The organism is Paenibacillus sp. UASWS1643 (assembly GCF_008693195.1).
GTDB lineage: Bacteria > Bacillota > Bacilli > Paenibacillales > Paenibacillaceae > Paenibacillus > Paenibacillus amylolyticus_B.
Genome location: NZ_VXKZ01000091.1, coordinates 1 through 57,671, shown reverse-complemented (window position 1 = coordinate 57,671; position 57,671 = coordinate 1). Strand labels below are relative to the sequence as shown.

Genomic DNA, 57,671 nt, shown 5'->3' with positions numbered 1-57,671 from the left:
GTAAAAATGACACCTGTACCATACTTGCGAAACCACTCCTCGGAATGGTCGATGTGTTTTTTCTGGATGAGTATGTATTTACCGTAGCGTTCAAGTACAGGTCTGCCGCCATAACGGCCAATCCAGTAAATAAATAACTGGGCAATCACACCGCCCACCGTACCAAAAATCATAGCACCGAAGAAGTTGATATTACCTTGTGAAACGAGAAAACCTCCATACGCCAGCACAATTTCGCTTGGGATAACTTCCAACATTAATCCAAGCATGATTCCAAAGTACCCAAGACTTTGAATCCAATCGAACAATTGGCCAACAAGGTTATGAATAAAGTCCATCTCAACCCTCTTTCTCCATCCTGATTGGCGGTGCCCGTCCGCACCATGGATGTTCGTCCCTATTTTATCACAGGGCTGTGGACGTTGCTACTTCACGAGGTTGGGATAGTGTCCCGTTCGCAGCAGTCCGCATATGGTATGGGGAGAGGAGCGTGAGAAGATGTCACACAAGTCAATACCCGGTTCTCCGCCGGTCAAACATACGCAATCCGGTCAAAACCTTCCTTCCGCCAGAGGAATCCGCCGGGCATGCAGCAAGGAATTGTACCGTACAGCCAAAAGGCTAAAAGTATATGTCTCTCCCGAACGGATGAAGCAGGCGGAAGAATTTTATTACGGTAAGGTGATTGCTAATCTGCTCTGGATTGGGGAGAATCGCGACAACCGCAAGAAATTATGCGAGTGGTGGAACACGGATGTCAGTGCAGAGATCGCCGCGATGTGGGAAGTAGATGTTGAACCATTAAAAGATGCGTTTCAGCACGCATTTGGCGGGTATCGTCTGTAGGAATGGAGGAATGAAAAGCTTTGTTCCAGGTGGAATTCAGGGGTTGTCCTCTGGCTTGCTGATCAAACAGAGCATGGAGCCGACCACCATGGGGAGCATGAACATAAACTGGGATTATGAACATAAACACCGAGTAATTTTTCATGCTCAAGCCCACGAGTGGTAACGAATCTGAGGTGTCTTATTCAAGGATTTGAAGCACTCTTAGAAATCTAAGGAATCTGAGACACGTTATATCGGAATTTTTGGACTTTTATAGGGTTTTTGTTAGGAAATTTCCGGAAATAACGTGTCTGATATCCTTACAATTTGAAAAGAGGAGCTAAAGGCCAAATAAGACGTCCTGTGTTCCTTAAAAAATCGTATACCCATCCGCAAGGAGCACCAGCTTGGACTCTCAGACTTTTTAGACGCTGACATCCATCATCATATAGCTTGGGTAAACGTCAAGATCCATCAGTCATTCAAGGGCTCCGCTTGGTCAACTCTGGAGTAAACGGAGGAGAAAAAGCTGTAGCAATCCTGCGCAGGTTCTCTCCATAGCCTGGAGCATGTTCTTCCAGTACAAAACGACGATCATTGCGAACGTTTCCTGCTTCCACTTCCTCAGCCAGCAGTTGATACCGTTCATACATCTGTACACCAGCGGCGGCAGTCTGTCGGGCTCGATCTCTATATCCTGCCTTCCATTCCCGCCGCGCTGCCTGCTCCATCCAATACAAAGCCGTGGATTGGCCAATGCCATCATACCGATTCAATGCGATCGCTTGTTCAAAATATTCTCCAGCCTGCTGTCCTTCGCCGAATTGGGCTGCCAATCGTCCCAGTTCGATGTAAATCTGAGGATGCATCGGGGAATGGGACAAGCTGTTCAAAAGGAGTGATTCTGCTTCTCGTCCCGGGAGGGATCGTGCAAGGGATATCACGATATCGGGTCGATTCGGATTCGATTGAAAAGCAGCCATAAGATGCACCTTCTGTGCTGGAGTGCCATCCGGTTCAGACATTGCCTGACGGTACTGCACTTCTGCTACTACATATCGGGAGGTCAGCCAGACTGTTCCACCAATCCAGAAAAGGATGATCATCACTATCGATACCCTTATTAGCCGAGCAGTTTCTCGCTGAAGAATATGAAAGAAGGAACGCCACATCGGGACATATAATAAACGGGTGTGGATTGATAGAGATCGCAATAAAAGAAATCTGGATCTGGATTTAGATCTCAATTTAGATCCCGATTTGGATCTGATGGGAGTGTATTTCACTGTTACGCCGGATCGCTGGACCCCCTCTGTTTCCGTCTTCAATGCAGTTGCCCAAGCACCAAGCCAGATGAAAAGCATCCAAAATAATGTAAAGCTCCAGTCAAAGTCCATCGCCCCATGCAGGCCAAAAACAAGCACGGATGGAAAGAGTTGCGGTGCAAAATGAAAGATGCTTCGCAGGGTGAGGAGAAACCACCCTGCGACAACCAGGATGCCGATCATGCCCGTGTCCAGGGCGAGATCGAGCAAGCCGTTGTGGACCTCGCCTCCGACATAAGGCGAGGATTGAATGGCGCGAAACATGTTGCGCCATGTATCTCCCCCGTGGCCGAGCCATGCGGCCTCGGTCCACAGCTGGAGGGCGTCCCGCCACATCTGTAGGCGGGACACCCCAGTGCCGACACCCGCCGCGAGGCGATCGGCGGTGGAGGCCACGGCCATCAGTGCGGCGGCGGCTCCCGCCAGCACGATGGCCGTCAGGGCAGCGGCGCGCGGAGCCTTGGCGGCGCCGCTGTGCCATAGACGGCACAGCAGCAGCGTGCCGAGCAGCGCAGCTGCCCATGCCCCGGCCAGTGCCAGCAGGCCGGGCACGGGTGCAGGCGCCAGCTGGGCAGCAGCCAGCTGGCGGTACAGCCAGGCCGCGCACGCCAGTGGCGCGGCCATGGCCAGCAGCAGCGGCAGGCGGGCACCGCGCCGCTGCAAAGCAAAGGCGGCGACCGCGGCGCAGCCGGTCGCCAGCCAAGCGCCGCGCGACTCGCTCAGCAGGAGCGCGGCTTGCGCGGGCATGAGCGGCAGCACTGCCGCGATGAGTCGCCCGGCCGGCACAGGCCGGGCTATGACTCGCGCGGCGGCTGTCAGCCGCTCCAATGCGTACATGCCAACAACGGCACCGTACGCATTCGGGTACTGCAATAGTCCGCCGAGCCTTGCTCCGGCGGAACTGATCTCGGGGTCAGCAGTCCGCATCACCCCGAAGGGCAGCGGCAATATCCCGCACACGGCAAGGATGCCGCTTAGCACAAGCAAGCCGCCTGCCATCTGCCAACCGCAGGCTAACCAACGTGCACCATTCGTGCGCGCAGCCAGTATTGCGGTGAGCAGGGTAAACATCCCAAGCAGGCACCACCGCAGCATTTCATCCATGCTGCCCTGTTTACTCACCGAGCCTGCCCATGCATGTAGCCCAAAACATATCATCATCCCCAGCGGCCACAATACCCGCCACATCCCCGGAAATCGGAATATTTTCTCAACGATTCGTTCGAGTCTCCCCCGGCCCTGTACCCATGACATGGGTATTCGTTCACTCGCCTTCTGTGGACGAATACCCACAAGGAAAAGCAAAAACAGGATCAATATGCTTCCTGCTGCGATCAGAATGACAGGGTACAGATCCGCTGAATAATACAATCCCCGACTCAGACATCCTGCAAGCAACAAGACAATGGAGAGCATGCCCAACCCAACAGTCCAACCCGATCCTGAATAACGTATACACCTCAAACTTTGAGAAAAACTCCCTGGCGCATCGGTCTGAATAGCTCCATTTGGATTATTTTTATCATCTTTTTTATACGTATCATCTTTGTTGTATGTATCTTCCCTATTATATGTACTGTCTCTACTGTCCCTATTGTCACCATTACATAAGTCCCTGTTATCTACATATTCTGTACCATTTGCATGGTGAGACCGTTCAAACAACTGTTCCATCATTTCCTCATTCGCCGCATACCCTCGTTTATACCTTACAACTCCCTTATCCATTGTCCTATTCTTCAACCTCATGCCCCCTCCTTCCTACCACCGCTACACATGCATAACAAAAAGACAGAAGATCCCGATAACGGGTCCTTCTGCCTGATATACATCTGACAGTTATGATGTTGCTTGCTACGAAGTATGTGCATTGAATATCATTTTACCTCCAGGGACCCTAATTGCAGTATGTCCCTTGATTGTCATTGGCACACTCAGCAAAGGTCGCAATTTGCGGAATCTTGAACGGTTTCTTTGCTCGATTTTGATTTCCCGTCGGCCTGCTTGCCATCGCCAGGAAGCAAATCGGCACAAGCCCGCTCCAAATATGGATCGGCATGAATGAAATCACGGAAAGCCGTATATTCATTCCACATCTCTGACACTTCACCCGCCTGACCGCGAACAGCACGAATCAATATGTTTTTAGGTGTATTCTCCATATCGATAAATTCAAGCAATTGTGTCTTGTATCCCATCAGATCAAGCAACTTGGCACGAATTCCATCCGTAGCCAGTGCGGAGAAACGTTCCTTGAGGATGCCATGGGACAACAACGGATTCATCACGGAAGCCTCTACTTGGTCAAACAGTTCATGCTGACAGCAAGGAACAGACAGAATAACAGAAGCCCCCCATCGAACCGCTTTCTCCAAAGCAGCATCGGTAGCTGTATCACAGGCATGCAGTGTTACAACCATATCCACTTCATTCAATTCATCGTAGTCCGCGATGTCTCCAACCAGAAACTTCAGATCACCATAATGCAATCGATTAGCCAGATCATTACAGTGTTCAATGACATCCGCCTTCAAGTCCAACCCAATAATTTGGAGTGAACGCCGTTGTTGTACAGACAGATAATGATATAACGCAAAAGTCAGATAAGACTTGCCACAACCAAAATCAACAATGGTAAGTGGACGTCCCTCCGGCAGATGCGGAATGACATCCTGCACCATTTCGAGGAAACGGTTAATCTGTCTGAACTTGTCATACTTGCGGGCCAGCACACGACCTTCTTCGTTCATAATGCCAAGTTCAACGAGGAACGATACGGGCACTCCCTCTTCCAATACATATTGCTTCTTGCGATTATGCGACAGATCCACCGCAGTCTTGGAAGCAGATTTGGTTAGAATGGATACTTTATATTTTTTGCTGATCAAAATTTGATAGTCTGCCTCGGTAGTACAGAGCAGGCCTTGACGAAATGTCTCTTCGCATAGCAAAGTCATGCGCTCTGCCGCTTCAGCCGGAGTCAAATTCTCGTGCAGCACTTTGTTGTTATAATGAAATGCAAATTGATAATGCAGCTGATTCTTCAGTGTCACCGGCTTGACTTGCACTTTGGTATACGAGACATTGTCCCGTCTGCGCAGCTGGCTCCAGGTCGCTGTAATCAGCGAATTCTGTTCAAAGATGTCTTGTATAAGCTTTCGCAATGAATCCACGGGGTACATCTCACTTTCGGTTTGGTTTGGTCAACCGTTACCATACCACACTTCCGTTCCCTCTCCAAGTGAAGGCAGGTAACAAGCCTTGATGCAATTCATATTTATGAGTTCATCTCTTGACGACTTAGTTCGGCTAACCCCTCTTCAACTTCGTTGCGCGGCAAACCGCCTTGCTCCAGTTGTTCATCCGTGAGTTGGCTCAACCTTTGATAGAATGACTGTGCATCATCTTGGTATCTTACAGGGAATTCCGGACCGAGCTGGAGCAATCTGTACCAACTGTTCTCTGCCTGGTCGTAATGTCCCTGTTGCTCACGATATAGGGCAAGCTGTCTTTCGGTCCGGGCAGGGAGCTCATATTCTTTCGTAAGTCCCAATACACCCTCCACCCGTTGCGGTGCATCTAATAACTGGGGATTAGCGCCATGATTCAATGCATACAGGTAAAAATGAAGTGATCTCATCAATCGGATGACAGCCTCATCCTCTGCGTCCATTCTCTCCTGATCCTCTATACCTTCCACTTTGGCCTTCTCTTGATAAATATAGGCTTCTTCTTCAATCAGCCTGGCGGCGTGCTGCAGATTGTCCACTTCAATCATTCCGCGAAAACGGAACATTTCAATAACATCCTCAGCTGGCAATGAGTTCAATAGAGACAAGTTTAGCCCAAACTGCCTGCGCATCAGCTCATCCAGTTCAGACAATGCCTCGGTGTGCTTACGTTGCTGTTTGAGCGTGAACACTTTGCCTATTGCTTCAGTCATTTCCTCCATCATGCGGAGCAGATAATCTTTTCTGAACATGCTGTATGCCCCCTCATCATTCGACCTTATCCATTCAATCGCTCTCCTAACGTCCTATTGTAGTTATTTTAATTCATGCCATGACAAAAAGCCAAAAACAAGACGCATGTCTTTACTCTAGCCATGGAATAGACAAAAACCCCTGCTTATCCCAAAAGGACGTTGCAGGGGTTCGAATGATGTGGGAACCGGTAATTCTCCAAAAGGAATCAATACTATCCAGGAACCCAACTATATTTTAATGAAATCAACATAAATCACTTCATTGATTACTTCGATAATCCAGCCATAAATTGCTTAATGACCTGAATTAATTCTTCAGGAGCCTCATACATGCTCATATGACCCGCACCCGGGATAACAGCTTTCACGATATGCGGCTTGTCACTTGTAAATGTACGTTCTGGCGGGATAACAGCATCCTTCTCTCCTGCTACCAGCAATACCGGTAAAGGAGTGGCGGATAGCACATCGCGGCGATCCGGGCGTTCACGCATAGCAAGAGCAGCACCAACAGCACCTTGAGGCGCGGTCTGGTAACCAATTTCCTTCACGCGTGTTACGTGCGTAGATAACGACTCAACATGTTCCGGTGCAAATAAGCCAGGAACCAGTCCATCTACAAAATTCACGATACCTTCCGTTTGAATGGTGGATACAGCACGAAGGCGTTTCTCTTTGGCTTCTTCACTGTCCGGGTAGGCTGTGGAATGGATCAGGCCAAATGCATTCAAACGCTCAGGGTGACGTTGCGCAATCGAGAGCGCAATGTATCCACCCATCGAGTGTCCCAAAAGGACCGCTTTTTCCACATTCAACTCATCCATTAACTGTAATACATCGTTGCCCATCTGTTCGATGGTATAACTTCCTACAGGTGCATCTGTTTTCCCGTGTCCACGCAGATCAGGTACGATACAGCGATAGCTGCGTGCCAGTTCAGGTACGACCTCATTCCAATACGATGAACTGCCACAGTATCCGTGGAGCAAAATGAGTGCTTCTCCCTTACCTTGTTCGGCATAACAAATCGTCGTTCCATCACACATCACTTTTTCCATATGAATCCCTCTCTCTGCGCGAATTAAATAATTCAGGTTGTATATTATTAAGCCTACATCTCATGAATGAAACGTTTGTCTCCATTCCCATGCTTCAATTGCGGCGTCTGCAATCGTTCGGGACATCTCCATGACCAAGTGAAGAGAGGTCATCTGCAATATGGAATAAGGCCTTGGTCCATTGGCATTAACCACAGCTGCCAGACTGTATTGTCCGACAGGAGGCAGCTTACCTCCAACCGATTGGGCTGGAATGAGTGGGTTATTCGAGAGATAATATGTACCTACGGCATTCTTGGGACCCAGACACGCATCGATCGCTATGATGGCATGGTGTGCAGGAATGAGTGCCAATTTCTTCTCCAGCGTATCTGCATCACAAGGGGAAGACAGCGTGCCTATCACGTTACCTATTCCATTCTCTTGCAGGATACCCCCGGTCAGCGGGCCCAGGGCATCCCCGGTGGAACGATCAGTACCGATGCAGACAAACGTGATCTCAGCTGGAGAATGAAGTTGAACGATGTTTTTGAAAAATAAGACCAGATTCTCTGCAGGCACGCCTTTGCGGACTTCCCTTCCTTGATGACGAACCATTTCTCGCTTATAGGCTGCCAAGCTGTATTCCCTCCAGTACACTCAAGTTTCCATGAAAACCGGTTGTTGTATCCATCATTGTAACCGATGCTTGGTTTCCCCGCAAAAGCATTGGCCTGAGCACTTCCAATCATGATACAATAACAAGAGTTTCCGATACGGAAGGGATGAATTTAACGATGGATTTAACACAAGCAACAGCAGCCAATATGGAATATATGATTGAAGCGATCAAAACCAAACTTCGTATGGCAAGCGGTGCCGCCATGCAAGCTTCTTCATTCCCACTTGAGAAATATGAAGATCTGTTTGACCTGTATGAAATGATTTTGAGCAAGGAACATCTCAGTATCTCTGAAGTGGAAGCTGTCGCTTCGGAACTGGGTAATCTTCGTAAATCTTAGTAAAAAAAGGACCTGTTTCCACATCACCGTGGGAACAGGTCCTTTTTCACATATTTATATTTCCAGACTATCTTTTAAGGAATACATCCCATCCTTAAGGCAGGTCAACCAAAACAAATTCGGCAGGTTCACTGTCTGTGCTCGTGATTTGCAGATCACAGCTTTTGCGAATTCGTGCGGCATCGCCCGGCTTGAGGTTGAAGTTACCATCCGAACAATGAATCTCTACATGCCCACTGATCAGGAAAAGATGTGTCCGTCGATCTTCGTGTTGCGGGTACATCAACTTTTTCCCGGACTCCAAATGGGAGAGGTAACAGGTTACATCCTGGGAAATAGGCAAGGCGCCTTCGCTTCCCTCTCCCCCTTGCCCGGATACAATCGGACATAGACGATTCAAGTGCTCCTGCGGCTCTATTCTCCGATTCGTATAGGAAGGTTTCAGCATGCGCTCCGATGGTAAAAACCACAACTGGAGGAAACGTACCGGTTCATCCGCTGACGGATTGGTCTCGGAGTGTTCCACTCCCGTCCCCGCACTCATCACCTGGACCGTACCCGGTTCAAGCAATTGTTCTGTTCCCATACTATCCGTATGTTTGAGTGTACCTGATATGACATAACTGACAAGTTCAAGATCATGATGTGGATGTTTCTTAAAGCCTTCTTGCGGCATCAGCGTGTTTTCATTATGAGCCAACAGACAGCCAAAATGGGCGTTGCTTGGATCATCATAATCCGCAAAGGAAAAGCTGAATTCACTGTGTATCCAACCTCGATCCGACGTGTGCCTTTCTTCCGATGTCACCACTTTAATCATGTTCATCCACCTCCAAGGGTTTAGAGCTGCCACATTACCGCGGCAGTCCATGCGTATATATGAATTGTATAGATGAATACCAGTTGGTATGTCATCTTTACCCGGGGTCCGGCAACTCTAATCACGCCCCTTCTTAAGGTTATACGCTATCTTCAAGTGAGTGGAGAATGAACTCACTATCTGCATGACCTACAAGGGTACCCGCATCATTTCGGATGTCCGAAGGGAACACTTCAGCCAATCGTGCAATGGTTCTCTCATTGGAATAACCAATCTGTCTTAGGATGGATTGGGTGATGAAAGCCCACTCTTCCTCGGAACCATCAAGCACCTTGAAGGTGATTCCCAGTCTTTCTTTTTTCAGACCAAAACCGAATACCCCCTTGAATCCACCCTTCGCTACAATGTTATCGTCTTCCAGCAGCACTGAATCTACACGCTCCGTGCCACCTACCATCAACGGATGTTCATTCATAGCTGATGTAATTGTCTCTACAGCTGTTCTTGTGGAAGGATCAGCGATAAGATCTGGACAAGCGAGCTTCAGATAAGCGTTCGACAATGCCGACAACGGCAAAGAAAATACCGGAAAGCCGCAGCCATCCGTCCCAAGCTCAATCTCTTTTTCTTCAATACCTGCCAGGTCGGCAAAAGTTTCAAGAATTTCTCGTTGCACCGGATGATCCGGTTCAGCGTAACTGCCCAGATCAACCTGCTTCATCTGACTGTACCCCAGAATTCCCAGATGTTTTCCGGAGCAGTTGTGCAAGATACGCCGTTTCTCTCCTTGTCCACGTAACCATTGATTACGGCTTTCTTCATTAAGCGGATAGCTTGGTGCACAGATCAGGCATTCTTCTCCCAATCCAATTTTACCGGATAACTGCTCCAGCACCCGAATGTGTTCCGGTTCCGAACGATGCGAAGAGGACATAATGGCAATCTCCTGTGCTGATAGGCCATAGTGTCTGGCAATTCCTGCCCGAATACCTGGAATGGCTTGAAAAGGTTTGGCAGATGAGCGAGTGAACGCTCTAAAATGAGGGTCACCAGCCGAGTATACGATTCGGCCATACTCGTCCGTAATACTTATGTGTCCGTAATGGGCGCATTCCATAACGCCTGCACGGTATTCTTTAATTAACAAGGCACTCTCCATGCGAGTTCTCTCCTTTGTGCTTCCGATTTCATCTCTGCTTTGCGTCACGACGCCGCATGGGATATCTTAAATAGTATAGTACAAAAGCGACGTTTTTACAGTTTTTTCGACAGGCGTTTCGGGTATAGCTTTATCATCTATGTTCATCTACTACAATAACTGAAGGAGAAACTCATTATGCCGCGCAAAACGTATTCACCAGCCTCATTCAGTTCAAATTCCGGTACGTTATTACGTCCACTCCTCAACTGGAGTTTGGCTGGTCTGGCCCTCAGCGCATCGGTTGTATTCATCCTGGCAGGTCTGGGTGCCTGGTTGGGTGCTGATGTTATTATTCGTCTGGATGATCAAATTCAGCAATTATTTTATCTGAATTCAGATTCACGTCTTCATCTATTCCCTTACACTGCATTCATAACCGCACTGGGTTCTTTCAAAATCTCTGCCGTGGCTGCAGGAGGTTTTGCTCTTCTTTTCTTCATTCAACGCAGTCCAAGGTTTGTTGTATATGGATATGCGCTCACGGGAAGTTTTGCCATGATGTGGATTCTGAACACGTTATTGAAGGAATTTTTCAGACGAAGCAGACCTGAACTGGAACATCTGTTGATCGTTCACGGGTACAGCTTTCCCAGCGGACATGCCATGATCTCCATGGGCTTCTATGGCATGCTCTTTGGAATCTGGGCCATTGAACGACAGCGACATAACTCTTCCGGTGTGTGGGTTCCTGTTCTATGTGGTATTAGTTTTATTTTCTTGATTGGCCTCAGCCGGATCATGCTGGGCGTTCATTATCCTACGGATGTATTTACCGGATTTACTGCTGGATTGGCATGGATCTTCTGCATGGTTAAGGGCATTAAACAAAGCCGCTAAAGAATGAATTCCTCTGATTTCCAGTTCATTCATCCTCATCTTTATTGTTTCACAGGGTTGCACGGGGTTTATATACGAAGTAAGCAAACGCGAACAGACAACATCCTACATCAAGTTTAAAGGAGGCGGTTGTTATGTGGGGCATCATTATCAGCATTGTGATGGCTGTCATCATCGGTTTGATCGGAGATGCACTTGCCGGTCACAACATGCCTGGAGGCCTAATCGGTGCAATGATTGCCGGATTTGCCGGAGCCTGGCTGGGAGCACTTTTGCTTGGTAACTGGGGACCAGTTATCGGTAACTTTGCCATCATCCCTGCCATCATTGGTACAGCGCTCTTTGTTTTCTTGCTGGGGCTTGTGTCCAGACTGCTAAGACAGGCTGCCTGATTCGGGCAACAAGGTGTTCGTTGTTTCGTATTTGTTTCTTAAATTGAAGAAGGAGTGATTAGACATGAATAAAGCAGAAGAGCAATATCCTGTACAGACGGGTTCAACTTTCGCAAAAGGTATTTTCATCGGGGGTTTGCTGGGAGCTGCAGCAGCACTACTCTTTGCGCCTAAACCGGGACGTGAATTGCGTGGTGACCTTTCCGAGAAAGTGGGCATCGTTACTGACCGCACCAAAGAAGTGGCAACTGTTGTGAGTGACAAAGCCACTGAACTGGCTAAAACGGTCTCTTCCAAAACTTCCGATATTGCAAAAACGGTAAATCAAGGCCGCAATGATGTAATGGACTCTGTGAGAAAAGCGTCCGCTGATGTGGCTAACGAAGCATCCCGTGCATCTGATGAAGTGGCTGCCGCTTCCGTTGAAGCGAAGGAAGATGCACGTAAAGAACTTAACTCGACTAGCCTGTAAGGCGATACAGATCGAGTGACCAATAGCCAGCTGCACTCCAGCTGGCTATTTTTTATCCAATGCGAGTTGAGGAGGACGAATAATATGAGTAAAGTTACAATTAACGGTAATACTCCAATTACGGAAGCAACACCGGCACAACAGTATGATACAAGCGAGCATCCTTTTGAATTGCGTCATGAGGTAAAGCGATTGAACACCCGTTTGGACCAGATTGCGGACAGTCTGGAGAGAGCACAGATCAAGGATATTATTGAGAATTACAGCAGTCCCAAAAAGCGGATTATTACCAATTTTACAGCGGGCATGGCACGAGGCCTCGGTCTGACTGTGGGTACCTTTGTTGTTCTCGGTTTGCTGGCATTCATTCTCAGCCAATTTGTGAATATGCCGATTGTGGGCCAGTATATCGCTGACTTGCTCGGTTATATTGAAGATTACAAAAACTAAGAGGACTAACCAATAGTAGGCTATCCCTTACCTTTTTCCGTAGCTCCTTTTTTCTCTGTCTCTTCAGCTGAAGGCTGTGTGGATTTCACTTTGAGCAGATCTCCTGTCCAGCCTTTCATCATCAGCCATACATACATGCTGATCATGCTTAAGATAATGACAACAAGGACCAGTACAACTCCCCATGATTTGTCGATAAAGGGCAGGTTCTCAAAGTTCATCCCCCATATCGCACCAGCTGCCGTGGCAGGTATGAACACAGCAGTGACAATGGTCAACGTCTTCATGATCTCATTGCCACGTACACCGGAGATCGCATTATCAATGGAGATTAACGTATCGATCTCTTTCTCGTAGTGACTAAACAAACGTTCCATTCGCTCTACTCGATGTTGGAGCTGCTGGAAATATCGATTTTCATTTATTTCATCAAGGTAAGCCTCATGTGAAGCAGCCATCAGTTCCGAGTAAGGGATGAACAGATTACTCCAATACAATAATTCAAATCGAGCGGCGAGAATCTGGTCCATCAAAGTGCGTGCATTGCGAGATTCCATCTTCCGTTCCAGATCACGCAGGTCCTTCTCAAAATGATCCATTCCCACATGGTAGTAATGCAGTATAGCTCGAAAGAGTACAAACATCCCGTCCCTGGCCTCACTACATTGCTGTAACATATGGGCACGTTCATCCGTCTTCATAATACCTCGTGTATTGTCATCCATATTTAAGGTAACCAGGTTATTACGATCGACGTAAAAGAACATCTGATTATCTTTTCTTTTGTCATCTCTCTCATTCTTGATCGCATATAACAATGAACCAAATATGACTGGTTCTTTACCATTCACGAAACGGACGGACAAATAATTCGATTCTACTTCCGGAATTTTATAAAGCCAATACCGCATATCCGGAAACGCCTCTGTCAGCTCCTCCAAAGCATCGTTCATGCTATCGGTGTCAGATGCAACCCAATCCCACCATTGCCAATGGTCCGAGCAAGATAACTTGTCACGGCGAGCTTCCAATTTGATTTGGTTCACAATCACTTTATCCACTCCTGCACTCATGTTCTTCATTACATACCCATCTTTTTGATCCCAAAAAGGACACGTATGCATTTCAGCGCAATGACGTGTCCTTCTTTATGCCGTACTCAACAACATTAGGGTTCCATTTTTCATAACATTGAAGCATTAGACATAATCTGTTTCAATTTCTCTGTAGCTCGCTTCTGAATACGAGATACACTCATCTGTGAAACACCAAGCTTCTGGGCAATTGCCCGCTGAGATTGGCCATCCTGGAATGCTAGAATAAGTACCTGCTGCTCTTGTTCCTTCAATTGTCCCAATGCCTGTTGCAAGTCCATCCGTTTTTCAACCGAATCATAATCATTAACATCTGCACTGATCAGTTCACCCAATGTTGCTGCACTGTCATCCTGAGATAAAGGAGAATCCAGTGATACATAGTGGTAACATTCCCGACCAGCCAGAACTTCAATCGTCTCTTCTGCAGTCAAATCAAGGTATTCGGCAATTTCGTTTACACCGGGTGAGCGCTCCAGCTTAACGGTTAACTCATCAATGGCATGTTGCACAAGGGCTCCCTTTTCCTTAATCCTCCGGGGCACCTGAATATACCAGGATTTGTCGCGCAAGTAGTTCTTCATATGACCGATCATGCTCTTCATGGCATAAGGTTCAAACGGAATACCTAGGTTGATATCATATTGCTTAAGCAAACGAATCAAAGCCATCTGCCCGGTCTGATACAAGTCTTCGTATAGATCGGGGCGATTCCGAGCGATTTTACCTGCTGCCATCTTGACCATGGGTTCATACTTACGGATGAGAACTGTTGCAATTTCATTATCTTGGGTCTGCTGGTATTCCCAGATCAAACCTATAGCTTCAGACATGGACTCTGGGGGAGTCACTTTTTCATTCATACTTTCTCCTCACTTCTTGCAAGACGTTTTACGAGTACTACTTTCGTACCTTTGCCCGTCTCACTTTCCACACTGACATCGTCCATCAAGGCTTGCATCAGGTAGAACCCAAGTCCGCCAATCTGTGCTTCTGTCAGTTCTTTGTCGTGTAGACCGGCACGTGACACAGCAGGGTTCATGTTCTCGAAGCTGGCACCTTCGTCCTTGACAATAATGGACAATGTTTCGCCATCCACTTCGAATACTACTTCAACCATGCCGCCTTCGTGTGAGTAGGCATACAATACAGAGTTGTTACAGGCCTCGGATACAGCAACTTTCATATCCTCAATGTCTTCATAAGAAAATCCCATTTTGGATGCTACTCCATAGAGATTGAGTCTTACAATATCAACGTAATCAGCTGTCGCAGGTAAATTAAGGGTGACTCTTTGAACTTCTGCATTCATTCCTTTTTCGATCCTTTCCTATTGGGAATTCTTCTGTGTGACAAAGAATTTGGCGATGCCCGTCATGTCAAAAAGTTTCTGAATCTGCGCAGGAACTTCCTGTACTTCAAAGCGAGCTTCCATTCCATGTCTTGCCTTCAGAACAGATAACAGGATACCAATCCCTGTACTATCGATGTACTTCAATTCTTTCATGTTGATCACAAGATCCTGTTCCTTGTTATCCACGAGCGGCTCCATCACCAAGCGGAAGTCAGGAGCAACCGACAAATCCAGTTCGCCAGTCAGATACACCGTGCACACGCCGTCCTGTGTTTCAGTTCTTGCATTGAATTTTTCATTTTTGTTTGTATTCATTAGACATCTCTCTCCTGATCAATGGTTTCCTTACCTAATAACCCAACTTCAGCACGAGTGAAACAAAAAGAAGTTTGGAAAATGTTTCAATTGGCCTGATTCATGGCTGAAGGGCCTGGATCTAACATTTGTCGTTGTTTTTGAAACTGGGCTATTTTCTGTTTCACATTGCCCATTTTCACCGGTTTACTAATATAATCATCCATGCCGGCAGCAATACAGCGCTGCTGAATACCTTCCATCACGTTAGCAGTCATGGCTATAATGACTGGCTGATCAGACTGGGAGAGACTCTCTCGAATTCGCCGTGTACATTCCAAACCGTCCATCACAGGCATCTGCAGATCCATGAACACATATTCATAGGGATAACGGCTATTATTTACCATATCGAGTGCGCTCTGCCCATCCTCAGCAATATCTGAGAGCAACCCAAGTTTACCGAGCATAATCGCCATTAACTTCTGGTTAATCGGATGATCATCCACAATTAATACTGTCGGGTGTTTATTCTCATTCTTCACATCTGTCAGCTTCTCTTCCCCATTCATCTGGACCAGTTCAGTTTCTACATAACGTTTTGCCTGAATTGTAAATACAAACGTCGCTCCCCGTTGCTCTGTTGTATCCAGGTAGATCTGTCCACCCATCATTTCAACCAGAGTCTTGCATATTGCCAGTCCTAAGCCAGTTCCACCGTATTTACGTGTCATTGATGTATCCAGCTGGGAAAACGGCTGAAACAGGCGATCAACTTTGTCTGAAGCGATACCTATCCCGGTGTCTTTAACAGCAAACTCCAATGCCATTTGTCCGTCCTGTTCTTCCTTAACTGACACGATCAGATATACTCCACCTTGATCGGTAAATTTGATCGCATTTGCAATAAGATTCAAGAGAACCTGACGTAACCTTGCCATATCTCCATATATTAAATCAGGGACAGAATCTTCCAGGAAATAATCCAGTTCCAGGTTCTTTTTCCCTGCTTCTGCAGCAAACAATCCCAACACTTCCCGAATACAGGACACAATCTCAAAAGGATGCTCTTCAAGTTCCATTTTGCCTGATTCCATCTTGGTGAAGTCAAGAATGTCGTTGATGACCGTGACAAGTGCGTCCGCGCTGCGACGAACGATGTCTGCATATTCCTTCTGATCTTCCTTCAGTTCCGTCTCCATTAGCAGATCCACCATGCCGATAACTCCATTCATCGGTGTACGAATCTCATGACTCATCATCGCCAGAAACTCGGTCTTTGCATTAGCTGCAATTTCTGCTTCTTCCTTGGCCTGAATGAGTTGTTGGTTCATCTTCTCCAGTTCCTGTGTCTTCTGGTGAAGCAGCATCGTCTGTGTTTTCAGTCGTTTGTTGGTGATAAACATCTCCACAAAGCCCTCGATTTTGGATTTCAAAATCTGAGGAATAAATGGTTTAACCATGTAATCAATGGCCCCGGCTGAATATCCGGCAAACAAGTGCTCCGCTTCTCTACTGTTCGCAGAGATGAATATAATCGGCACATCCTTGGACTTGTCCCGTGCCTTAATTAATTTTGCTGTCTCAATTCCGTCCATTCCAGGCATCTGCACATCGAGAACGATAACCGCAAATTCGTCTTTTAGCAGACAACGGAGTGCCTCTTCTCCGGAAGTTGCCTTAACGAGTTTATATTGTTCCGATTCCAGAACTGCTTCAAGAGCAAGCAAGTTCTCAGGGCGGTCATCTACCAATAATATGTGGATTGGTTCATTGAGCCCCATGGCTAACCCTAACCCCCTATTTGATCTTCCGGTATATTTTTTCGGTCCGGTCTAACGGCTCATAGGTATCACTGAACTCTGTAAAATGTATCGATTCTTTCGACCCCAGAACCAGAATACCAAAGTGGCTCAAGCTCTCATGAAACAGCCCATGCACATGGTTCCGCAGTTCATCATTAAAATAAATCATGACATTACGGCAAAAGATAACATTAAATTCGTTAAATGACCGATCTGTTGCCAGGTTGTGCTCGGCGAAAATGATGTTCTTCCTTAGAAAAGGATGAAATATCACCGAATTATATTTCGCTGTATAGTACTCGGAGAAGGCTCTGGTACCCCCTGCCTCCAAATAATTTGTAGTAAATAGTTTCATTTTCTCAATACCATATACGCCTTCTTTGGCCTGTTGCAAAGAGCGATCATTCATATCCGTTGCGTAGATCCTTGCCTTGTCATACAGTCCTTCCTCATACAACATGATGGCCATGGAATAAACTTCCTCTCCCGTGGAGCATCCCGCATGCCATATTCGGATATACGGGTAAGTTCTCAGGATAGGAATAATCTTTTCCCGAAACATTCGGAAAAGCGAAGGATCTCGAAACATTTCCGTTACAGGGATGGATAAGTTCTGTACAAAACGGTCAAACGCGGAACGGTCATGAAGAACACGCTCCTGCAAGCCGGATATGCTCTTAACACCTTCAGCATGTGCATGATGCCAGATTCTTCGTTTCAGGGATGGCAGTGCATAGTTTCTAAAATCATATCCATATAAACGGTGCATGCCTTCCAACAGCAACTCAATCTCGATCAGCTCGCGTTCTTCATCTTGCGGCATACGGACCAAATCTGCCCCCGTCTCGGTAGGTTCCCACGGTGTCATAAGTTCTCTCCACTTCTTCATTTGTTACTTGCGTATTCGTCGTATTGTCTTTCATTACCCAAACAATGAACATACGAATAATGAACTTACGAATACAGCCATACGCGCATTAAGGATAACAATTGATCTGTCTGGATTGGTTTTTTCACATAATCAGATGCTCCGGCCTCAATACATTTGCCGCGATCCTCTTTCATCGCTTTGGCCGTGAGCGCAATAATCGGCAACTTTTCAAACTGTGGGATCTGTCTGATTCGTGTCATTGCTTCATAACCGTCCATCTCTGGCATCATCATATCCATCAGTACCAAATCAATTTCCGGATTTTTGTCCAAAATCTCCAAAGCCTCTCGGCCGTTCTCCGCAAACGTTACATCCATACGATAACCTTCAAGGACACTTGAAAGGGCAAATACATTACGAATATCGTCATCTACAAGCAATATTTTCTTGCCTTCAAACAGCGTTTCTTTGTTGTGTAGTTTCTGTAAAATCCGACGCTTGTCTTCCGGCAAATTGGCTTCTACCCGATGCAGGAACAAAGTGGTCTCATCCAATAGACGTTCCGGTGACTTCACATCTTTGATAATGATGGATTCCGCATATTTGCGCAGCTTCATTTCTTCCTTGGAATCCAGTTCTTTGCCTGTATAAATTATAATCGGCAGATCATTCAGATATTCATCATCGCGAATCTGGTCGAGCAACTCGAACCCGGTCATATCCGTTAACATCAGATCCAGTACCATGCAGTCATAACGCTGGCTGTGTAATTCATTCAAAGCCTCACTACCTGTCGATACAGCTGTGATTGCAACATCATCATGACCAATCAATTCAATAATGGCTTTACGCTGAATTTCATCATCCTCGACGATCAACAGTCGTTTTAATTGATTCTCAGTATATGATTTGATATGCGAGAAAGCTTTATCCAGTGAATCCTTGCTCGAAGGTTTTTTCAGATAAGCAATGGCGCCCATCATCAGACCTTGCTTCATATCATCAATGACTGAAATCACATGAACCGGAATGTGGCGTGTTGCCGAACTGCTCTTCAGCTCGCCAAGAATGGTCCAACCATCCATCACAGGCAATTGAATATCCAGGATAATGGCATCCGGCAGATATTGACGTGCCATTTCAAGTCCTTTATCACCTTGAAGGGCAACAAGTGCTTTGAATCCTCTTCCTCTCGCCATATCCATCAAAATATGTGCAAAGTTCACGTCATCCTCAATGATGAGGAGGATTTTGTCACCTTCCATGATATTCTCCCGATCATCTTCGATCTGCGTGACATCTGGAGTATGGGAAGGAGACAGATCTGTACCCACGCTACGCTCCGGATCAGGAGAGAGAATGGACTGATGACTTGAAAGCATGGTCCGTGCTTCGATGGACTGTTCATAAAGATCCTCTGAGGATACAGCTGCTTCTCTTGAAGCACCTTCTTCTGCCAAGGCTTCCTCTTCATGATTATCCGGCAGGTATAAGGTAAAGCAGCTACCTTCCCCTTCGGATGATTCCACCTGTATTGCGCCACCAAGCAAACGTGCCAGTTCCCTGCTAATGGACAATCCCAGGCCAGTTCCACCGTATTTCCGACTTGTGGTCCCGTCTACTTGCTGGAACGCTTCAAAGATCAGATCCGTTTTATCCGATGGAATGCCAATGCCCGTATCTTTCACACTGAATCCGAGATATTCCTGATTGGTGTTCATATAACCCGGCAGCTCTTCCGGTTTCACCCGGCGTCCAATCAGACTAACCGAACCTCGATTGGTAAACTTAAATGCGTTCGACAACAAATTCCGTAAAATCTGTTTGACGCGATGACTGTCGGTGTATACCCATTCCGGTAGATCGCTGTCGAAATCGATATTCAAGTTCAGTTCCTTTTTATTCGCCATCGGTCCAAAGTTCTGCTGAACAAAGCTGGTCAGCTCTTCCATTCGAACTGTCTCATAATTGATATCCATCTTACCTGCGTCCACCTTGGACAGATCCAGAATCTCATCAATCATCTTCAGCAGATCTGCGCCCGACATGTAGATGGTTTGCGCATATTCCTGTTGTTTGTCAGTCAGATTTCCACCTTTGTTCTCCGACAATAACTGGGACAAAATGAGCAGACTGTTCAATGGTGTACGGAGTTCATGTGACATATTCGCTAAAAATTCGGACTTGTACTTGCTTGTCATCGACAGCTGTGTAGCTTGCTGTTCCAACTGTGTCTTCGTTTTCTCAATTTCGTCATTTTTCTCTTCAACTTCACGCACCTGCTCTTCAAGCGCCCGCGTCTTGGCAATGAGCTCCGTATTAAAATGTTCCAGTTCTTCCTGCTGACGCTGCAGCAATTCCTCAGATCGTTTAAGCGCCTCTGTCTGCTCCTCCAGATTCTCATTGGAACGGCGAAGTTCTTCTTGCTGTGTCTGCAATTCTTCCGATTGAACCTGCAGTTCCTCAGTCAGTGCCTGGGATTCGCGCAGCAGCTCCTCCACACGCAAACGACGTCGAACGTTGTTCAAAATAACGCCCAGGTTCATAATCAGTTGTGTGAACAACTGCTTGTGAAGTTCATTGAAACCTTCAAAGGAAGCCACTTCAACTACACCAATCAGTTCATCTTCAAACACGACAGGATAGATCATGATGCCCGCAGCACGTGTTGAGCCTGATGCTGAACCAATATGCACATAATCTTCAGGCGTATTTTCCAGAATAATCGGTGTCATGTCCAGCGCGGCTTGACCAATCAGGCCTTCACCGATGCGATACATTTCTTTACCAACGTCTTCGTTCTCTTCAAATGCGTATGCACCGTAACGTCTCAGTTCGTCGGGATGTTTCTCCTCATCGATCAGATAGACGACACCCAACTGAGCGCCAAGCACAGGTGTGAACTCACTGATAAACATCTGTGAAATTTGGCGAATGGAGCCAATCCCTCGAAGCAGCTCCGGAACTCTTGCGATGTTCGAACTCATCCAGTTTTGATCCTGCTGAGCCTGTACATAAGCCCTCTCGATTTCCAGTTTTTCTTCCAGATCACTGGATACATCTTTGAACACACTGGCAATCTGACCAATCTCATCGGTTGATTTGACCTGTATGCGCCGAATGGTTCGGTAACGCCCTTTACCAAAGCTGGTAATCATCATAGATACCGTGTTCAGCCCCCGTGTAATACTCGGCAGCACCCACATAATGACACCCAATGCAAGCAACACCCCTGCAATCATGATACTTATCGTGATCTGTACGGCTCTCGTATACGCTGCATTAGCGTTCTTGATCTCGGCATCAATCTCTTGGTCCTGATAACGGGAAAGAGCATTCAAACTATCCACAGCTTCTTTTTGCACCGCGAGTCCTGTTGAATTGCGGTAGTTATTCGCATCTTCCACCCGGTTTTGGGACATCAGGCTAACCTGCCTAGTTGCATAGTTGTTATAAGCCTCCCATGCCGTGTTGACACGATCCACCAGCTGATGTTCAGGTGCACTGTCTGCCCTTTTTCTCACTTCCTCGAGGTTGCGATCGCCACGCTCTTTCATCGCTTTCAAATCCCCATCTGCTGCCCCAATGGAGTTGGTTGGGTTTAATAACAAGTTAGCCAGCACTTTGGCAATGTCATTGACCTCTCCGCGGGCAGCTGAGGTGAACCTTACTTTGAGATAACGTTCTTGATACATCTGATCAATCTGCTTATTGCTACTGTTCAGGCGTTCATAACTCACAAATGTGAGTACGATTAAAATAGCCATCAGAGCGGTAAAACCAATCAGCAGTTTATTCCTGATCTTCATTCATCCCCCGCCCCTTTATCCAAAGTAATCCAGACCAGACATTTATCATCATCCCGCTCCTGGGGAATTTCGTCGTCAAAAAACATCGCCTGCATGGCAGCTTCATTCCACTGATGTGAGCCTGTCAGTTTTTCGATCAGGAATTCATGTTGTTCCTCCTGCCCGCCCTGAACAGCTTCCAATAATCCATCCGTATAGAGTGCAATATGCCCGTCACCCTCGTAATGGATCGTTTGTGGTTCAATATCCATTTTGTCAAATAGCCCAACAGGACAGCAGACACTGTCAAATGTGGTGACACTGCCGTCGTTTCGGAAAAATAAAGCAGGTGGGTGCCCTGCGTTAACATAATCAATGCGCTTCATCCGTGTATCAACGACCAGATAAATTGCCGTGAAATAATACTGCACCAATTGTTTTTCCAGATGGAGCTGGTTAAAACGACGGTTCAACTCCTGAATGACCTTCTCTGGATCCACATAAGTGGTAACCGTATCTTTCAACACAGAAGCGATAAACATCGTAAACAGGGATGAAGATATCCCATGTCCCATCATGTCGAGCAGTAGTACTCCGTAACGACCTTCCCCAAGGGGGTACCAAGAATATAGATCACCCGCAAGTTCAAAGGATGGTTTATAGATGGCATGCACTTGGAACAACGGATCCCTAATTGCCGGACTTAATACGGCATTTTGAACCATTGCTGCCAACTTGAGTTCATCCTGAATACGTTGATCACGCTCTTTATGCCAATCCTTCTCCTGTTTCAAACGAAGTGCGAGTCGAATTCTGGCCATCAGTTCGACTTTATTAATCGGTTTGGTCACATAGTCAGATGCACCTGCATCCAATGCTTCGGCAAGTTTCTTGGAGTCCCCGATGGCAGTCACCATAATAATCGGTATATCCTTCAAATTTTCAAATTTCTGCACAATACTGCAGGCTTCGATACCGTCCATCTCGGGCATCATCATATCTAGCAAAATCAGGTCAATATCCGACGGTCTTGGACGAAGTTCGTTGCTTTCCTCCCCAATTCCCAACACTTCGAACATTTCCATGGCGGAACTCGCCGTTACAATGTCACGATAGTTCTCTTTTTTCAGAATTTCTCGAATGATAATGACATTTGTTGGATTGTCGTCAACAATAAGTATTCTCATTGATATCTCCTTATCTGTAGCGTCCGGGTTTGTCGATTGTTATTAGATAAAAACGAACGTTGATTATACAAATTTTGCATACAAAACGGCAGTAGACATAATAATTCCTAGTATAACTATAATCGTAAAACCAAAAAAACTCTATCAGTAAATGGCACCATCACGGGTAATGTTCACCGCTTTTCGCCCTGTTTTTGCAGCGTCCTGATCCCGCTTCCAAACTTGCAAAAACATAGATAAGGAATGGGGAAAGCCCCATTCCTTATCTATGTTTTTGATTAAGCATTTTACCTAAGTGATTCAGAAGCTTGTCCATGTTCAGCAAACTTCAACTTGCACCGTTATATGAATCAATCTTTCTTTTTAGCAATTACGAGTACTTTACCTTTGTCTAACTCACTCTCGTAGAAGTCAGCTTCCGCTTCGGTAAAGCCCATCGAAACAATTTTGGCCCGGAGTTCATCACCACGTGAGCGGAACAGATTCGCCATAGAATCAAATACGCCTTCTTCCTTGATGCCAATTTCTTTGGCATCTGCTGTATCGGCAATTCGATCTGTACGATCCTTCTCATGGGCGAGAACAAAGATATGATCAGCAAGGTATCCGGTAATCTGCAATTCTTTCACCGCTTCTACCGCCTGGACTCCGTTTTCTACCACTTTTGCATAAGCTTGCTCATTGGTTGAATTCATCGTTTCCACTCTCCTCTGATTTAATCTTCTCTATCGAGCTACTTAGTATATAACCATACTATTTGGGATTGAAACGACTTGGTATTAACCAATATCAGGATACTGTATCATCAAAAAGATCAATGCCATCAATCTGGCTAGAGCCTGACTTCATATAAACCTTTAGCGCCTGATCTCCACGGAGAAATACTTCTCCGTCCTCGGCCACATAGTATGGTTTCCCAAGAGCATGATGGATCGCTTCAATATTCATCTCGATTCTCTCTCCGTTTAACATGATGTGATCCTCTGATGCATCGATATGCACATATTGAATGACATCCGTATCTTCACACAAGCCAACCTTCACATCACGAAAGTGATATTCAGGACATCCCAGATAAGGATCTTCCTGTTTATACACCGGCTGGCCCTTCTTGGCCAACAAGTCATCTATGGTGTCATCCAGAGAAATGCCATTCAGAGTCCGAAAATGCTGGAAAGTCTCGGATCGATCAACAGCCAGAGTTACCCCTGACGCCTTCTCTTCCATTGCCGTCCATTGCATATCGTGAGCAGCGGGTACCGCTGCCGGTTGAACGGAAAAGGGAGAAATTACGCTAAACATCACAAGCAGTAGTTTCATCATGATTCTCACCCTTTCATCAGGTTCATCACCGCTCTGAAGGCTTCTTCATGGTTACAAAGCGGTCATGTTACTTGCGCATCCGTTGCCATACATTCGCTGCAACATCAATATACTTCATCCAGTTTTTCCCGCCCTTAGCTTCACCATTATATGTAGCTTCATAGGATTGCAGGGTACGATCCGTTGATGTAGCAGGCGGTGCAGTTACATGAACCGATTCAGTATGCTTAGTCTGTTCAGCGTTGTTACGTTTGGTCTGAAATTTCGCCATCAGCGTTGTGGAGACTTGTTTGGCTGCTGCCGTCACTTCATTCAACACTTCACCCAGATTCTCAACAGATTCCATAACAGGATCAATTTTTTTCATTTTGTGCTGTACATCCACCGTAATATCATTGGCATGTCTTACCGTCTGCTTCACTTCATAACTAAGTTCATCAATAGTTTTCTGTACCTCCTGCAATGTCTGTGAGACATTGTCCAAAGAACCCTGAGCGGATTTCAAGGTACGAATTAAAAAGAAAACCAGTACTGCAAATGCCACTGCAATCAGGGCCACGCTAATTTGATAGATCATAGAAGAACCTCTCTTTCCATATGTGCATCAGTTTGTTATTGCTATAGTTACCCGGCGATTTCCCGGACGAAACAATATTATATATCCCTTCATATATACCTTCGCTTGGAAAAAAAACCAATGTTTCAAGCGGTTAGCACTCGGTTAAAGTTAGACTACACAAGGCGGTGAGGTGAACACAACTCACTGCACAATCAATTATACGAAAGGATGAATACTTATGTTGAAATGGTCTGTATTATTTCTAATTATTGCACTGGTAGCAGGTATTTTTGGATTCTTCGGTATTGTTGAAGCAGCTGCTTCAATCGCGAAAGTACTCTTCTTCATCTTTGTTGTACTGTTCGTAATCTCCCTGATTACGGGACGCAGCCGAATGCGATAACCTCAGGCTCTGATATGACTGAGTGTTACTAAACGAATACATACAAAAGCCGATCGTGCTACCAAGCCGATTGGCTTTTGTGCGTTCAGGCATAGTTCAACTTTTCTATACTATGTATTGCACTCCCTTCCGCTTTATTCCAATCCGCTCTCGTATGAATCCCAAAAAAACAGGACCTTTTTGAGATAGCCAACCCGGTTTTATCCCACTGAAGTATGATATTTACAGGCTTGCTATATACCCACATATGAGCCAGTTGACACTGGAGAATGCAAGAAAATATTGTTATAATTTGTGATTCATAAGGTAGCTTGCTTGGTTACTTTTAACACAGGACAACAAATTACATAACAAACCGAGGAGGAAAAGAAAATGAAAAAAATCGTGAGTTTTGCTGCTGCTTTAACGTTGATGGGTTCGATGGCTGCCGCTGCAGGTGCTGAGGAAGCGGTTACTGGAACGGTAACTCCGGAAACAGGAACTGAGGCTACAACAACGCCAACAACCACTACAACTCCAGCTGTTGAAGTGAATAAACCTGCTGTAGAAACAGTAGAAGGTACTGCTGAGACTGTAACAGGCACAACAACAGACACTACAGGTGCAGAAGGTACTTCAACTACAACTGAAACGCCAGCTACGACTACAGATGACAAAATGTTTGAAGAGCCACTCGTAAAACCAGGCGATGAAGTACTGGCACCAACGATGTTGCTGAACCTTCTGGAGCGCACTTGGTTCTATGATGCACCTAACGGTAAACCAATCGGTGCATTAGGTTCCCAAGTCATCGATACAACAGGTGAAGTGGTTGATGGATTCGATGGCGGCGAGTGGGTACAAGTATACACTTGGAAAGGCAAAGCGTGGATCCACGTTGCCATTCAGTAACATCGTATAATCGTTCTAATGATAAGTAAAGAGGACAGCACGCACAATCGCGGCTGTCCTCTTTTGATTTTCCAAGATGTTCACTCCCTGTTCAAGGGTTCCTTGTGACTTCTTCCGTCTTTGGTTCCACATGTACATGTACATGCATGATGTTATGCGATCGCTTCAACCGCTCTTCAACACGGTCACAGATCTGATGGCCTTCAATCAAGCTTAGGCCTCCGTCCACTTCAATGACTACATCCACAAGTACATGACTGCCATGCACACGTGCCTTCACATCCTTGATCATCTCAACACCGGGAACGCGTGCTACTGAGGATCTGAGATCCGTCAGTTCCTTCTGGTCAAATCCATCGGTAAGACGATGTGTAGAATCCCGGAAAATCTCCCAAGCCGTTTTGCAGATCAACAGACCTACAGCAATGGCAGCTACTTTATCCAGCCATGGAAGTCCGAACTGCGCACCTATAATTCCAATTGCAGCGCCTATGCTGACCCAGGCATCCGAACGATTATCTTTCGCCGCAGCCATCAGAGCCTGACTATTAATTTGTTTAGCCAGACGGTGATTGTAACGATACACGCCTAACATCACCACAGCACAGACTACAGCCACCGCTGCCGCCCACAGGTTTGGAGCAACAAAGGCTCCTTCGTACCAGGAGCGAACGGCTTCAACTAATACTTGCAGCCCAACCATAGCCATAATAAATGAAGCCACCAAGGCAGCAACAGTCTCTGCTCTAAAATGACCATAGGCATGATCCGAATCAGGTGGTTTCTGGGAGATCCGAAGCCCGATCAATACAGCAACGGATGCCACAATATCCGTAAGGTTATTAAAACCATCGGCCAACAAGGCGCTGGAAGCAAATAAATAACCACAGATCAGCTTAAAGGCGGACAAGACGAGATAGGCTGCAATACTAACCCAAGCCCCTCGCTCCCCTTTTCGAATTTCTTCATAAGCGTTCAAACCGGGCGACACCCCTTTAACGTTTCATATTACGGTTTTTCCATGTTAACAAATGCGAAGCGTGTGGGTCTACAGAAACAGTGTTGCCAGGCTGCATTGCTGTAGGCAAGCCGAAACAAAGTTGCCAGACGGCAGGGCTGTAGTTAATGAGAAAAAATGTTGGCCTGGGTAAAACCAAAGGTTTTGAGCATTTTATCAGGTTGCCCTTGTAGGGCTTTTGTAAAACGTATAAAATAGGTACATCCCGTCCAATCTGGACGGCTCACTGTAAGACCGGGAGGGAAATAACGATGAGCGAAAATAACGAACCGAAAAAGGTCAGTTTGCAGGATGCTATACGCCAAAAGCTGGCGCAAAAGAAAGAACAAGCAAATTCCGGTAACCAATCCAGCGCCTACTTTGAAGGCGGACCTAAAGCGATGAAGAGTCAAAACAACAAGAAGCCTAACAACCAACGTCGCCGTACTGGTGGATCTTAGGTCTTAAAGCCGCAGAGAAACCCATTGAATTACAAAAAGAACCGCAAGCCCTCTTCACAGAGGCTTGCGGTTCTTTAGTGTTCCTATAATAATGTACCGCAGATGATGCTTAGTTTAAGCTTCTACCGGATACATTTTATTGCGCAGTTCTTTGATTTCATCACTTTCCAGATATTCGTCATAGCTCATTTGGCGATCAATGATGCCATTCGGCGTAATTTCAATAATCCGGTTAGCAATGGTTTGAATGAACTGATGGTCATGGGATGTGAACAGCATGGTGCCGTCAAAATCAATCATACCATTGTTCAGCGCTGTAATGGATTCGAGATCCAAGTGGTTCGTAGGCTCATCCAGAATCAATGCGTTAGCACCAGTCTGCATCATTTTCGCCAGCATACAGCGAACTTTCTCGCCCCCGGAGAGTACACTTGCCTTTTTCAAGGATTCCTCACCTGAGAACAACATACGTCCCAAGAATCCACGCAGATACGTTTCATCCTGATCTTTGGAATATTGACGGAGCCAATCCACAAGAGTCATGTCTACACCGTCAAAATATTTGGAGTTGTCTTTCGGGAAATAAGCTTGAGTTGTAGTTACACCCCAAGTATATTCGCCGCTATCCAATTCCGTTTCGCCCATAAGAATATCAAACAAGAGTGACTTGGCATTTCCGTTCGGGCCAACAAATGCAATTTTATCCCCTTTGTTCACGACAAAGCTGATATCATTCAGCATTTTTACACCATCAATGGATTTGCTGATACGATCTACGGTCAACAATTGTTTACCGGCTTCACGCTCAGGTTTGAAGTTGATAAACGGATATTTACGGTTCGATGGACGAAGGTCATCCAGTGTGATTTTGTCGAGTTGTTTCTTCCGGGAAGTTGCCTGTTTCGATTTCGAGGCGTTCGCAGAGAAACGTTGAATAAAGGCTTGAAGCTCTTTAATCTTCTCTTCTTTTTTCTTGTTGGCATCACGTTGCAACGCAAGTGCCAATTGGCTGGATTCATACCAGAAGTCATAGTTACCTACGTACAACTGGATTTTACCAAAGTCGATATCCGCAATGTGCGTACATACTTTGTTCAGGAAGTGACGGTCATGGGATACCACAATAACAGTACCTTCATAGTCCATCAAGAAGTTCTCAAGCCATTGAATGGATTCGAGATCCAAGTGGTTGGTAGGCTCATCGAGCAACAGGTTGTTTGGACGACCAAACAATGCTTGTGCAAGCAAGACACGAACTTTTTCGTTACCACTTAGTTCATTCATTTTCTTATCGTGCATGTCACGGTCAATACCCAGACCGATCAGGAGTGCCGCTGCATCCGGCTCAGCATCCCAGCCATTGAGCTCCGCAAATTCACCTTCAAGCTCACCTGCACGCAGGCCATCTTCTTCAGTGAAGTCCGCTTTGGCATACAGCGTATCTTTTTCTTTCATAATGGCATAGAGACGACTATGACCCATAATTACCGTTTCGAGAACCGGATACTCATCATATTCAAAGTGGTTTTGCTTCAAAACGGCCATACGTTCGCCCGGGGTGATGTGCACCTCTCCCGAGTTTGATTCAATTTCACCGGACAAAATTTTCAAGAATGTTGATTTACCGGCTCCATTGGCGCCGATGAGGCCGTAACAGTTTCCTGGTGTGAATTTGATATTTACATCTTCAAAAAGTGCACGTTTTCCGTAGCGGAGCGTGATGCCGCTTGTACTGATCATTAAGCATACCATCCTTTATTGGTTAATCTGCATACTGCATGAATAGCAAGTTGCGTAAATCATGGATTCAATATCCCGATGCCTATTCTGGCACCATATTATAACACAAAAAAGCGGCAAATTCGAAAATTGGCCGCTTTTTACTTATTAAAGATTTGGTAAATACACTGTTCATGCAGGCATATCCCTACATTAACATATTTGGCTCGTTTTTGTTAGTCCTGTTTACCTTCCTCGTGGTGAATGCGGAGCGTCTCACCATGACCAAGCACCCGAATCCGCTCTTTACCAATGCCTAGCCGTTCACGTTCGACTTCCAGCCGATCCAGCGCTTCCTTGGGCGTATCATCCGCCAGCTTGAATGTGCCGTAATGCATTGGCACCATGAGCTGTGAACCGGATTCAACGAACCCCTGCAGCGCTTCTTCGGGTGTCACATGCTGAGAAGTCATGAACCACTCCGGATCGTAGGCACCGATGGGCATCAGGGTAACACCAATGTCAAAGCGCTCTCCAATCGTTTTGAAACCCTGGAAGTAACCTGTATCACCCACAAAATACAACACAGGCGGACCGCCTGATGTTTTGGATGTTTCGCTCTTCCCTGATTCCGTGGATGATTCATCCTGATTGTTCGTTGTTGCAGCACTTTCCGCTGCTGAAGTCGTCGCCGCATGGTTCTGTTCCAATACATAACCGCCCCAATGGGACGTATTGGTATCAAACAACGTTCGGCGCGTCCAGTGCTGTGCAGGGACAAAAGTTATTTTGACTCCGCCAAGTGTCATATGATCCCACCATTTCATCTCCTGGCATCGATGAAATCCTTTGCGAATCATCTTGCGCTTCAGACCATCGGGTACGATGAGCAACGTCTTGGCTGTAATCAGCTTACGCAAGGATGCCAGATGAAGATGATCATAGTGGGAATGGGATATCAGAATGACATCCAACGGTGGAATATCCTGAATCGGAATGCCGGGGGCACCGAGCCTTCGTTGAAATCCCATTTTTTCGGCCCACACCGGGTCAGTCACGATGTTCAATCCATAATATTGAATGAAAAACGTGGAGTGACCAATCCAGGTAATACTTGTGTCATCCCGGTTGGCATGCAGATAATCCAGTTCAGGCGGGTGTTTGGGCACGGTGTAGGAGTAGTCCTTCACTTTATTGCGCCGTTGCTCCCTCCATTGCTTGAATTCCTTCAGCGTTTTGTCCGTACTTACATTATCGATATTGTTATAACGGATTTTCGGCATGAAAGGGCCCTCCTCCCTTCCTCATTTCTTAACAAGAGATTACCCCAAACGGGAATGGACGTACCAACCAATCAATCCTTTGGGTTCTTACATACGGCCAGATATACAAACAGAAAGACAATAGCAGCCGCAATGATCAGTGGAGGGGCGTACATAATGGTAAATGTCTCAAAAAAGCTCAATCCGGTTATACCGGGTATCCCCGTGACTCCCTCAGTAGATAGTGGATCCAGCAAGGAAGTCATGAGTAAGAACATGTTTGGGTGCATGAACAGACTCATCCTTTCTTTTTACCAGAATTACCGCGCACATAATTGGCATCAAACAGGAACAGCTTCATAATCAGCACAAGCGAAGGAATGAGCACGAGTAGCCCCAGACTAAACGCTGTAATGAGCGCAATCCCCATCGTACGATTCGTAAAGCTGTCGTAAATATTAATGTAAGGATACAGAATGTACGGAAGGTGGGATCGCCCATAACCATACCAGGCAAAGGCAAACTGAAGCATGACAGCGACAAAACACCAACCTAGATATTTACTTTTCCACACCAGCGACACGGCAATGACAAAACAAATAAACGAAGCAATGAACATCCACGAAATATTCACCATCTGCTCAAAGTGTGCGGGATTCTGTTTGTTAATCTGCAGAAAAGCCAGAAAGCTCGCAAAAATGGTAGGCAAACTCCAGAGCAGCGCGTACTCTCGAAGCACCTCATAAGCCGGCTCATCCCCCGCCCTTTTTGCATAATAAGATAGAAACATCGCCGAGATGTAGAGCACACTAACCAATGCAAGCAAAACAACCGACCAGGTATAGGGATTCGTCAAAAATTCACGCCAGCGAAAAAACACCTGATCGCCCACCTGCTCAATGATCCCGCCTTCGGATATCGCCAAAATGGTGGAGAATACAGCTGGAATCAGCAATCCCGTCGCCCCGTACAATGCCATATAGATCCGGCTGTTCTGCCCATGGTTGCCATAGGTATTGTAGGCGTAATACACGCCCCGGATCGCAAGCAGTACAATGGCCAGGGAACCCGGCACCAGCAAAGCTGTCCCGTAATAAAAGGCGCTGTCCGGATAAAATCCAACCAGTCCGACCACAAAAAAGATCAGGAACACATTCGTCACTTCCCACACGGGAGACAGATAGCGCTGAATGATGTTATGAATTTTGTTCTCGTGCCCAGTCAATATGCTGTAAAAGCTGAAGAACCCGGCGCCAAAATCAATCGAAGCAACGATCAGGTAACCGAACAAAAATGTCCACAATATCGCGATGCCTGCAATTTCGAAACTCAATGCACGATCCCTCCTTCAAGCCCCAGAGACTCCAGTTCCTTCTCTGCTTCCTTGTTGCGGAACAGCTTGCTGAGTACCCGAATGCACGAGAAACACAGGATCAGATACAGCAAGATGAACAACACCAGCATCCATCCTACCGAAGTTGACGTCGTAGCCGCTTCCGCCACCTTCATATACCCACGTAAGATCCAAGGCTGTCTGCCAACTTCAGCGAACATCCACCCCAGCTCGATGGCAATCATGGCCAGGGGCCCCAGCAAGACAATGCCAAGCAGCAACCATTTGGGATATGGCTTGCGCCCTGGTAACCACCGCCGCAGTACATATAACACAGGAATCATCAGGATGATTACTCCGGTTGTGACCTTCAGGTCGAACATATAGTGAATAGACAATGGTGGCCTCAGATCCGCAGGATACTCTTCGAGACCTTTCACTTCCGTATCTGGACGATTACCCGCCAAAATGCTAAGGGCATACGGAATCTCAATCGCATATTTCACCTCATTGTTCTCATCCAAAATCCCCCCATAGATGAGTGGTGCCTCTTTCATCGTCTTGAAATGCCATTCTGCGGCAGCCAGCTTCTCCGGCTGATATTTCGCGAGAAATTTACCGGAGGAATCTCCGATCATGACGGTACTAATCGCAAATACGAGTGCAGATACCGTCGTGAGTTTCAGTGCTTTTTTGTAATACACATGATCCCGTCCACGAAGCAAACTGAAGGCGGCTATCCCCGCCAGGATGCCTGCACTCAAGGTGTAGGATGAGGCGAGTACATGGGACACTTTGGTTGGCGTTGCCGGATTCAACATGGCAGCAATCGGATGAATGTCCTTCATGATGCCATTAATCAGGGTGAATCCCTGAGGCTGGTTCATGAAGGAGTTCACCGTTGTAATGAAAATCGCAGATGCGGATGAGCCGAGAGCTACCGGAATCAACAGCAGCATATGCGTATATTTCTTTTTGAAACGATCCCACGTATAGAGGTAAATTCCAAGAAATATCGCCTCTATGAAAAAGGCAAACGTCTCCATGAACAGCGGCAGGGCGATTGCCTGACCCGCTACCCGCATAAACATCGGCCACAGCAGACTGAGCTGTAATCCGATCGAGGTGCCTGTAACGACGCCAACGGCAACGGTGATGACAAACCCTCGTGCCCACCGCCGTGCCAGCAAGGTGTAATGCATATCATTGGTTCGTAGTCCTCGCCACTCGGCCAAGGCAATCATAAGGGGAACACCTACACCGATAGAGGCAAAAATAATGTGCACAAACAAGGTAAGACCGGTTAGTATCCGGCTGAGCAAAACAGGGTCCAGGGATGACATGGTTACACTCCTCTTTCACATAATCGTTATGTACGACAGTAGTTACTCTTCTTGAACGTATATCTCAATAACTCATAATTCGGATGATGCTTTTCACAACGGCATACAGCACAACCACAGCTGCAACCAGACAGACGATGATGAGTGTTTTCTCTTGTTTACGGAACATATACCTGCCGTCCTCCTTTTGCATGGGATGCAAATTATGGCTCTATAGACAGTTTGCAAAAGAAGTTGTTTTTTTATCCGGGAAAATTGAAAAACAAAAAAAGCCTTTCTCCTTATCACGCTTACGCGCTGAAGGGCAAAGGCTTTATCCGTAGGTCTCGTACATAAACATTATTCATGAAAAAGTGAAATACATTTCTTCATTCTTCATTAAGCTCACACCAATACGTCTTGCTTGGGCAGTCGAACCTTGAATGTACTTCCTTTGTCCGGTGCAGATATAAAGGTCAGCGTACCCTTGTGATCCTCTACAATTTTACGGGAAATGTACAACCCAATTCCTGTTCCACCAATCTGCCGATGATCCGAATTATCGACCCGATAGAATTTGTTGAACAACATGTCCTTCTCTTGCTCCGCAATACCTATTCCGTAGTCACGCACATCAAGACATAACCATTCCTCTTCTTCCCATAACGTAACATCGATACGATCGGCTCCCGGCGAATACTTGACTGCATTGCCCACCAGATTATGCAGAACCTGAACCATCCTGTTCTGGTCCGCATAAGCAAAAAAGTCTCCATTAAACGTATGCACGTAGATACGTTGGGCAGACTTCATATTCCACTGTTCGGCAACCCCTTCTACCAACTCAACCAGCGGTACATATGTCATGTGGTAAGTCATACCTTCGTTGTCGAGCCGCTGAATATCAAGTACATCATCGAGCAAACTGCTCAGCCGCTTGCCCTCCGAAGAGATGGTCTGCATGAATTCCCGCTGTTGAGCTGCCGGAAGGTCATACATCATCATTAATTCCACATATCCCATAATGGTGGCTACAGGCGTTCGAAGTTCATGAGATACCACACTGATCAGCTCATTTTTCATCCGATCCAGCCGTTCTTCTCCTGTCCGGTCACGGAACACCAGCAGAAACCCATGGTTTTTACCCGGGACATCCATCTGCTTCATGTACAAGGAAAATACACTTTTATCCACATTATTGAATATAAATTCGGTCTCGATAAACGCTGTTTCTCCATTCAGGAATGCTCTCGTCTGTTCCATCAGATTGAAGTTGTCCGTTAATACCATCGTATCAATCGCCTGCGCCAAATCTTCAATGGATCTGCCCATAAAATCACCCAAACCAAACATCTCTTCTATCCTTCGGTTGACGATGGTTATGGTCCCTGATCGATCAGACATCACGAGCCCTTCTCGTACAGATTCAATAAATTGCTCACTGATATCTCGCTGTTCCTGAATGGCAATCTTCTCATTGAACAACTCTGAGTTCAGCTTCTCCAGCGCAAGGGCATGACGTACACGATCTTCTTCTGCTCTGGTCCGCTCTGTAATATCCTTAATAAACAGGTTATATAATGTCTCATTTTTGCCCAACTGGATCTCAACAATTTTGTACTCGATCGGAAATACGGAACCATCCCGTCGGATACCTGAAATTTCTTCAACGATGGTGTATCTTTTACCTTCAACATATTCAAATCGCTCCAGCAAATTCTTGATCTCCTTGCAGCTGGCCCCTTGAAAAAGAGATGGTGCTTCCTTGTGCAGGATCACTTCTTCCCGACGCAATCCAAACATTCTTTCAGCCTCCGGATTAAACTCAACGATCAGCCCATTGGAGTCCACAGCGATAATCGCATCAATAGAAGATTCAATAATGGCACGTTTGACCTCTTCACTATTCTTGAGTTCCTTGGTACGCTCAATAACCCTGTCCTCAAGCGTTAACTTGTCGTGACGAATCTGTTCGAATTGTTCCAGCAGCACATCGGCCATTTTGCGCAAATTACCAATCAGGATCTGTACTTCGGTTACATGGCTGGTTGGCCACTCCATCTTCCCATTTCGAAACAGCAGTCTCGGAAGAGAGCCTGTCATCCTGGTCAGTCTTAACAGCGGGCTAACAACCTTACTGCTGAGAGGAGCCGCTACGATCATGGAAGCCACGATGATGATGAACAGGGATTGCAGCGTGGTCAGATAAATGGATTCGATTCGGGGGTAATACTCGGACGAGTCGGTCACAATGAATACCCGATAAGGTGTTAACCTTGTCATTTCTGCTTCATAGATAAAAGAGGCTTGTTTCCAGTGATTCAATACATCGCTGTAATGGATATTTGCCGAACTTAACAGAAAGAGATTATCCCTTGATTTCAGAAGACGGAATCTGTCCATGTCCAGGTAATCGCCCGCCTGAAGTGTATTCAATCCAGAAGCGACGACCGTATCATTCCGATCCAGCAGAATCACATTCACACCCAGTAAATGATGATAACGCGCCATATTCTGATCCATATTCTCGGAGGTAACATACTCTTCATCAATATCCTGAACAACCGCAGTTGCTGCATATTTCATATCACGTAATATGGCATCATTCATTTGACCCAATTGTCTGCGGCTATCTGCGGATAACAGTACGAGAGAAACAAATACCACAAAGGCGACTACGTATTTAAACGCAATTCTTGTTAGTGGAATGGTTCCCGTCCGCTTTGATTTGTGTTCACCCGTGGTGATCCAAAAATCAACTACAATTCCCGCAATCAGCGCATTCACCATACCAATCACAGCAATATACATATACTCATACTTCAAATCGTCTATATCTAAACCCAACATAAAATGCCCGGCATAGATAACAGGAAGTAACATCACTACCCAAAAGACAGCATTAGCCTTGATTAGGCTGCCATTCTTCCAACGGATCTGCCAAACGAGCATCCAGATTAATTCCAAGAAGTGGGCAAGCATTACAGTTAGATTGTGCGGCACAAAGCCGACAAAGACAGTATTCAGCAGATAGATGACTGTAAGGGTGACAAATCCATAGATGGCCCCATGCAAACGAAGAGCAACGAGTGCTGCCGCGCTACCAATCATAAATTGTACACCATAGAATAAAGTAAACGGAAAAATAGTGCTAAGTGAGCCCAGAATGATCAGAATGCTGGTCCCAATCCAGGGTATTCTCAGCTTCAACACGACCCAATCTAGCATATGTCTTGCCTTTATACGATCCATAAGCAATTGCCCTCATGGATCATTTTTTCTTCTGTTTTCAACAACAACGTTGGTTCCCCCTATAAACTTAAGCGGATACAATATTACTTTTTTTCCCCTTAACTCGTTCTGATCCATTATACTGTAATTAATACTTGGTGTAGCTTTGGGAAATTCTGATTGATCGGCAACCAAACTGCATTCATGCTAGAATATTGAAGTTCATTCAAAAAGCGTATTCTTTCTCTACATATACATCCTATATTTTGGGATAGAAACATTAAAAAATTTGCGGCATTTATTCGCAATTCACCTTGTTTTTTTAGCATTTTCTTAACATATTATTTTCACCAGGAGTGTGACCCTATGACTATCAAAGTACTTCTTATAGAAGATGAGAAAAATCTGGCCGACATGATTGCTTTCTTTCTTGAGGAGGAAGGATACATCACTGAACGGGTTCATCATGCCCGCGAGGCACTTCAACTGTTTCCACAATTCCAGCCGGATATTGTTGTAACGGATCTCATGCTTCCTGAAATGGATGGAAATGATCTCGTAGAAGCCTTTCGCCAGCACTCCACTGTGCCCATTCTGATGATCTCGGCAAGCACCATGCTGAATGATCGACTTCGTGCATTGCATAATGGTGCGGATGACTTTCTGTGCAAACCATTTAGTTTGAAAGAGTTGGATGCCCGGATTAAAGCACTGCTGCGAAGATCAATCATTTCCTATAAGGATAAACCGGTAAAAGAAGATAAGCAGGCAGAGGTTACTGGACATGTGAATGTGAATGAGTACAGAAGAACTCTCTTTGTGGATGGTGTTGAAATCGAGGTCACTCATATTGAGTTTGAGATTATGAAGGAATTGTACCGCAATCCCGGTAAAGTGTTCACACGCAATGAACTGATGGATCGCATCAAAGGGTCCGAACGCGCCTATCTGGATCGTACCATTGATGTTCATATCTCAAGTCTGCGTAAAAAAATTGAGCCTGACCCCAAGAACCCACGTTATATTAAGACGGTTTGGGGAACAGGCTATAAATATGTGATCTAATACGATCGTAACGCTTGAAAGTTAAACACTTTTGGCCATATCCCTCTTTTATCTCATGGATAAGATGGGTGGTATGGCTATTTCTGATTTATGGACAGACGAAGAATGCAACCAATTTTCCATATCCTTGATTAGTTGATTCGGGTCTTGCTCATTCCAAAGAATCATCTTCATCTCACCTGTACCTGTGATCTGTTGCAGGTGACGCTTCCGAATAAGGGATTTGAAATCCGTAATGACCAGTAACGGAAGATGTGGCATAAAAGCCCGAATGGCATTTGCTGCTGACACCGCTTCTTCGGCAACCTGATAATCAACAATACAATAACGGGCATTTTCCCAACTTCCCCGATGTGTTTCTATCGCAGAACCAGATGCTGAGTCCTCAATCCAGTTCCTGAACAATTGAATAATATTCTCATATGCAATACGACGTTTTCCATCCGAGAGCACGGTAATGGGTTCCATAGGTATAACCTCCAGTTGATTCTTATCTTTATTGTGCCAATTTTCGTTTAAAAATGTTTGTGCGTGAACATGAAAGAAGTGTTAACAAATTTCGTACTTCTTCACATTAAGTGTTAGAAACGTCCACTTCACTTCTGGATGATTTCGCAGATTCCACACATTGATGTAAAATAGAGAAATACCCGTTGTGATTTAATTTACGGGAAGTTAAAGATGAATCTGGTACTATAGGAGGTTACATTGATGAATATTGTTTCCATTGAACCAACACCGAGTCCAAATACGATGATGCTACATCTCGATGAACGTCTGGAGGACGGAATTCGCAAAACATATACACTGGACAACGAACGATCTGCTCCGGCGTTCATTCGCCAGATGCTTCATATTCCCGGTGTAAAGAGTGTGTTCCACACAACAGACTTTGTGGCACTTGATCGTAAAGGAAATGCCGACTGGTCCGTTATCTTGGGTGAAGTCCAAAATCGCCTTGGACAGCAAGGCATTGATCTGGACTGGATTGAATCCGAAGATGGTTCAGGCGAGCACTTCGGAGAAGCACAGGTATTTGTCCAATTCTTCCGAGGCGTACCGATGCAAATTAGGGTCAAGGCCGGGGTCAAGGAAGAACGAATCTCGTTGTCCGATCGCTTTGTCAAAGCCGTGACAGAAGTCGCCAGTGCAACAATGATCAAAGAACGCAAACTGAGTGATTACGGTGTTCGATATGGTGAATTGCCTGATATTGCACGTGAAGTTGAGCAGGAATTGGAAGCCGCTTACCCCCCGGAACGGCTGGAGCAGGTCATCAAACAGGCCATTGAACATGGTACCAAATCCGAAGAGTTCGTCGAGCGCCGCCGTGAATTGGATGGAGCCGAACTTGAAGAGGCTCTGCGAAACGAGGACTGGAATGTTCGCTATGCGGCATTTGACGGCATGGAGCCTACGGCCGAAAGACTGCCTCTCGTAGCCCATGCCTTGCATGACAACAAAATGCAGATACGTCGCTTGGCTGTCGTATACCTGGGTGACATTCGTACACCGGAAGCGATGGAATTGCTGTATGAAGCGCTTCAGGACAGTTCTCCTGCGGTACGCCGGACTGCCGGGGATACCTTGTCGGATATCGGCGATCCTGCCGCTACTCCAGCCATGACAGCAACATTATCCGATAAAAGTAAACTTGTACGCTGGCGTGCAGCACGTTTTCTCTATGAGGTCGGAACTGAAGAAGCAGAACAAGCGTTGCGAGTTGCAGCCGATGATCCCGAATTTGAAGTCAGCCTGCAGGCCAAGATGGCTCTGGAGCGGATCGAATCGGGGGAACAGGCTGCTGGAACGGTATGGCAGCAGATGGCTGGCCGTAACAAAAAAGAGGAATAGTCGTCTCTCAGACCTCACATTCCAACAATTGTTATTGCACTGGAAAACCATGCGCGTTATACTGATTGTCTGTTTACTAAACAGGACACACGGTGTTAAGTTGTGTTGTTCATAATTTCATAGACAATAGATACACCTCATCCATTGATGGTGAGGTAGAGGTCGCGGGTGCGATCAGTACGCTGATGGAGGCGCTAAGGAGCCGCTTATGAGATCAGCCGAAAGGTGTACCCGCCGAAGCTCGCTGGACGTTCCTTATACGGTCCGGTGAGCTGGGGCTGCTGTCGAAAGGCGCAGAACTGTCACGGAAGTACATTACCTTTATATAAAGGTATGAATTCTTCTGTGTTGAGCTATCTTAATCATCTGGGACATGGTGCGGACATTGAAATATTAAAGACCGCAGGCTGATGCCTGTGGTCTTTTTGTTTTTATGAGTTCAAGATCGCAAACATCAGTATATCGAATGAAGGAGTGTTTCCATGCAAGACCGCAGTAACCAAACAACAACTGGACCTTCCCTGAAAAAAGGATTACGCGCACGCCATATGACGATGATCGCCCTCGGTGGCTCGATTGGTACCGGGCTGTTTCTCGCAAGTGGTACCGCCATCTCAACCGCAGGCCCTGGTGGAGCATTAATTGCCTATGTGGCCGTTGGCATCATGGTTTATTTCCTAATGACCAGCCTTGGTGAGCTTGCTACTTTTATGCCGGACTCCGGTTCATTTAATACGTATGCCGCACGTTTTGTCGATCCTGCTCTCGGGTTCGCCATGGGCTGGAACTTCTGGTACAACTGGGCGGTAACCATTGCAGCAGAGCTTGCTGCCGCTACAGTACTCATTAAATACTGGTTCCCCGACAGTTCGTCCATGTTATGGAGCTTATTGTTTCTCGTGCTGATCTTTTCCTTGAACGTGTTGTCTGTTAAAGGCTATGGAGAGTCCGAGTACTGGTTCGCCATTATCAAAGTCGCTACCGTGATCATCTTCCTGGCCGTTGGTGTGCTCATGATCTTTGGTATTATGGGCGGAGAAGCGGTTGGTTTCAGTAACTTCACCATCGGTGATGCGCCCATCCATGGCGGATTCTTCGCCGTGTTAGGCGTATTCATGGCTGCGGGATTTTCATTCCAAGGTACCGAGCTTATCGGAGTAGCCGCCGGTGAAAGTGAAAACCCGCGCGAAAATGTACCTCGTGCAATTCGTCAGGTATTTTGGCGCATTCTGATTTTTTACATTTTGGCGATTACCGTAATCAGTCTGATCATCCCGTATACGCATCCGAACCTGCTCAAAGGTGACCTGGAGAATATCGGTGTCAGCCCGTTTACACTGGTGTTTGAGAAAGCTGGCCTCGCCATTGCAGCTTCCGTGATGAATGCCGTTATTTTAACCTCTGTACTCTCAGCCGGTAACTCAGGCATGTACGCTTCGAGCCGGGTTCTCTATGCCCTTGCCCGTGATGGTAAAGCCCCTCGTTTCCTGGGCAAGCTGAATAAAAAGGGCATTCCAATGAATGCACTTTTGCTTACAACAGCCGTTGGTATGTTGGCATTCCTTGCCTCCCTGTTCGGCGATGGGATTGTGTACACCTGGTTGTTGAATGCATCCGGTATGTGTGGTTTTATCACTTGGCTGGGTATCGCTATCAGTCATTATCGCTTCCGTCGTGCATACGTTGCACAAGGCAGGGATCTGAGCGATCTGCCTTACCGTGCACGCTGGTTCCCGTTTGGGCCTATCTTTGCTTTTGTCCTGTGCATCATCGTGATCATCGGACAGAACTACCAGGCATTCACGGGTGATCAGATCGACTGGAGTGGAGCCATCGTTGCCTACTTGAGTGTTCCCCTGTTCCTGGTATTGTGGCTTGGTTACAAATGGATCAAAAAGACCAAAGTGGTGCCGCTGCAGGAATGTGATTTCACACCTACCGATTCACCAAGTGATAAGCACTAACGAGGTAATTTTTACACTTGACACTTCGATGACAGAATAACCTTCCGATCGCTGTTATCCCCAGATTTTTTGACTCACTTTTACAAAGGTGAAAATCTGGGGATAAAGGCGAAGCGTATGCTTACGAAGTAGCTTTCTTGCAGAAAGCTTTTAGCTTCGCTTCTTCACGCTATTTCTGTCCTCTACGTTCTCATGTAAATGGTTAGTTTAACTTATACAGCTGATACAATTTACTCCATATAATAAAACCTCCCCGTGGCGTTGCAGTCTTCCTACTGTAGTGAAACGGGGAGGTTTTGTTTTGGGTCGGCTTCCCCCCTGATCAATTCCTGTACCTCCTCTCATCCCTGTCCATATTTTGTATAGATCCGTAAGTAGAATAGAGAAAGGTATACTATTTTTCTTGGACAACGGAGTTGATGTATAATGAAAAAATTCTCTATTCTGCTCGTTCTATTGGGCATCCTGATCATCAGCTTTCCTTTCCTGCGGGAAACGTATTATGACTGGCAGCAAACCCGTGTCATGAACGATCTGGAGCAATTGCAAAACGGCTTGTCTAAGCTTAATCACTCCTTCGAACAAGGCATACAGGATGCAGCTTCTGCCGAGCCGACTACTGACAATACAGGTCCAGTACAAGAGGCCTCCTCGGATACGTTGGGGGTACTATCGATTGGCAAGATTGATGTCCGCTTACCGATTCTGGAGGGTGCAACGGAGGACAATATGAAGGTAGCTGCAACCCATCTTGTCGAAACCACCCGTATCGGGAACAAAGGTAATGCTGCCATAGCCGCTCATCGCGCCCACAAAAAAGGACGGCTGTTCAATCGTCTGGGAGAACTCCAGATTGGTGATTCAATGGAAGTCACTCTGGCAGATCGAACGATTATCCAATACAAGGTAGATCAAATATCCGTTGTGGAACCAACTGACTTATCCGTGCTGGAAGATCCCGGGCTTGGACAGGTCCTTACCTTGATTACCTGTGATCCACTCGTCAATCCAACACATCGCCTAATTGTAAGAGCTATTGAAGTAGTAAATCCGGACGATGCCGGATACTGATCTTCCCTAAGGTTCTGCTGAAACAAAATAAAACACCCTCTAGTATATTCACACGGTGACTCTGGGTCACTTGTGAAGCTAGAGGGTGTTTTTATCTGAATATGATCTGTTCCTGCATTACGTGCTCGTGCAATCTAAGGCTGAAGCAGTTGTCTACGTCGGAAGTAGATGTATCCCACACTACCTAGTGCCATCAGCATCATGCCTGCCACAGTGAAAGTCCATGTGCTCTCTTCGCCTGTCTTCGGCAGCATTCCCTGTGATGCAGAGTTTCCGGTCTGCTGTGATGCAGAATTTCCATTGCCCTGTGACCCATCTGTATCCGTTCCAGCAGGAGGTGCAAGTGCACCATCCCCATCCGGTACATCTGTATCCCCAACTGGAGGTGCAGTGTCGTCACCGTTGGAATCGCCAGGCGAAGGAGGAGTTACTCCGTTATCTTCATCTGTTGGAATTTCGGTTCCGTCTTCAGGTTCAGTAGGTCCAGTAACCACTGTGCCTGGGATAGACGTTCCTGGTGTTTCCGGACCTGGTGTTACTGGTTTCTCCGGATCTGGTGTTACACCCGTAGTAGGTGTTCCCGGATTATAAGGTCCACTAGACCCACCACCCGATACCGGGATAGCCTGATTCGTTTTTTCCACAACTACGGCTTCGGTTTGTATGTTCGTAATTTCAAATGGAACTGGTGTTGTTTCCAACATGTATCCGTTAGGTGCTTTTATTTCAACCAACTGATATTTATTGATATCCAGGCCTTCAAGTACAATTTCACCTTGTTGATTGGTTGTCAGTGAAGCTTCATCTAGACCTGTTACCTTGTGGAACTCCCAATTCCCATTTGCATCCATCAATGCAGTTTGGGCCCGTAATTCAAACACAGCTCCTTGAAGGTGCTGAGTTCGACCCGCATTGGTTTTAATCAATTTCACAGAACGATCATTTTTTTTATTTTCAATGGTCAATTGAGTTTCCGGTTTGATAATAGATACAAGGGTCTCCGGCTGTTCAATAACAAAGCCTTCTGCCTTGGTCTCTACCAATGTATATGAACCATAGTCCAAACCATCGAATTCTATGATCCCATTTAGGTCGGTTACTTTTGTATCGATGACACTGTTGGAACGATCACGTAATTCGAATTCAATTCCGCTTAATACGGACTTATCCTTGGCATTTACTTTGGTAACGACAAGTTTACCGCCTGCACCCATTGCATTCGACTTCGTCAGTGTAATAATCTGAGTCTGATTCTCTACAATCGTAAACGGAATTGGTGTAGCATCCAATTGATAAAACTCAGGTGCCACGACTTCTACCAGCTCATAATCCCCTGGCAACAGTCCACCTTTGGCGATCTTCCCATCTTCCCCTGTCGTTAACTCATCGATTTTCTCTCGCGTTGCGCCGTCCTTGGAGTACAATTCGAAAGTTGCACCCTTAAGTGTCTTGGAGGAGTCAACCGCATCTACCTTGGTTAATTCAAAGCCTTGACGAATCTTTTTATTTTCAATTTCAAAAGCAATATCCGCATCCTTAAATTCAATCGTTTTACCTGAGGCAGAGCCATATTCAGGATCAACCAAGTATCCTGCCGGTGCAGATAATTCTTTTAACTTATAAGGTATACCGTTGGTTAGATTGTTTAATCGATAGTTTCTGGAGCTTTCAACCACACCATTCTCGTCCGTTGGTTTCAATGTTTCAAGAAGCGTAGTTCCAGACGCATTATAGATTGCAAATATTGCACCCTCCAGCGGAACTCCTGTATCACTGACTTTATGAATTCTGATTTTGCCCAGACCTGTAGAGGCTCCTCCACCTGCTCCAGCCAAGGAAACTTTGATTCCCGACTGATTACCTTCTCCGATTACCGAGGAAGATTGGCCTGCAAATTCAACCTTATTCTCAATTCGGGCGCCATGATCGGCATTAATATAAGACTGATATTCCAAAATGAATGCGGTATGGATATCTTTCTTGAAGGTGAAGGTAAATGTATTGCCCTCCACGTCCAATTCATAATCAGCCGGATCAACAAGTCCAGCTTTGGTGGATACATTGCCTGAATTGTTGGCAGGTAAATTGGTTGCATATAATTTCAATGAATCAGCCAATAAAATCTGGTTCTCTGACAAGGTATCTGTTAATTGATCACCCGCAGGAATGAAAGATTGACTTGGATTGATATTAACCGTCCATGATGCTTTATCCGTTGTACCTTCTTGCTTCCCTGTTTTGCGGACGTATACACCACCGTTGGCAGGTGTAACACTGGCTGATCTATTAAATCGTATTGCACCACCCTCACCATCCGTCAGAACAGCCTGGTTGGCATAAGCGCCTACGACAGAATATGGTCCATCCAGACTTGTTTGGTACTGAATGCGATAAGCCATTTTGCCCATGTTACCCAGATCCAACACAAAACCTTTACCGTCCGGGTTCAGCTGGAATTGACCAGCTGTGAGCGGAACCTCGCTACCTACAGCAGTAACATTATTGGCTCCCTGTAACTCTAACTCATGAACCTTCAATGAGCCGTCTACGAAAGATTGGTTTCCAGTGTAAGCATCCTTAAGGATTGCATCCTGAATATCAAACAAATTGTAGTTTACATCGATTGTCCAGGTGATCTTTTTATCTTTGGCGCTATATTCACCCTTTTTGTTACCATTTTGAATCGTGTAGTCTTGCGGTTTGACCGCAGCAGATTTTGTAATCGCAGTCTGTTTTACATCAGACTCTTCCCAATCGATCTTGGCTGAGTTGCGATATTCATCATTCGTTGGCATACCCACTGTGGGATCGAAGCTTGTCTTATAAGTAATAACATGCTCCGTACTGAGCGTTACGCCGTCCTTCAAGCGAAGTGAGAATCCTTTTTCATACGTTGGATCAGCCGGGTCTGGAGTCAGTTCAAAGTCGCCTTTGTTAACACCACTCACTTGAAGACTACCCGTAATCAGTTTCATATGTCTGCCTTCGTAATTGTCGGTGATGACGATATCCGTCATGTCCTGCAAATCGCGGTTCAAAACAATCTGCCATTCGATTTCTTTTGTGTTGAAGTTTTCACTTTTTACACTCTTTGCAAAAATGACTTCCTGAATGTCTCTTCGGCCTGTTTTGGAAGTACCATCATACATGTTCACTGTGTTCGTAATGGTGTCGTTTGTATAAACACGATGAATGGATAGTGTATCATATTCGATCTCATAGGCCTTTGTAATATCGTTCTTAAAATGTAATCTGAAGCCATCATCGAACCCTGTACCCATCGCTTCGAGTGTGTATTCATTCGGATTGATCAGTGTTCTGTTGGAAGCCGCTCCACTTGCATTAATGTCCACTTGATACACGTTGACGGAATTGTTGATCAGTTGCTGTTTTGCCGTATCAAAGCGGTCTTCAATCCATGCATTCGTTTGCATGATTTCTTGCTGATTGTAGTTATATTGCACTTTCCATGTGATCGTCTGTGTCACCGGATCATACGCACTATCTTGCCCTGACTTGTTCAAAGGCTCATTAAAACTCACACGAACTCGCCCAATATCTGTTTCGTCGTGCTCACTCTGATCCGTTGTAAGCGCAACCTCGTTTTGATACTCCACGTTGGTGAACGGAGCAGTGGTTGGTGCTTTAACACTCGTCGTGTAAGTCACACGATAGGCCTTATCTGTATCTCCCAATTGAATTGGAAACTGTGGTTCCGTTTTAATTACTGGGCCTTCTTTTACAGATCCATTCAATTGCACTTCCAATTCGCGAATTTCGATATCGCCCTTGAGCTCCAGCTCTGTTGGGAACGTGTCTGCAAGAACAGCATTTTTCATAGCCTTCTCGCCTTGGTTAAAATCTACGGTCCATATAATTTCATCCGAGTTGAAGTTATTTTTGTTCGCACTTCCCGATTTCTTCAACTTATCTATGGCCGTGTTGGCAAAATGCACATCAATGATGCCCTGCCCTACGGAACTAAAGTCTATCTGTTGTTTCAAACCATCTTCCATCTTGCTCTCATCGAACTTAATCCACACGTAGAAGTTGCCTTCCAGCTTCGCATGCTCGATCAGTTCATTAAAGGTAAAGATGATTGTCCCATCCGGATTCACCACATACTCCCCAACACCACCATCCAGATTACCCTTAAGCTGCGATCCGATGATGAATTTATCGGGCAAGTTAAAGGTGAAGGTAGAGCCATCGCTGTAGTTGTGGTTGTCATCTGCAAGTCCCCATGTAAAGACTACAGCCACCTCATCCTGAATGCGTGGTCGAATATCCTCGATTTTATCTCCTTTGACTTCAATCGTGCCATTCCCGTTGTCTTCTGGTGCCTGATTGTACATCTGCACACTGGTAATCAATTGATCTGTAATTACCGGGCCTGCAGCTGCCATTGCTAAACTGCTCTGGTTGAGGTCTCCCTCCTCCTCTTCTTCCGGAGTGGCAGCAACCTCAACGTTGTTCACCTCTTCCGAACCTGCCAAAACTTCTTCTGACGCTGTATCGCTGATTGCACTGGCTGGCAAATTAGTTAATTCATCCTGAGCATGCATGGTTGGTGTAAATATCCACCCCTGCATCATTTGCGTGACCAGCAACAGAGCAATGATCACTATGCTCACTTTTTTCCTCATTTTTTGCATATCCTCCTCGTACGTAGTGTTGGCATACGCCGAAGATTAGAATAGCAAAGCGACATATACAAAAAATAGACAACACTAAAACCCTCATCTTTGAACACAAAATTGAACACAAAAAAGGATACTCCTCAAGCGGAGTATCCTGTTCAAATTGTTGTTATAGTGTCCAGTTAATTTTGACGCGCAGATCCGCAGTACCTTCCATTTTGGACACATAATAAGATATCGATTTCATGCCAAGCTGGTACAAATCCTGCAAATCTTCAATCAGTCCAGCCTCCGTACCCTTGTACCTGAACGTGAGCGAGGTTCCGCCTTCCTTCAGTGTACTTTGAACCTTGGTCTTCAGCGCAGCATGGCCTTTGACGGCATCCTGTTCATCATACAGGGAATAGTCCAGAGCGTGGTACAGCTTCTGATATGCGGCTTTTTTGCTATCTCCTGCCTTCACCAGCTTTAATAAAGCTTCTCGATATGGGGCTGGCGCAGCGGGGTACTTGCTTTTGCCTGTCCAGATATGGTCACGTGCCATCTCATCATCACTCAGCAAATAATAGCTGTGGCTAACCTTACCTTTGCGGTCAGGGGTAGGATCATCCCAGGTGGTGTCCATGTGATACCACTTGCCGTCCAGGTTCACGATATTCCAGGCATGAAGCTGGCCGCCCGCTGTACCTTCCACAATCCGGTTATCGATACCTACTCGCTCCAGCATCCGATAGGCCAACAGCGAATATCCCTGACATACGGTACTGCCTGTAACAAGCCCGTCGTAGGCCGTATATTTCTTGAGCGAAGTATCGTAGGAAAGGTTAAGCACAATCCAGTCATGGATGACCTTGACCTTCTCATGATCCGTCATGCCTGGTTTGATGATTTCTTTCAACACGTTTGTGACTTTACGATTCACATAATCGGTCTGCTCCTTGGTCTCCCGATAGGAGAGAGTCACATGCACCTCGGCTGACACATTGGAGCCTTTATAATTAAATGCATAACTTTTAACGGTATATTGGATATAGGGGTCACTCTTCATTGCCTCATCGATGGAGGTTTGTAATTGTTTTTTGAGGCCTTTCACATTGCCTTTGTATGTAAAAACAAGTTCCTCCGTTCGCTGTGACATTGCGGTAAGCAAGGTCTGGCGCAAATCTGTTGCCGTGGATATATCTGATGTCCCTGATGCAGCATAAAGTTGATCCAGATCAACCGTACGTGGTAACGCTACAGCAATCAGACAGCCTGCCAGCAGTATGGTGATAATTCGTTTCCCGTTCTTACCCATGAAAGGAACCCACCCTTCTTTGCAAAGTTCTCACGCCCTATTGTATCACAAAAGGCTCTGTCGTCATTCTTCTATATCATTTCAACTAAAGAATATTTACACTAACACTCCGATGTCAGAACAACTTTCCGATCGCTGTGTAAATGTTAGTTAAAATGATAAATTTTTGTAAAAATTAAATCAAAAGAGACCTTCTATGGAAGGTCCCTTTGATCTTCAGTACAATCAATCACGATTATCCGTTATTTTCATCCTATGATTCGCTTGGGCATGATATGAGTGATTCTCGTCTAATACAGACGATTACCACTCATAAACGTATCTGTTTTACCTTGAAGCTTCGCCAGCCGTTCCAATACCTGTGACGCTTCAGCTACCGTCACTTTGCGTGCAGGCATGAATCGTCCTTCAATCGAAGGAAGCAATCCCAGCTTCAAACTCAGGGAAACCGCTCCCTTACTCGTAATGGCACTTGCATCCGCAATGTTGGGAAGATCCGATGGCAACGTATAGAATCCGGCCAGCTTTTCATAACGTAAAATACGTACAAGCAGCACTGCCAATTCTTCACGTGTCATCTCTTCCTGCGGATTCAAATTCTGTTCAGGGTCCACTCCGGCAAGCCAGCGCTGATCGATTAATGCCCGAACTGCCTTATAATACGGGCTGTCAGGTGTCACATCAGCGTATAACTTGTCATCTCTGTCCCCACTGTAGTACAGATCCATATTTGGATTAATCGCTCTTGCCAGATAGTTAAACCAATCTCCTCGGGTGATCACACGATCCGGGAATACGCGTCCCTGCTCATCAGCAAGCAATACGCCATGCTGTGTCATATTGCGTAGAGCTGCTTCGGCCACATGACCCAAGATGTCCGTAGGTTCAGCCTTGGTTGCAGAGTTTGTGTCCCCGTATAAAAGCTTCCAGTCCCCTGTGTTCGCATCAAGCGCTTCATAGTTGCCATAGATCGAATTCTCATCACGTGTAGGCATATAAGCAAGGTTCACCCCCGCTGGGATGACTTGACCACCGTTCGTACCATATCCGCCATAACGGGAATATGCTAGGATCAGCTTGAACTCCTCCAGATAGAGTGCCTTGGCCTCTTCATAACTGATGGCTGGCTTAACATCTGCCGGCAGTTGTTCAGGCGTTGCTGCAATACGTGTATAGAACTCGTTAATCGTCCCGTTGTTCAACACCTGTACTTGTGCCGTATCTTCCTTAACCGGAATTCCGTTCAGATAACGCTGGAACAAAAATGTGCGAGCATCATCCACCTCAATCACATTAGCCAGTCGGAACTGCTCCGTTGCGTCTGGAACTAGCGCAATCACTGTGTCCATCGCCAGTTTCTCAGCCTGCTTCCGGGTTACCAATTTGCCTGCCTTCTCCTCAGCCGGCTTCTCCTGTACCATCTCCGGTCCGATTCGTTGCATCATCGTATAGCTGTAGATCTGCCCGGTAACTGCATCTACCTGTGCTGAGATATCCCGCATGAACATATAGGACATATTGGCACTTCGATCACTCCAGCTCAGACTCCACACCTGATTGTTCGGACTTGAGTAATATCCCTTGCCCAGCTGGCTATGTTCCAGCTTATAACCCTTGGGAATATCAAAGTTTGTTGCGACCCGATTGGCGGCCTGTTGAACATTTAACCTCGTACCATTGGCCGGGACAAAAGGCGTTACATCACCTTTCAACTTCGTATCCTGCTGCAAAGAATCTTCATCCACAGCTTTACCTGTTAATGTATTAATCCGTTCCAACGTATTGGCTTCAATCGGAACGATACTGATGTTTTTTGGTGTATATGCAAGATAATACTGCTGACCCTGTTTGGAAGATAGACGATCTTTGGCGATATAAGCCAGTTCCACATCGAACTGTTCTTCAAACTGCTTTCTGGCCTTCTCTTCTGAAGCTGCCGGTTTCGATGAGGGATACTTGGCTTCAATAGTACCTCGTGAGTAACCTGTCACCAAACCACTTTCATCCACATTAATGTAGACTGTCTCTGCGTCAGATAACAATCCATCATGTTTTAACTGGTACCCGTATCGATACTCTGTTCTGCCAAACAACGACTCTTGTTCGATGGAAGAATACAGATCTCCAAGCGGAGCATATTCATTGTCCTTAAGACCTGGAATCGCTTGGTACAACAGTGCCACGGCCTTTTCTTCAGCTTCAGCTTTGGTTAGCTTCACATCCGATTCCGAGACATGTTTGTCCAGGATATCCGACGGCAAATGTACACTTAACACTTCCCCTGTGCCTGCATGTACAGTTCCACTGAATCCCGACGTATGATTGCCTTGTGTAATCTGAAATCCGATCTCCCACGCCTTGTAGTCTGGCGGTGGATAGGAATTAGGTGAATCGAATCGTGCAGATGAGATCGTTGCTTTTTTTAATAATGGAAATAATTTCAGTATATTTTCACTGGCTTGCCTGGATGAGATTTTTGCTCCCTCAGGCACGTCATTGCTCGTTGCGTCTAGTTGTTCATTTTCCCCCGTTGTCGCTTCGGTCAACTGTTCTGCTTGCGCGGCTGATGCACTGCCTGCAAAACCTGGTGTTTGCGAAGCAAGCAGCAGTGTTGCCATCGCTGCGGTTGTTGCTTTGGTTGCGAACATTTTCAAACGTAAATTAAACTTCCAATTCAAACTCAAATCTCGACCTCTCCCTTCAATTTCATACAAAGAAGCATAACAAATAACCTCGCATGAATATTGCCAGTCTATTCTATGATACCATAAGCTTCCTTTTTAATCGTCGTTTTCCGGGCAATTTAACAAATGTGAATTTCTGCATATTGCTAATAACAGCAAAAAAAACGCCAACCACGTTGGCGTTTTCTCTGTTAGCCTGCACTCTTATGTAGGCTGATTCTACCTTTTTAACTACTCGCTATAGACGAATCGTTCGGCTTCGCCTGACCTTGAACATGGGTTTTCAAAAAGGGAATAACGGTATCCCAGAAGGCGGGATCTTCCTCGGAACAACTGTGTCCTCCACTGTTGACCCATAGATGTTCAACAGGCGGATCGGCTTTGGACATAAAATATTCAAGCTCACTCGGGGGAATGAAATTATCTCCCTTGGAGTGCACCATAAGCATCGGCAGTTGCATCCCCCTGCGCCGTTCATTCAGCATCACCACTGGATCACGCTGACGATAGGATTTCAGAGATTCACCCAGTCGCCAGAACCAGATTCTCGGAATTAACTGGGCCAGTGGAAACAAGGGCAGACGCCGTCGTCTCAGCTCTGAACTGACGATTACCTCAAATTGCGATGGCATCGAGTCCGTAATCACTGCTGATACAGGAATCCCCTCCGTCACTGCAAGAATCGTACCCAGTCCCCCCAAAGAATGTCCAAGTACTCCGATGGCATCCGCATCAATCTCTGGTCGTGCAGTCGTATACTGCAACGCCGCGAGCAGATCATCCCGGAACAGGTAGGCAGATGCAGCACGAACCGGATCACTGGCCCCATGACTACGTACATCATACATAAACAGGGCATATCCTGCTTCCCAGATCGGACGTGCGTAACGAAGAACACGGGAGCGATTGGAGCCCCAGCCATGAGCAATAATAACGAGCGGCCATGGTTTCGGAATGTCGGCTCTGGCCGGGATGAACCAGCCATGCACCCGACCTCCCCCACTGTCAAAGGTCACATCCTCAAATGGCATTGGGGGGGTGAGTGTGATTGGAATCTTCTTGGGTGTCTGGCTCTTTACCGCTGCTTTCCATAATCCACCTGCCGTTACTGCGGCCACAGCGAGCATGCCGCCTATCATTGTTTTAGCTTTCACAGGGCATCTCTCCTCTCCGAATTCTGGCATACATCCATCATAAAACAATAGAATGAACGGTACGTTAAAGGACATCAGTTTTTATGATAAAGATTGATCTAACAATTAATTTAAAGGCGTCTTCATATATATACCCAAATATACATATCCCTTATATGACACTGGAGTTTAGGCTTCAGCTGCTTCCACAAATCTCCGTGCACATGCTGCAATCTGCTCATGATCTCCTGCTACAAGAGCTTCTCGTGGTAAAAGTGCACTTCCCAGACCCACTGCAGCAGCGCCTGCTGCGTAATAATCAGCAATATTCTCCAGTGTGGCACCACCTGTTGCCAACAGTGGAATATGATTCAGTGGAGCTTTGATCTCCCGCAGATACGGTATGCCCAGACTCGCCATCGGAAACAGCTTCACAACACGTGCTCCCGCCTCATGGGCTGCGACAATCTCCGTTGGTGTCATGGCTCCAGGCCAGATCTCGACACCATGTTCTACAGCATATTCAATGACAGACAGATCGACATTGGGGGACACCAGAAATTGTGCTCCTGCAGCGACTGCTTCCTTCGCCATCTGCACATTCAGTACCGTACCCGCTCCAACAAAAGCCTTTCCTTCATGCCGCTCACGCCAGTCTGCAATAATATCATGTGCTCCAGGTGTGTTCAGTGTGACTTCCATCAGTCGGATGCCACCACCTGTCATACCTTGTCCAGCTGTTACTGCCGCTTCGCGGCTTATACCACGCACAATTGCGACCAGCCTCGACTCCAATAGAACATCTGTTAGATTCATATCCAGTTCCCCTTGCTTCATCAATTCGGCAGCCGAAGACAGGCAATCATGGTCACCGCTTTTCCGTTACTATTATTGTAAAGCATATCCTCCCCTGGATGAAATACATTAATCCATTTGTGAAGTGAATCCGTCTGTCACCAACTTTATGATGTACTTTTATCACAATGCAAAAAACCTCTCCATGGAAACGGGGCTGATTCACCCACTTAATTCCACGAAAGAGGCCAAATTTCGACTGAAAATGCTAAGCATTTTCCATTACGTTATCCTTCTCCAGATCTTTAAAGTAACGATCGTTATATAACATGCTCGGATGTGTTGGATGATAGGCGAGTGCGATATCATTATGTTCCCGGGCCTTGGCACGGTTACCCATCCGGTCATAACACACACATAGTTGCAGATGCGGCATCCAGGTCCAGGCTGCTTCATTCAGCACCACCATAGGATCATCAGGACGTACAGCACGAGTCGCCTGTTCATACCAGAACAGGGCCTTGCGATAATCTTCACGGTCGGCAAAATAACCACCCAATCGACAGCAAATCTCGGCTCTTGGCAAATCATAGGCAAATGATCGGAACAACGCCGTGACTTCCTGTTCCGGACGTTTAAGTGCAGCTTCACAATCCGCAATTTTCTGGCAAGCAGCGATCTGATCTTCCACCCAGCCCAGCCCGGTATCCAGAAACTTCTCATAGTACTTCACCGCATCCTCATGCTGTCCATGGTCCTTCAGCTCATTACCGAAATAGTACAAGTCACGTGGCCCGAATTCCTCTCCGGCCTGTTCCCTTTTGCGATAGATCCGCAGATTCCGATCGGTATACTCCTTATCTTTCTTGTGGGTAACCGCTATATCACTATGCAGCAGATTGCCCGCTACAGCGAGGTATTCGTGCACCGCGCCAATCCAGCGAAATTGTCGATCCCGACGCACCAGACGATTCCGGCGCAGGCTGTAGGCTACCTTGCCATCTGCTGTGAATGACAGATTGTAATCCATCGTGACACTATCAACATCCGGGTCCAGCGAACGTTTCAGGGCAATAAGCTTCGCCCGATCTTCCGCTTCAAATACATCGTCGGCATCCAGCCACAGAATATATTCGTTCTTCGCCTGATCGAAGGCAAAGTTGCGTGCTGCTGCAAAATCATCCACCCATTCAAAATCAACGATACGATCCGTATATCTGGAAGCAATCTGACGGGTACGATCCGTTGAACCGGTATCCACGATTACAATCTCATCGGCAATGCCGTTGACCGAGTCCAGACATCTGGCGAGCGAAGCTTCTTCATTTTTCACAATCATACACAGGGTAATACTGATTGTCTCTTCGCCTCGTCTAGCCCTGCGGTTAAAGGCGGATACCCCCGGCAGTTCGGACAATCGATAAATGTGGTACGCGGGGAGATGAGTATCGACGAACAAACGAAAACCCAGTGCTTGAGCACGGATGCAGAAATGACGGTCTTCGCCCCAGAAGGATACATTCGGAATCTGGTCATATGAAACTCCTGCTGCCAGAACATTTTTGCGAATAAGGGTACACGCCCCTAACCCTCCAACTTCATAACAACCCGGAATCCGTAGCTGATTCAGAAAAGCAGTCGTTTGAGTGCCCTCGTCCTCCGCCTCGGTTCCGTCTACTGTTTTGCCACCGCGGCGATACAAGGCATACTCATCTTGCAGCCATACCTGCGGCATTTCCCTGGCATCTGGCTGCCAGCGGGTCCAAAAGATATTGGATACAATGTCTTTGCCACTCGATACAAGTTGCTCCAGCGTCCGCGGATGCAACACCAAGTCAGAATCAATCAGGAAAACCGCATCGTAGTGATTGTCGCGTGCATATTGCAATATGCGATTTTTCAAACCAGCTACACGCCAAATCTGCTCATCCTGCCAATAGTGTCCTCCCTCATCCTTGGTGTACACCCCTTTGTTGTCAGAACTACCGCTGCCACGTTCATCTGCTTGAATAACCTTCCCTTCATGCTGAAGCACAAATTCACCCAATATATTCGATGCGGCTTCTTCCACGTTATCGTCAACAAACAGATAATCCGTCTTCACCGTTGTTCGTTCCAGTGCATGCAAAGAATCCAGAAATTCACGGAGCACCGGAGTTGTCTGGCGAACCGGGCTGGCGATCAGTATTCGCTCCTCTTTTTGATTCTCTTTCTCATGTGAATTCAGCTCTATTTGAGGTTGGGGTTCTTCTTGCGATTGGTGTAACGGGTCTTTCTTCAACGTGCTCACTCCCCCTCTCCTTATTCGAACCATGCCAACAGTCGTGGCTCTTGATCCAATATCGATTCATACTGTTCCTTCCAACCGTATCTTGCTTCAGGGTCCAGTGCTTGATAGCGTTCATATTTGCGGATGCGATCTTCTTCCCGTGCCCACCCATAATGCTTCACCCGGGGAGCATGACAGCCATAAGTCCAATGCTGGATCGTTAACGGAAAGCGCCCACAATGCTGAGGTGTTTCCTTCCATTCATAGCTCATCCCCGGGTGATAACGAATCAGAAATGGCCGATAGTAGGCATGCGCCCGCCAGAACTCATCTTCCCGGTAATGCGTATCACTCCACATATCAAACAATCTGAAATAAATCGCATCCTCGTTGCCACTGAGCAACAGATCGCGTACAGCCCCAAAGTCACTGGTTAGAATCTCATCCGCATCCAGATTCAAAATCCACTCCGGATCGGTCGCCACGGTCTCTTTCCATTGTTGTTTTCTCAGGCTTACCTCGTCTGCAAAACGTGAAGCAGCGTTCTCCACTAATACGAGTGGAATACCGTCCAGAAGTTCCCTGCACAGCGCGACCGTTCCATCTGTACTTCCGTCATCAATGATTACTGCACGATCAATCCAAGGACGATGTCTCTCCAGTGCCTGCCTGAGATAGCGATTCTCTTCATTACGAACGATCATCGATAAGGTAATATGTGGTCTTCCATGTTCCTCATGTCCATCCAAAGCTTCACCCCCATGCTCAAGCTTCTACCTATTAAAATGTCCGACACACGATGCCTGGACGAATCACAATCCTCTATTCCCAATCTATGCAGAGCCGGAATGCGGATATGCAGGCCAAAGAAACCTTTCATGGGGTTAATCTTGATGAACGACAAAAAAGCACCCGCCTTCGCGGATGCTTTCAAATGTAATCATGAGATTAATGTAGTGAAATAAATGAATTAACGGTATTCAGCCAAACGATCATTGAGACTACGTGTCTGTCCATAGACTTCCTGGTACAGTGCAAACAATCCATCATAGACGGCAACCGTTTCCGGGTTCGGCTCATAGGACTTCGCTGGACGAATAAACGCTGTCGCACATTCCTGCAGTGATGGGAACCAGCCACAGCCATAGGCAGCCAGCATCGCTGCCCCCATCGCAGGACCCTGTTCGCTCTCCAGCTTCACAATCGTGGCGTTAAAGACATCCGCCTGCATTTGCAACCAAGCTTCGTTCTTGGCACCGCCACCGATGGAGATGACTTCATTGACTGTTTTGCCTGCACCACGCAGAATATCAATGGACTCGCGCAGCGAGAAGGTAATGCCCTCCATCACCGCACGTCCAAAGTGCTCCAGCTTGTGCCCTGCATCCATTCCGATGAAGCTGCCACGGATATTCGCATCCGGATGAGGTGTACGCTCCCCAACGATATATGGTGTGAACAACAATCCGTTGCTGCCCGCCGGAACCTGATCGATGCCCTGCAAGAGCACATCAAATGATTTGTCCGCTGCAAACGTATCCTTGAACCAGGACAAGCTATATCCTGCGGCAAGCGTTACCCCCATAATATAGAAGGCATCTTTCTCCCCGTGATTAAAAAAGTGTACTTTGCCTTCGAAATCGAGATCTTTACGCTCTTCGTAGGAAAGCACAACCCCGGACGTTCCGATGCTGCACATCGTCTGTCCTTCACTCAGAATGCCTGCGCCAATGGCACCACAAGCATTATCCGCACCACCTGCGTATACTTTTGTCGCAGTCGCCAGACCCGTTTGATCCGCAATCTCAGGCAGCAAGGTGCCCACTTCCTCAAACGATTCCACAAGACGTGGACAAAGGGAGATCGGCAGCTCGAATGCTTCTGCAATCTCGTTGCTCCACTGCTTGCCTGCAACGTCCAGCAGCAAAGTTCCCGCTGCATCGGAATAATCCATAGCGTAATCCCCGGTCAGGCGATAACGCACATAGTCTTTTGGCAACAGAAACAAGGATGCTTGCTGTAACAATTCAGGCTCGTTCTCCTGAACCCACAGAATTTTCGGCAAGGTGAATCCTTCCAGTGCACGGTTCCGGGCAATGCTTAACAGCTTGCTGTCCAGCACTTTTTCGATGCGACGGCACTGAGCTGTAGTACGTGTATCGTTCCACAGGATTGCATTTCGCAGCGGTTTACCTTCTACATCCACCAAGACCAGTCCGTGCATCTGACCGGAGAAGCTCAATCCCTCGATTTCCGAAGGCTGCACGCCAGACACTTCCAGCAACTTACGCAAGGAAACAATGGTCTGCTCTACCCAATCTTCGGGATTTTGTTCACTGTATCCGGCCTTGGGCTGGTACAACGGGTATGCCTCGGATGCTTCAAATGCCACTTTTCCTTCACGATTGACCAACACGGTTTTGACCGCGCTGGTTCCCAGATCGACACCAATTACGTAACTCATAGGTTAACTCCTCTCGTTTGTAACAGGATTGTATAAATGAAACCTTGATGCTCATGTGGTCACTCCTTGATCAGAAAACCCTCGGATCGCCGTCACCCCGGATTTCCTTCATACCCTTTAGCAAGGGTGAAATCCGGGGATAAATGCGACCGCTTTGCTTCCTCAGGTCCTT

General features: G+C 46.4%; 48 protein-coding genes and 1 riboswitch (1 of these 49 running past the window's edge). Of the genes, 13 read left to right on the top strand and 35 right to left on the bottom strand.

Going from position 1 to position 57,671, the window contains the following annotated elements:
* Positions 1–338 carry the 5' portion of an undecaprenyl phosphate transporter UptA gene (gene uptA / locus FE296_RS03395; protein ID WP_091019353.1) on the bottom strand. The gene continues 277 nt to the left of window position 1, outside the view, so only the first 338 of its 615 coding nucleotides appear in the window; the start codon lies at positions 336–338; its stop codon lies off the left edge, out of view.
* A gap of 160 nt (positions 339–498) precedes the next feature.
* Here uptA and FE296_RS03390 point away from each other — a divergent pair, with 160 nt between their 5' ends.
* Positions 499–846 carry a dehydrogenase gene (locus FE296_RS03390; protein WP_124118101.1) on the top strand — a complete coding sequence of 116 codons (348 nt, stop codon included), beginning with the start codon at positions 499–501 and terminating at the stop codon, positions 844–846.
* A 464-nt stretch (positions 847–1,310) separates the two neighbouring features.
* On the opposite strand, the gene FE296_RS03385 is transcribed toward FE296_RS03390, so the two are convergent.
* The 5 genes from FE296_RS03385 to yyaC form a co-directional block, all read right to left on the bottom strand.
* On the bottom strand, positions 1,311–3,896 hold the full coding sequence (locus FE296_RS03385) for an O-antigen ligase family protein (RefSeq protein WP_190945012.1): 2,586 nt from the start codon (positions 3,894–3,896) through the stop codon (positions 1,311–1,313).
* Positions 3,897–4,087: 191 nt separating this feature from the next.
* Positions 4,088–5,335: a class I SAM-dependent methyltransferase gene (locus FE296_RS03380; RefSeq protein WP_124118103.1), complete on the bottom strand. Its 1,248-nt coding sequence runs from the start codon at positions 5,333–5,335 to the stop codon at positions 4,088–4,090.
* A gap of 95 nt (positions 5,336–5,430) precedes the next feature.
* Positions 5,431–6,135, bottom strand: coding sequence for a DUF6483 family protein (locus FE296_RS03375; protein ID WP_124118104.1), 705 nt, complete (start codon positions 6,133–6,135; stop codon positions 5,431–5,433).
* Positions 6,136–6,404: 269 nt separating this feature from the next.
* On the bottom strand, positions 6,405–7,196 hold the full coding sequence (locus tag FE296_RS03370; protein WP_150364224.1) for an alpha/beta fold hydrolase: 792 nt from the start codon (positions 7,194–7,196) through the stop codon (positions 6,405–6,407).
* Positions 7,197–7,256: 60 nt separating this feature from the next.
* Positions 7,257–7,814, bottom strand: a complete 558-nt coding sequence (gene yyaC / locus FE296_RS03365; protein WP_150364223.1) for a spore protease YyaC — start codon at positions 7,812–7,814, stop codon at positions 7,257–7,259.
* Between the two features lie 158 nt (positions 7,815–7,972).
* Between yyaC and FE296_RS03360 the strand changes: the two genes are divergently transcribed.
* On the top strand, positions 7,973–8,197 hold the full coding sequence (locus tag FE296_RS03360) for a DUF1128 domain-containing protein (RefSeq protein WP_017692283.1): 225 nt from the start codon (positions 7,973–7,975) through the stop codon (positions 8,195–8,197).
* A gap of 94 nt (positions 8,198–8,291) precedes the next feature.
* Here FE296_RS03360 and FE296_RS03355 read toward each other — a convergent pair whose 3' ends face one another.
* Entirely contained in the window at positions 8,292–9,017 is a 726-nt protein-coding gene (locus tag FE296_RS03355; protein ID WP_150364222.1) for a pirin family protein, read from the bottom strand.
* A 139-nt stretch (positions 9,018–9,156) separates the two neighbouring features.
* On the bottom strand, positions 9,157–10,176 hold the full coding sequence (locus tag FE296_RS03350; protein ID WP_150364221.1) for an asparaginase: 1,020 nt from the start codon (positions 10,174–10,176) through the stop codon (positions 9,157–9,159).
* A 177-nt stretch (positions 10,177–10,353) separates the two neighbouring features.
* On the opposite strand from FE296_RS03350, the gene FE296_RS03345 reads away from it, so the two are divergent.
* The 4 genes from FE296_RS03345 to FE296_RS03330 all read left to right on the top strand — a co-directional run bounded on the left by FE296_RS03345 (position 10,354) and on the right by FE296_RS03330 (position 12,369).
* Entirely contained in the window at positions 10,354–11,055 is a 702-nt protein-coding gene (locus tag FE296_RS03345; RefSeq protein WP_150364220.1) for a phosphatase PAP2 family protein, read from the top strand.
* A 134-nt stretch (positions 11,056–11,189) separates the two neighbouring features.
* Positions 11,190–11,447, top strand: a complete 258-nt coding sequence (locus tag FE296_RS03340) for a GlsB/YeaQ/YmgE family stress response membrane protein (RefSeq protein WP_150364219.1) — start codon at positions 11,190–11,192, stop codon at positions 11,445–11,447.
* 64 nt (positions 11,448–11,511) lie between these two features.
* Complete coding sequence (locus FE296_RS03335) at positions 11,512–11,919, top strand: YtxH domain-containing protein (protein ID WP_076212649.1); 408 nt, start codon at positions 11,512–11,514, stop codon at positions 11,917–11,919.
* Positions 11,920–12,003: 84 nt separating this feature from the next.
* Positions 12,004–12,369, top strand: coding sequence for a DUF5665 domain-containing protein (locus FE296_RS03330; protein WP_150364218.1), 366 nt, complete (start codon positions 12,004–12,006; stop codon positions 12,367–12,369).
* Positions 12,370–12,389: 20 nt separating this feature from the next.
* Here the strand turns inward: FE296_RS03330 and FE296_RS03325 are convergent, their stop codons facing one another.
* The 11 genes from FE296_RS03325 to FE296_RS03275 all read right to left on the bottom strand — a co-directional run bounded on the left by FE296_RS03325 (position 12,390) and on the right by FE296_RS03275 (position 24,662).
* The gene (locus FE296_RS03325; RefSeq protein ID WP_223868755.1) at positions 12,390–13,451 is read right to left on the bottom strand and encodes a magnesium transporter CorA family protein; all 1,062 of its coding nucleotides are present in this window, start codon (positions 13,449–13,451) and stop codon (positions 12,390–12,392) included.
* A 101-nt stretch (positions 13,452–13,552) separates the two neighbouring features.
* Positions 13,553–14,326 (bottom strand): sigma-70 family RNA polymerase sigma factor, encoded by a 774-nt coding sequence (locus FE296_RS03320; protein WP_047841571.1) that lies wholly within the window; start codon positions 14,324–14,326, stop codon positions 13,553–13,555.
* On the bottom strand, positions 14,323–14,775 hold the full coding sequence (rsbW, locus tag FE296_RS03315; protein WP_036606993.1) for an anti-sigma B factor RsbW: 453 nt from the start codon (positions 14,773–14,775) through the stop codon (positions 14,323–14,325). Before rsbW ends, FE296_RS03320 begins: the two co-directional genes overlap by 4 nt.
* 18 nt (positions 14,776–14,793) lie before the next feature.
* Positions 14,794–15,132 (bottom strand): STAS domain-containing protein, encoded by a 339-nt coding sequence (locus tag FE296_RS03310; RefSeq protein ID WP_036606989.1) that lies wholly within the window; start codon positions 15,130–15,132, stop codon positions 14,794–14,796.
* 86 nt (positions 15,133–15,218) lie between these two features.
* Positions 15,219–16,895: a response regulator gene (locus FE296_RS03305; RefSeq protein ID WP_150364216.1), complete on the bottom strand. Its 1,677-nt coding sequence runs from the start codon at positions 16,893–16,895 to the stop codon at positions 15,219–15,221.
* Positions 16,896–16,911: 16 nt separating this feature from the next.
* A complete protein-coding gene (locus FE296_RS03300) occupies positions 16,912–17,784 on the bottom strand; it encodes a CheR family methyltransferase (protein WP_124118112.1) in 873 nt (290 codons plus the stop codon).
* Positions 17,785–17,870: 86 nt separating this feature from the next.
* Positions 17,871–21,596 (bottom strand): response regulator, encoded by a 3,726-nt coding sequence (locus tag FE296_RS03295; RefSeq protein WP_150364215.1) that lies wholly within the window; start codon positions 21,594–21,596, stop codon positions 17,871–17,873.
* Positions 21,593–22,762 carry a PP2C family protein-serine/threonine phosphatase gene (locus FE296_RS03290; RefSeq protein ID WP_047841574.1) on the bottom strand — a complete coding sequence of 390 codons (1,170 nt, stop codon included), beginning with the start codon at positions 22,760–22,762 and terminating at the stop codon, positions 21,593–21,595. Before FE296_RS03290 ends, FE296_RS03295 begins: the two co-directional genes overlap by 4 nt.
* Positions 22,763–23,112: 350 nt before the next feature.
* Complete coding sequence (locus FE296_RS03285) at positions 23,113–23,457, bottom strand: YflT domain-containing protein (protein WP_124118114.1); 345 nt, start codon at positions 23,455–23,457, stop codon at positions 23,113–23,115.
* A 94-nt stretch (positions 23,458–23,551) separates the two neighbouring features.
* Complete coding sequence (locus tag FE296_RS03280; protein ID WP_124118115.1) at positions 23,552–24,085, bottom strand: hypothetical protein; 534 nt, start codon at positions 24,083–24,085, stop codon at positions 23,552–23,554.
* Between the two features lie 67 nt (positions 24,086–24,152).
* Positions 24,153–24,662, bottom strand: coding sequence for a DUF948 domain-containing protein (locus FE296_RS03275; protein ID WP_124118116.1), 510 nt, complete (start codon positions 24,660–24,662; stop codon positions 24,153–24,155).
* Between the two features lie 220 nt (positions 24,663–24,882).
* Between FE296_RS03275 and FE296_RS03270 the strand changes: the two genes are divergently transcribed.
* Both FE296_RS03270 and FE296_RS03265 read left to right on the top strand, forming a co-directional pair.
* Complete coding sequence (locus FE296_RS03270) at positions 24,883–25,047, top strand: DUF1328 domain-containing protein (RefSeq protein WP_017692264.1); 165 nt, start codon at positions 24,883–24,885, stop codon at positions 25,045–25,047.
* A gap of 372 nt (positions 25,048–25,419) precedes the next feature.
* Entirely contained in the window at positions 25,420–25,938 is a 519-nt protein-coding gene (locus FE296_RS03265) for a hypothetical protein (protein ID WP_124118117.1), read from the top strand.
* Positions 25,939–26,029: 91 nt separating this feature from the next.
* Here the strand turns inward: FE296_RS03265 and FE296_RS03260 are convergent, their stop codons facing one another.
* Positions 26,030–26,917 carry a cation diffusion facilitator family transporter gene (locus tag FE296_RS03260; RefSeq protein WP_105601872.1) on the bottom strand — a complete coding sequence of 296 codons (888 nt, stop codon included), beginning with the start codon at positions 26,915–26,917 and terminating at the stop codon, positions 26,030–26,032.
* A 290-nt stretch (positions 26,918–27,207) separates the two neighbouring features.
* Between FE296_RS03260 and FE296_RS03255 the strand changes: the two genes are divergently transcribed.
* Positions 27,208–27,396, top strand: a complete 189-nt coding sequence (locus FE296_RS03255; RefSeq protein WP_017692261.1) for a hypothetical protein — start codon at positions 27,208–27,210, stop codon at positions 27,394–27,396.
* Positions 27,397–27,510: 114 nt separating this feature from the next.
* Here FE296_RS03255 and FE296_RS03250 read toward each other — a convergent pair whose 3' ends face one another.
* From FE296_RS03250 to FE296_RS03225, 6 genes are all read right to left on the bottom strand, one after another.
* On the bottom strand, positions 27,511–29,136 hold the full coding sequence (locus FE296_RS03250; protein ID WP_091038559.1) for an ABC-F family ATP-binding cassette domain-containing protein: 1,626 nt from the start codon (positions 29,134–29,136) through the stop codon (positions 27,511–27,513).
* A gap of 215 nt (positions 29,137–29,351) precedes the next feature.
* The gene (locus FE296_RS03245) at positions 29,352–30,398 is read right to left on the bottom strand and encodes an MBL fold metallo-hydrolase (protein WP_124118118.1); all 1,047 of its coding nucleotides are present in this window, start codon (positions 30,396–30,398) and stop codon (positions 29,352–29,354) included.
* A 71-nt stretch (positions 30,399–30,469) separates the two neighbouring features.
* Positions 30,470–30,643 carry a cytochrome bd oxidase small subunit CydS family protein gene (cydS, locus tag FE296_RS03240; protein ID WP_190945016.1) on the bottom strand — a complete coding sequence of 58 codons (174 nt, stop codon included), beginning with the start codon at positions 30,641–30,643 and terminating at the stop codon, positions 30,470–30,472.
* 32 nt (positions 30,644–30,675) lie between these two features.
* Positions 30,676–31,710: a cytochrome d ubiquinol oxidase subunit II gene (locus tag FE296_RS03235; protein ID WP_076212671.1), complete on the bottom strand. Its 1,035-nt coding sequence runs from the start codon at positions 31,708–31,710 to the stop codon at positions 30,676–30,678.
* Positions 31,707–33,053 (bottom strand): cytochrome ubiquinol oxidase subunit I, encoded by a 1,347-nt coding sequence (locus FE296_RS03230; RefSeq protein WP_150364214.1) that lies wholly within the window; start codon positions 33,051–33,053, stop codon positions 31,707–31,709. Before FE296_RS03230 ends, FE296_RS03235 begins: the two co-directional genes overlap by 4 nt.
* Before the next feature lie 384 nt (positions 33,054–33,437).
* Positions 33,438–36,284 carry a PAS domain-containing sensor histidine kinase gene (locus FE296_RS03225; RefSeq protein ID WP_150364213.1) on the bottom strand — a complete coding sequence of 949 codons (2,847 nt, stop codon included), beginning with the start codon at positions 36,282–36,284 and terminating at the stop codon, positions 33,438–33,440.
* 345 nt (positions 36,285–36,629) lie between these two features.
* Here FE296_RS03225 and FE296_RS03220 point away from each other — a divergent pair, with 345 nt between their 5' ends.
* Positions 36,630–37,328, top strand: a complete 699-nt coding sequence (locus FE296_RS03220; RefSeq protein ID WP_036668013.1) for a response regulator transcription factor — start codon at positions 36,630–36,632, stop codon at positions 37,326–37,328.
* A 48-nt stretch (positions 37,329–37,376) separates the two neighbouring features.
* Here FE296_RS03220 and FE296_RS03215 read toward each other — a convergent pair whose 3' ends face one another.
* Positions 37,377–37,796, bottom strand: coding sequence for a hypothetical protein (locus tag FE296_RS03215; protein ID WP_124118121.1), 420 nt, complete (start codon positions 37,794–37,796; stop codon positions 37,377–37,379).
* A 243-nt stretch (positions 37,797–38,039) separates the two neighbouring features.
* On the opposite strand from FE296_RS03215, the gene FE296_RS03210 reads away from it, so the two are divergent.
* The 3 genes from FE296_RS03210 (at position 38,040) to FE296_RS03200 (ending at position 42,217) form a co-directional block, all read left to right on the top strand.
* Complete coding sequence (locus tag FE296_RS03210; RefSeq protein ID WP_047841582.1) at positions 38,040–39,182, top strand: virulence factor; 1,143 nt, start codon at positions 38,040–38,042, stop codon at positions 39,180–39,182.
* 148 nt (positions 39,183–39,330) lie between these two features.
* A riboswitch (Lysine riboswitch) is annotated at positions 39,331–39,546 on the top strand.
* Positions 39,547–39,664: 118 nt separating this feature from the next.
* Positions 39,665–41,146 (top strand): amino acid permease, encoded by a 1,482-nt coding sequence (locus tag FE296_RS03205; protein WP_150364212.1) that lies wholly within the window; start codon positions 39,665–39,667, stop codon positions 41,144–41,146.
* Positions 41,147–41,572: 426 nt separating this feature from the next.
* Entirely contained in the window at positions 41,573–42,217 is a 645-nt protein-coding gene (locus FE296_RS03200) for a class D sortase (RefSeq protein WP_124118123.1), read from the top strand.
* Between the two features lie 134 nt (positions 42,218–42,351).
* Here the strand turns inward: FE296_RS03200 and FE296_RS03195 are convergent, their stop codons facing one another.
* From FE296_RS03195 to xylB, 8 genes are all read right to left on the bottom strand, one after another.
* Entirely contained in the window at positions 42,352–46,863 is a 4,512-nt protein-coding gene (locus tag FE296_RS03195) for a collagen binding domain-containing protein (protein ID WP_190945010.1), read from the bottom strand.
* Positions 46,864–47,026: 163 nt separating this feature from the next.
* Positions 47,027–48,154 carry a transglutaminase domain-containing protein gene (locus tag FE296_RS03190; protein ID WP_124118125.1) on the bottom strand — a complete coding sequence of 376 codons (1,128 nt, stop codon included), beginning with the start codon at positions 48,152–48,154 and terminating at the stop codon, positions 47,027–47,029.
* A 290-nt stretch (positions 48,155–48,444) separates the two neighbouring features.
* A complete protein-coding gene (locus FE296_RS03185) occupies positions 48,445–50,838 on the bottom strand; it encodes an S-layer homology domain-containing protein (RefSeq protein ID WP_124118126.1) in 2,394 nt (797 codons plus the stop codon).
* Between the two features lie 227 nt (positions 50,839–51,065).
* On the bottom strand, positions 51,066–51,992 hold the full coding sequence (locus FE296_RS03180) for an alpha/beta hydrolase (protein ID WP_223868754.1): 927 nt from the start codon (positions 51,990–51,992) through the stop codon (positions 51,066–51,068).
* A 168-nt stretch (positions 51,993–52,160) separates the two neighbouring features.
* Positions 52,161–52,787 carry a bifunctional 4-hydroxy-2-oxoglutarate aldolase/2-dehydro-3-deoxy-phosphogluconate aldolase gene (locus tag FE296_RS03175; protein WP_124118127.1) on the bottom strand — a complete coding sequence of 209 codons (627 nt, stop codon included), beginning with the start codon at positions 52,785–52,787 and terminating at the stop codon, positions 52,161–52,163.
* Positions 52,788–53,034: 247 nt separating this feature from the next.
* On the bottom strand, positions 53,035–54,105 hold the full coding sequence (locus FE296_RS34005; protein ID WP_150364230.1) for a glycosyltransferase: 1,071 nt from the start codon (positions 54,103–54,105) through the stop codon (positions 53,035–53,037).
* Between the two features lie 962 nt (positions 54,106–55,067).
* Complete coding sequence (locus FE296_RS03165) at positions 55,068–55,784, bottom strand: glycosyltransferase family 2 protein (protein ID WP_223868753.1); 717 nt, start codon at positions 55,782–55,784, stop codon at positions 55,068–55,070.
* Positions 55,785–56,005: 221 nt separating this feature from the next.
* Positions 56,006–57,499 (bottom strand): xylulokinase, encoded by a 1,494-nt coding sequence (gene xylB / locus FE296_RS03160; protein ID WP_124118128.1) that lies wholly within the window; start codon positions 57,497–57,499, stop codon positions 56,006–56,008.
* Between the last annotated feature and the right edge of the window lie 172 nt (positions 57,500–57,671).

Bases quoted from the DNA above. Each gene is read 5' to 3' on its own strand.
- FE296_RS03270 (WP_017692264.1), top strand. From the start codon at position 24,883: ATGTTGAAATGGTCTGTATTATTTCTAATTATTGCACTGGTAGCAGGT.
- FE296_RS03245 (WP_124118118.1), bottom strand. From the start codon at position 30,398: ATGCCGAAAATCCGTTATAACAATATCGATAATGTAAGTACGGACAAA.
- xylB (WP_124118128.1), bottom strand. From the start codon at position 57,499: ATGAGTTACGTAATTGGTGTCGATCTGGGAACCAGCGCGGTCAAAACC.
- FE296_RS03255 (WP_017692261.1), top strand. From the start codon at position 27,208: ATGAGCGAAAATAACGAACCGAAAAAGGTCAGTTTGCAGGATGCTATA.
- rsbW (WP_036606993.1), bottom strand. From the start codon at position 14,775: ATGAATGCAGAAGTTCAAAGAGTCACCCTTAATTTACCTGCGACAGCT.
- FE296_RS03360 (WP_017692283.1), top strand. From the start codon at position 7,973: ATGGATTTAACACAAGCAACAGCAGCCAATATGGAATATATGATTGAA.
- FE296_RS03380 (WP_124118103.1), bottom strand. From the start codon at position 5,335: ATGTACCCCGTGGATTCATTGCGAAAGCTTATACAAGACATCTTTGAA.
- FE296_RS03350 (WP_150364221.1), bottom strand. From the start codon at position 10,176: ATGGAGAGTGCCTTGTTAATTAAAGAATACCGTGCAGGCGTTATGGAA.
- cydS (WP_190945016.1), bottom strand. From the start codon at position 30,643: ATGACTTCCTTGCTGGATCCACTATCTACTGAGGGAGTCACGGGGATA.
- FE296_RS03285 (WP_124118114.1), bottom strand. From the start codon at position 23,457: ATGAATTCAACCAATGAGCAAGCTTATGCAAAAGTGGTAGAAAACGGA.
- FE296_RS03275 (WP_124118116.1), bottom strand. From the start codon at position 24,662: ATGATCTATCAAATTAGCGTGGCCCTGATTGCAGTGGCATTTGCAGTA.
- FE296_RS03340 (WP_150364219.1), top strand. From the start codon at position 11,190: ATGTGGGGCATCATTATCAGCATTGTGATGGCTGTCATCATCGGTTTG.
- FE296_RS03265 (WP_124118117.1), top strand. From the start codon at position 25,420: ATGAAAAAAATCGTGAGTTTTGCTGCTGCTTTAACGTTGATGGGTTCG.
- FE296_RS03230 (WP_150364214.1), bottom strand. From the start codon at position 33,053: ATGTCATCCCTGGACCCTGTTTTGCTCAGCCGGATACTAACCGGTCTT.
- FE296_RS03195 (WP_190945010.1), bottom strand. From the start codon at position 46,863: ATGAGGAAAAAAGTGAGCATAGTGATCATTGCTCTGTTGCTGGTCACG.
- FE296_RS03345 (WP_150364220.1), top strand. From the start codon at position 10,354: ATGCCGCGCAAAACGTATTCACCAGCCTCATTCAGTTCAAATTCCGGT.
- FE296_RS03305 (WP_150364216.1), bottom strand. From the start codon at position 16,895: ATGGGGCTCAATGAACCAATCCACATATTATTGGTAGATGACCGCCCT.
- FE296_RS03290 (WP_047841574.1), bottom strand. From the start codon at position 22,762: ATGAGAATACTTATTGTTGACGACAATCCAACAAATGTCATTATCATT.
- FE296_RS34005 (WP_150364230.1), bottom strand. From the start codon at position 54,105: ATGATTGTGAAAAATGAAGAAGCTTCGCTCGCCAGATGTCTGGACTCG.
- FE296_RS03225 (WP_150364213.1), bottom strand. From the start codon at position 36,284: ATGGATCGTATAAAGGCAAGACATATGCTAGATTGGGTCGTGTTGAAG.
- FE296_RS03280 (WP_124118115.1), bottom strand. From the start codon at position 24,085: ATGATGAAACTACTGCTTGTGATGTTTAGCGTAATTTCTCCCTTTTCC.
- FE296_RS03325 (WP_223868755.1), bottom strand. From the start codon at position 13,451: ATGAAGAACATGAGTGCAGGAGTGGATAAAGTGATTGTGAACCAAATC.
- FE296_RS03250 (WP_091038559.1), bottom strand. From the start codon at position 29,136: ATGATCAGTACAAGCGGCATCACGCTCCGCTACGGAAAACGTGCACTT.
- FE296_RS03210 (WP_047841582.1), top strand. From the start codon at position 38,040: ATGAATATTGTTTCCATTGAACCAACACCGAGTCCAAATACGATGATG.
- FE296_RS03330 (WP_150364218.1), top strand. From the start codon at position 12,004: ATGAGTAAAGTTACAATTAACGGTAATACTCCAATTACGGAAGCAACA.
- FE296_RS03190 (WP_124118125.1), bottom strand. From the start codon at position 48,154: ATGGGTAAGAACGGGAAACGAATTATCACCATACTGCTGGCAGGCTGT.
- FE296_RS03375 (WP_124118104.1), bottom strand. From the start codon at position 6,135: ATGTTCAGAAAAGATTATCTGCTCCGCATGATGGAGGAAATGACTGAA.
- FE296_RS03220 (WP_036668013.1), top strand. From the start codon at position 36,630: ATGACTATCAAAGTACTTCTTATAGAAGATGAGAAAAATCTGGCCGAC.
- FE296_RS03295 (WP_150364215.1), bottom strand. From the start codon at position 21,596: ATGAAGATCAGGAATAAACTGCTGATTGGTTTTACCGCTCTGATGGCT.
- FE296_RS03200 (WP_124118123.1), top strand. From the start codon at position 41,573: ATGAAAAAATTCTCTATTCTGCTCGTTCTATTGGGCATCCTGATCATC.
- FE296_RS03175 (WP_124118127.1), bottom strand. From the start codon at position 52,787: ATGAATCTAACAGATGTTCTATTGGAGTCGAGGCTGGTCGCAATTGTG.
- FE296_RS03370 (WP_150364224.1), bottom strand. From the start codon at position 7,196: ATGGAAAAAGTGATGTGTGATGGAACGACGATTTGTTATGCCGAACAA.
- FE296_RS03215 (WP_124118121.1), bottom strand. From the start codon at position 37,796: ATGGAACCCATTACCGTGCTCTCGGATGGAAAACGTCGTATTGCATAT.
- FE296_RS03205 (WP_150364212.1), top strand. From the start codon at position 39,665: ATGCAAGACCGCAGTAACCAAACAACAACTGGACCTTCCCTGAAAAAA.
- FE296_RS03335 (WP_076212649.1), top strand. From the start codon at position 11,512: ATGAATAAAGCAGAAGAGCAATATCCTGTACAGACGGGTTCAACTTTC.
- FE296_RS03310 (WP_036606989.1), bottom strand. From the start codon at position 15,132: ATGAATACAAACAAAAATGAAAAATTCAATGCAAGAACTGAAACACAG.
- FE296_RS03320 (WP_047841571.1), bottom strand. From the start codon at position 14,326: ATGAATGAAAAAGTGACTCCCCCAGAGTCCATGTCTGAAGCTATAGGT.
- FE296_RS03355 (WP_150364222.1), bottom strand. From the start codon at position 9,017: ATGATTAAAGTGGTGACATCGGAAGAAAGGCACACGTCGGATCGAGGT.
- FE296_RS03390 (WP_124118101.1), top strand. From the start codon at position 499: ATGTCACACAAGTCAATACCCGGTTCTCCGCCGGTCAAACATACGCAA.
- FE296_RS03300 (WP_124118112.1), bottom strand. From the start codon at position 17,784: ATGACACCGTGGGAACCTACCGAGACGGGGGCAGATTTGGTCCGTATG.